This is a genomic window from Shewanella sp. 10N.286.51.B7 (genome assembly GCF_002873615.1).
Lineage (GTDB): Bacteria > Pseudomonadota > Gammaproteobacteria > Enterobacterales > Shewanellaceae > Shewanella > Shewanella electrodiphila.
Genome location: NZ_MCUF01000059.1, coordinates 1 through 57,671, shown reverse-complemented (window position 1 = coordinate 57,671; position 57,671 = coordinate 1). Strand labels below are relative to the sequence as shown.

Sequence of the window (57,671 nt, the reverse complement as noted above, 5' to 3'; positions counted from 1 at the left end):
AGCACTTGCTTTGCCTTTCGGGAATGATCAATTTTCTCATTTTGATCAGACACGTTTCGCTTAATAGATCTTAAGATCTTTAAATAGATCTTTTTATTACTATTACTATTAGGATCGCCCTTTTCTGTGGAAAACCTTATTTTTTGTTTATAATCATTAGGTAACGACAAAACGATCCTGTGATCTAGCTGCGATCTATTTCAATATAACTTGGGGATAGATCGCCTAGTTATCCACAGGGGGGATCATTAACAAGATCGGCTGTAGATCAATACAAAGTTATGATCGGATAAAATAATAGCTTATCCACATAGTTATCTTCTAAATTAACTTATTGTGGATAAGATTGGATGATATTGTGAGTATAAATGAAGATATTAACTAAGTTGATTGATTAAATACTTGCTTGCCACTCAGATAACCAAGCTAAAGCAGCATCTTCAGGCACAGGATCCCTTTGTACATCAATTTGGATCTTATTCACAATTGGCTTTGCATCTAAACGATCTAGCTCAGAAATTATTTTTTCAGGTCCTTGGCAAAAAGTATCGTAACTTGAATCACCAATGGCACATAAAGCATATTTTAACGACTTAAGATCGCCATTATTACCAAATAATTGCCGATAAAAGGGCTCAATATTGTCTGGAAGATCGCCAGCTCCATGTGTTGAACAGACAATTAACCACAGTGAATCTGGGTCTAAATCAGTTAGATTTGGGGTTAAATGTATTTGAGTTTGGTGGCCTATATCGGTCAATTGAGCCGCCATATCATCTGCTACGTACTCGGTTCCGCCTTGCGTTGTACCGACTAATATCTCTACTTTTGCCATGTGAACACCTTATTTGGGGCTACGATTAACCATAGTTTTAAGCATAGTTTACGCAGATTTGTCATTGCACAAAGCGCTTTTTGTCCGTATTTTCAAAGATAACTTTTAACAAATGTGTAACTTATCTATGTCTCTTGTTTCTATTACGGCTGAAATTGCTGATTTAGCATGGGGGCCACACATGCTGGTTCTATTAGTCGGTGGTGGTCTTTTTTTCCTTATTTATTCTAGGTTTATCCCATTTCGTTATATTGGTCATGCCATCAATATAGTCAGAGGGAAATACCCTGAAAAAGGGGCAAAAGGCCATATTACACATGCTGGTGCGTTATCCAGTGCGATGGCAGGCACTGTGGGAATGGGCAATATTGGTAGTGTCGCTGTAGCTATAATGGTGGGTGGACCTGGTGCTATTTTTTGGATGTGGATCAGTGCGATTGTGGGGATGGCGACGAAATTCTTTACTTGTACCTTGGCTATTATGTATCGCGGTAAAGATGAAAATGGTGATGTACAAGGTGGACCTATGTACATTATTACCCAAGGACTGTCTAAGAAATGGCACTTTTTAGCGGTATTTTTCTGTGTTGTAGGCTTAGTGGGCAACTTTCCATTATTTAATGCCAATCAATTAGTGCAGATCATTCGTGAATGGCTAATCGTGAAACCGGGACATTTTCCAGCTGGTGAATCAACTTTTTGGGTCGATCTTTCCCTTGGTATTGTAGTGATGTTGATTGTCGCAAGCGTCATTTTAGGTGGGATCAAACGTATAGCATCGGTGGCATCTAAAGTGGTGCCATTAATGATCTTCATTTATATGGGTTGTGCTTTTTATGTGATAGCCACTAATTTAACTGATATTCCCGGTTATTTTGAGCTGATTATTAGTGAAGCTTTCTCACTTAATTCTGTGGGAGGAGGCATATTAGGTACCATGTTGATTGGGATCCGCAGAGCAGCTTTTTCTAATGAGGCGGGTATTGGTACTGAGGTAATGGCTCACGGGAGTGCCAAAACTAATGAACCAGTTAAAGAAGGCTTAGTAGCCATGTTAGGCCCTGCTATTGATACATTAATTGTGTGCACCGCAACGGCTATGATCATTTTAATATCGGGGGTTTGGCAAGGCGGGGAAGCGCAAGGTGTGAACTTATCAGCTCAAGCATTTGAAGTGACTATGCCTGGCGTTGGTCCCTATTTACTGATCCTTTGTGTGGTGTTTTTCAGTATTAGTACCATTTTCACGCAAGCTTTTTACGGTGGGCAATGTTTTGCATTTTTATTTGGCCGTAAAAGACTACGTTTATATCAGTGCTTTTTCTTGCTGGCGATCTTATTTGCTGCAACAGCCACAATTCAAGAAATCGTTAATATTATTGATGCTGCTTATGCCTTAATGGCGATTCCAACCATGACCTCTGCAATTTTATTAGCCCCTAAAGTCAGAGCTGCTTCTAAGAAGTACTTTGCAAAATTGGCGCAAAATAATTCATAAATGTGTCGTGAATTCTAAAATATATTCATTATAACGGATCAAAAAGGGAGTGATTATTCACTCCCTTTTTGTGTTCGGTCATAACAAATAATGACTTACTTTAATAAGTACTTTGCATGAAACCGAAGATGATCTTCTATAAAGCTACTAATAAAGAAGTAGCTATGATCATAACCTTCCTGCATGCGTAATGTCAGCGGGTATTGCTGAGTTTTGGCGGCATCAACTAAGGTGTCAGGCTTTAGTTGTTCAGTTAAGAAGTTATCTTCAGTGCCTTGATCCACCAGCATAGGCAGTTTAACAGTCGAATTTTTCATTAATTCACTACTATCGTACTCAGCCCAGGTGGTTTGATCTGATCCTAAATAACCATTAAAGGCCTTTTGTCCCCAAGGGCAATTTATAGGGTTACAGATCGGACTAAATGCTGAAATTGACTGATATAGCTCTGGGTTTTTTAGGCCAATCGAAATAGCGCCATGGCCGCCCATTGAGTGACCACTAATACTACGCATGTTACTGACAGGAAAATGCTGCTCAATTAATGTTGGCAGCTCTTTCACCACATAGTCATACATTTGATAGTGAGTATTAAAGGGGGCTTGGGTAGCATTGAGGTAAAACCCTGCTCCTAATCCAAAATCATAGGCTGCAGATTCATCATCTGCGACATTCTCACCACGTGGACTGGTATCTGGGGCAACGATGGCGATACCTAATTCTGCGGCGACACGCTGAATACCTGATTTTTGCATGACGTTTTCGTCGGTGCAGGTGAGTCCTGACAGCCAATAAAGCACGGGAACTTTTTGTGAAGCGGCTTGTGGCGGCAGATAAATAGCAAAGCGCATGTGGCAATTTAGTGTATCTGAATGGTGGCGATATTGCTTTAGCCAGCCGCCGAACATTTTATTACTACTGACGTTTTCTAAAGTCATTTGATTGATCGCTTATGATAAAAATGCCCTTAGCAGAAGGTTATGGGCATGATATTAATCCAATACAACAATAATATTACTTATCGAAGTGAATGACTGAACGAATGCTTTCACCGCTATGCATTAAGTCAAAGGCATCATTTATTCCTTCAAGACCCATGGTATGAGTAATGAAGTGATCCAGCTTAAATTCACCATTTAAGTATTGCTCAACAATACCGGGTAACTGACTACGCCCTTTAACACCGCCAAATGCACTCCCTTTCCAAACTCGACCAGTGACCAATTGAAATGGACGGGTTGAAATTTCTTGGCCTGCACCGGCAACACCAATAACAACCGATTCGCCCCAGCCTTTATGACAACACTCAAGCGCACTGCGCATGACATTAACGTTACCAATACATTCAAACGAGAAATCTACCCCGCCATCCGTCATTTCCACAATGACATCCTGAATCGGTTTGTCATAATTTTTGGGATTAATACAATCCGTCGCGCCTAATTTAGTGGCTAATTCAAATTTTGATTCGTTTAAATCAACACCAATAATGCGACTCGCACCAGCCATAGTGGCACCAATAATGGCTGATAAACCAATGCCGCCTAGGCCGAAAATGGCCACAGTGTCGCCTTTTTGCACTTTAGCGGTATTAAATACGGCGCCCATACCTGTTGTTACACCACAGCCTAATAAACACACTTCTTCAAGTGGGGCTTTTGGATTCACTTTTGCTAAAGAAATTTCTGGAAGCACGGTATATTCTGAAAAGGTTGAGCAGCCCATGTAGTGGAAAATTGGCTGACCATCTTTATAAAAGCGTGTCGTACCATCAGGCATTAAACCTTTGCCTTGGGTTTCACGTACTGCGCTACATAGGTTGGTTTTACCTGAAGTACAGAATTTACATTTACCACACTCGGCTGTGTATAGCGGAATGACGTGGTCACCTACTTGTACACTGGTAACGCCTTCACCGACCATTTCCACAATACCGCCACCTTCGTGACCTAAAATGACCGGGAAAATACCTTCTGGATCATCGCCTGACAAGGTGAAAGCATCGGTATGACAAACACCAGAAGCAATAATCTTAACCATGACTTCACCAGCTTTTGGATACATGACATCCACTTCTTCAATTGATAATGGTTGTCCCACTCCCCATGCAACAGCGGCTTTAGATTTTATATATTGTGCTGACATTGTGTTTGTCCTTTTAGCGTGACGATAAAAATGTGGATCTACACAGTGTAGATCATACCGTGTAGAAGATAAGTCTATTGTATTTATTTTCTGTCAGTTGATAATAAGCTTAAATTGCAAATAACTTTTACGAGTGAGTAACAATGCTGCCATGGGAAGGGGTTTATGAATTTGTCGCGGTGGCTGAAACGGATAGCTTTACTGCTGCGGGTAAGCGTTTGTCGATTTCAACAGCACAAGTCAGTCGTCAAATTAGTCAAATTGAAAATAGACTAAGTACCAAACTGTTTTATCGCACGACACGAAAAGTATCGTTAACCGAAGAAGGACAGGTTTTTTATCGTCATTGCCGTCAAGTTATCGATGGTCTTGAAGAAGCTGAGCGGGCGATAACCAGTTTACAGAATAAGCCTCAAGGCCTGATTAAACTGACAGCGCCTGTAACTTACGGTGAAAAATTTATTATGCCGATTGTGACTGACTATATGCAGCAATATCCAGATGTAGAAGTTATATGTGAGTTAACCAATCGACAATTAGATTTGGTAGAAGGCGGCTATGATCTTGCTATTCGTTTAGGCCGATTAGCAGACTCAAGCATGATGGCTAAACGATTAACTAGCCGAGAACAATTTGTTTGCGCTTCGCCTGAGTATATTAGCCGTTTTGGTGCACCTTATTCGTTATCAGAACTGAGCCAGCATAATTGCTTAATCGGCTCACAATCCCATTGGCACTTTACTGAATCAGGTAAAAATAGAAGTATAAAAGTGCAAGGGAACTTGCAGTGTAGTAGTGGCATTAGTTTACTTGATGCGGCATTAAAAGGCTTAGGTATTGTACAACTGCCAGGATATTACGTTCAGCAGGCTATTAACGATAATAAGTTAACGGTATTACTGGCACCGTTTCAACAAGAAAAAGAAGGGATTTGGGCCTTGTACCCACAAAACCGTCATTTATCGCCTAAAGTAAGACTATTAGTAGATAAATTGACAGTTTCTCTTACTCAGCAGTAATTTACTTGTTATTTCCCTCGATTTTATTGTGAGTTACCGATTTGGAACCTATTCCAAATCGGTAACTCACATCCATATTTGATTAAATTATGCGCTACATTTCATTTTTGAATATCTACTCCTTTAGATATAGCTAACTGCTGCCTAATTCCCTTTTTGGAATTGATTCCATCTTTATGATGAAAGAGTCAATTTAAACAAAGGGTGATGACCTATGAGTAATGTAGATCTGTTAGGACGCCGTAAATTTATTGCTGGACTAGGTGTAGCAGCAGGGGCTGCAATGGTAGCGCCTGCGATGGCTGTTTCTGAAAAGGCAGACGGTGTTAAGTGGGACAAGGAAATTGAAATTGTCATTATTGGTTCGGGTTTCGCAGGATTAGCCGCCGCAATTGAAGCGACTAAACTAGGCGCTAAAGATGTCCATATTTTCGAGAAAATGTCTTATTTTGGTGGTAATTCGGCGATTAATGGTGGCTTGTTTGCCGCCCCTGGTACGCCAATGCAATCTAAAGAAGGCGTGAATGACTCAGTAGAGCGCATGGTTGCTGATCAAATGGCTGCTGGACGTGGTATCGCTGATGAAGCTTTATTACGCCATGTTGCAGAACATGCAATGGAAGCGTTGCAAATGACCTTTGATGCGGGGTCTGAATACCATCCATATTTACAGCAACTTGGTGGTCACTCGGTTGCGCGTACTTACCAAACAACTGTGAGTTGTGGCGCGGGTATCACTCAGCCTTTATTACATAAGTGTCGTGAATTGGGTGTTCATACCCATAATCGCTCGAAATTTGAAGGTTTCTTGATTGGTGATAAAGGTGAAGTTGTAGGCGTTAAAATGCGTGATAACTACCACTTTGGCGAAGACCAACCTGGAAAAATTATTAATATCCGCGCAAAACGCGGTGTGATAATGGCAACTGGCGGCTTTGCTCAAAACGTTAATTTACGTATGGCGCAAGATCCAACATTAACCTCTGAAGTGGGTTGTACCAATGCGCCTGGTGCTACAGGTGAGGGGATGTATGAAATGTTCCGCTTAGGCGCGGTACCTGTCCATTTAGCGCATATTCAATCTGGCCCTTGGGCATCACCTGATGAAGGTGGATTTGGCTATGTGTCTAACTACTCTATTTATAACTTTCCACATTCAATTGCGATTAACCGTTTAACTGGTCAGCGCTTCATGAATGAAATTGCCGACCGTAAAACCCGTGCTGATGCTGAGTTAGCTTGTCGTGATGAAAAAGGCAATGCATTACCACCAATCTTAATTACCAGCTATAAGGATTCTAAAAAGCATCCTAATACTAAAAAGGTCATTAAGTATAACGTCGGCTGGAAGTTTGATTCTGTCGAAGAATTAGCTGCGCATTTCAAAGTGCCATTAAAAGCACTTAAAACCCAAATTGAAGAATATAACCAGTACGTTAAATCTGGTGAAGATACTCAATTTGGCAAGAATATGACCAAAGCTAAAGATAAGTATATTGAAGCACCATTTACTGTGGTTCGTTTATGGCCAAAAGTGCATTACTGCCAAGGCGGCGTGCAAATTACCACTAAAGCTGAAGTGAAAGATAGCTTTACAGGTAACCCTATCAAGGGGTTATATGCCGCAGGTGAAGTGTGTGGTGGTATCCATGGTGTGAGCCGTTTAGGTAGTTGTTCTATTCCTGAATGTATGGTCATGGGTATGACAGCCGCCCGTAGCACAATGAAAGCTTAACCCAATTAACAAGAGGAATTATTGATGAAAACATTAAAGATGATGCTTGCGTTGGGATTACTTTGCTTAAGTAGTGCAACAGTACAAGCGGTAGAAATCAGAGCTTACCATCAAGACGTTATCGGCAAAGATTGTAAAGCTTGTCATGACAATGGTATTAAACAATTTCCATCAGACCAAGCTTGTCAGCAATGTCATGATGTGGATGAATTAGCTGAAACAACTGCCCGTAGTGAAGAGGATAAGTGGCAAAACCCACATAACAACTTACATTACGGTAAAGAGTTACCTTGTCAGGAATGTCATGGTGAACATAAAGCGAAAGAGCCGATTTGTAGTGACTGTCATACGTTTAAGTATGATAAGCACAAAAAATAATACTTAATTGTCACGCCTCAAAAGAAGATTGAGCTAGTACAAATAATGAGTTATTAATTTCCCCATTTAAATTCATTTATGAAGTCTTCTGAAAGCCTCTAACTATCTGGTTAGGGGCTTTTTGTTTTTTAATCGTTTTGAATTATTAGCTATCAGCCACTTCTGCTAAGTTTTCAACATTGGCTTTGATTAGAGTGATCAGTTGCTGCGTTGCATCTGTTTGAGTATCTGGATTGAGATATAAGGCTTCATTGAATACCGGCAATATAGGCAGTCCGTGCTCAACGGGATCTAATATCTGCATTTTATCGTTGATCCTAAATTCGGCAACGGGTGCAATAGTCAGATCATTTTCAACGGCCATACATAAGGCTTGGGGTGAGGGGGTTGAAAGTAATACGTTGATCGAGCGCATTGTCAGTTGATGGTTAGCAAATACTTGGGCACGAATAGGGCAGTTTTCTGGGTATAAAGCCATTGGGATCGTACTACGTTTATGAGCATTACCATTTTTAGCAGCAACCCAATGAAAACGTCGCTCAAACAGTAATTCACCGTTGGCCGGTGTTTGCCAATGTGTCGCGACTATCACATCAAACTCACCTTGCTTCAGGCGTTTGTAAAGGTTGCCACTTACGTCTGTATCAATCACTAATTCGATACGAGTAAATTCACGAATAAATTCAAGTAAACAGCTACTTAGATAACGTTTTATATAGTCTGTTGGCACGCCAAGACGGATGATTTCACGGTTTTGACTATCTTTTAAATCATCTAAAGCTTGTGAATTAAGTTGCATCATTTTATAGGCGTAATTGAGTAAAGTTATACCAGACTCTGTCAGTGTTACCCCTTTATTATCACGTATTAATAATGGCTGGCCGACACTCTCTTCCAACTTTTTTATTTGCAAACTCAATGCTGATTGAGTTCGACAAATTTGCTCAGCTGCTTTCGAAAGATTGCCATTTTCTGCGACCGCAATGAAGCTTTCTAGTAATTCAATTTTTAACATAGGCTTTAGAAAAACTGGCTATTGATAATGTTCATAGTGGTATCAGTATTACTTAATATCGAAGTCGTAAAAAGCTTGTTATCGTGTGAATGTGAACTGATAACATAATTTTGATATGAAGTAAGGAATGTAACATGGGAAGTTGGCAGCAAAGAGGTGAATACCTAGTTGAAGTGTCACAACGATGCTTAAAAGGACATAAAACTTTTGATTTATGCCGTTCACATTTAGTCAAAGCGAGCCAGATTTCAAAAGGAACTATTTATAATCACTTTCCGACAGAGGCTGATTTAATGGTCGCGGTTGCTATTAATGATTTAAATCGCTGGAGTGCTCAAGCTGAACTTGATAAACAGGATTATCAAGATCCTCTCATTCAATTTTTAGCTCATCAATGTTGGCGATTACACGACACTTTAGTGAATAAGACTTTTGTTATTGAAAGAGTTATGCCTAACTCTGAGGTACTATCACAGGCAAGTGAGGTTTATCAGTTAGCATATAAGCAAAGCTACGATGCTTACTTTGTATGGTTCAATGAGATGATTGCTAGAATTGGTAAAGTTGAAGGCTTTAATCGAGGTGAGTTAGTGATTAACTATTTACGCGGCGCAATAATTAACACTGATGATGCTGATAAAGATGGTAATGATGTCCAGCTATATTATCAATACTGCTACGCCATTGTGCAGTTATTGGGGCATTCAGATAAGCGTTTACCTGGGATAGCTAAATTTCAAGAGTGGTTAAATAACATGCCGCAGCAACAGTGTGCGGCATAGGTTAAGTAAGGTGGAGAGTAAAACTCTGCACTCGATACAGGCTTAGCCTTGATAAAGTCTCCGTATATTATTCCTAATTAGCTTGTTTGAACTACACTGTTTAAGTGTGACTTTATTGCAAGTATTAGATGAAAAAGGAGGCGTATGAAAATATTGATCATTTGTTTTGTTGGATTTTTTTCCTCGAATATCTTTGCTGAAACATTCACTGCACATTGCCGCAATTACCCTCCTGAATTATTTTTTGAAAATGGCGAATGCAAAGGTGTCGTTCCTGAAATGATGACTGATATCTTTATTGAGCTAGGGCATCAGATTAACTGGGAAAATGTACCATGGATCCGTTCTATTAAAGAAGCTGAAAGTGGCAAGGTAGACCTATTAGTTCGCCATTCTATGACTGAAGCAAGACAAGTATTTCTATATCCAATCGCATACGGTTATTACATAAGAAATCTGAATTTTTATAAATCTCCTAGGTTAGACGTAGATATAAAATCATATAAAGAACTCGATAATTATAGAGTTGGCGCTATTCGAGGTAATTTCTATTCACCAACATTTTCAACTTTCGAGAGTAGGGAGTTAACTCTGGTGGGTAAAACACAGCAATTGGTGGGAATGTTAGAAAGGAACCGTATAGATGTTGCCGTTACCTCAGCTTCTCATAATGTTGAGTTATTTGAGGGTAAGTTTGAAAAAATTACTCTTGTAGATACTTTTGAAAATCCTATGTATATCAGCATACCTAAAAAGTCTAAAGCAGTTAAATTGTATTCTGACGTGGCTAGATTGATAAAAGAGTATGGCGACACAGGTAAGATAAATCAGTACTTTGAACGATATGGATTAGAAGTGCCTGAACAAATTATTGAATAGATTACAGTGATAAAACCCAAAAATGCCAACATTCAAGCTGGCATTAATTCTAAACTGAATTCACGATATCGTGTTTTTATTAAAAACTCGTCATTATATTTTTTTGATAAAATCCATCACTTTAGCTTTGGGTAAACGAGTGATTGTTTGAATATTATCGAATGTTATGACTTGATGCGGACGGTGTAGCTCAATGGTATCAAGTTGGTGAAGCCATAAGTGACCGGTCATGGTTGCATCGGCTAACGCGCGGTGAAATACACCATCATTGGGTAATTGATGATAATCCACCAAGGTCCCTAATTTATGATTGGGCGCATCTTGGTTAATTCTGCGTGATAACAATAAAGAACAAGCAAACTGTCCAGAGTATTGGTAATTAATTCGCTCGAATTCAGCATCTAAAAACTTCTTATCAAAGCTAGCGTTATGGGCTACAAGGTTGAAGTCTTCAATAAAATTAGCAAACCGCGCCATGACCGTTTCGCAGTCATCGGCTGTTTGCAGCATTTGATTACTAATACCTGTGTAGTTTTCAATAAAACTATTTACTCGACGCCCTGGATTCATCAATTCTTGAAATGAATCAACTACCACACCATCAACTAGCTTTACTGCACCAATTTCAATTGCGCGGTCACCATTATCTGGTGATAAACCTGTGGTTTCAAAGTCGAGAACGATGACGGTATTTGCTAATGTGCTTGATGCTATAGACACTGAATTTCTCTTTTAAATGTGGAACTTATTTACCAATACAAAATGAGCTAAAGATTTTACCCAATAGATCATCAGAGGTGAATTTACCGGTAATTTCAGATAGCGCCATTTGTGCCATGCGCAGTTCTTCTGCCAGTAACTCCCCTGCTAAATACACTTCCAGCTGTTCTTTACCTAGCTGTAAGTGACTTGATGCTAAGTCTAATGCTTCTAAATGGCGACGACGGGCGATAAAGCCGCCTTCTAGGTTACTTTGGTAACCCATTAATGTCTTAAGGTGCTGTTTAAGTTCTTCAACGCCTAAACCTGTTTTAGCAGAAATGCGGTAAACGTTATAACCATGTTCATCTGTGGTCATAACAGGCTCGCCGGTTAAATCAGCTTTGTTACGTACAACTGTGACGCCAAGTCTTGATGGTAGACGCTCGATAAAGTCAGGCCAAATATCATGAGGGTTAACATCAGTAGTGGTTGTGCCATCAACCATAAATAACACTCTATCTGCAGTGTCTATTTCATCCCAAGCTCGCTCAATACCTATTTTTTCTACGGTATCAACGGTGTCACGTAAACCTGCAGTATCGATAATATGCAGTGGCATACCATCAAGGTGAATATGTTCACGTAGCACATCACGAGTCGTACCTGCTATTTCAGTCACAATGGCAGACTCTTTACCTGCTAATGCATTCAGTAAACTCGATTTACCCGCATTCGGACGGCCTGCAATAACGACTTTCATGCCTTCACGGATAATCGAGCCTTGTTTTGCGCTCGCTTGAACTGAATCAAGTTTATCGATGATTTTATACAATGAGTTGGCAATTTTACCGTCTGATAAGAAATCGACTTCTTCATCGGGAAAATCAATCGCTGCTTCAACGTATAAGCGCAAGTTAGTGACTTGCTCTACGAGTTGATGTACCTCATCGGAGAATTCACCTTGGAGCGAGTTTAAGGCGCTTTTAGCAGCTTGTTCGCTGGTGGCATCAATTAAATCGGCAATGGCTTCAGCTTGGGTTAAATCAAGCTTGTCGTTCATAAAGGCTTGTTCACTAAACTCACCTGGCTTAGCAATACGAAGTCCTTCGACTTCCATCACACGCTTAATCAGCATGTCTAGTACGATTTGACCGCCGTGGCCTTGTAGTTCCAATACATCTTCACCAGTAAAGGAATTAGGTCCTTTAAAAAATAAGGCAATTCCTTGGTCAATGACTTCTCCAGAAGCACTTTTAAAGTCACAGTAATCGGCATAACGAGTTTTAGGTAAGTGGCCTAGAACGCTGTGCGCGACTTCAGTTGCTTTATCACCTGATACACGAATGATACCTACGCCGCCACGACCTGGTGCGGTTGCTTGTGCCACGATAGTGTCTGTCATTGAGGAAAACCTTGTTGAAAATAGTAAAGGAAAAGGCGGCTTAATAGCCGCCTTTAAAGATTATATCAGTTTGAGCTATGACTTATTTTAAGCCTTTTTTCTCAAGACCTGCATAAATAATCTTTTGTTGTGTAATCGCCACTAAGTTACCCACTAACCAGTATAGTACTAGGCCTGATGGGAACCATAGGAAGAACACAGTAAAGATAACCGGCATCCACTGCATCATCTTAACTTGCATAGGATCCATGGTTGGTGCCATTGGTTGCATTTTCTGCATTAACCACATTGACACACCCATTAGTAACGGTAGTACGTAGTAAGGATCTTGAACCGATAAATCGTCAATCCAAAGCATGAATGGTGCGTGACGCAATTCATAACTTTCTAGTAATACCCAGTATAATGCGATGAAAATTGGCATTTGCAGCAAGATCGGAAGGCAGCCACCCATTGGGTTAACTTTCTCTTTCTTGTACAGCTCCATCATTGCTTGACCCATCTTCTGGCGGTCATCACCGAAACGCTCTTTCAGTTCAGCAAGTTTTGGCTGTAGGTTACGCATTTTTGCCATTGAGGTGTATTGCGCTTTAGTCAGTGGATATAACAGACCACGAACAGAAAGCGTAATTAAGATAATTGCCAAACCCCAGTTAGTTACAATCGACTGGAAGAACATCAGTAGTTTGTAAATTGGAATAGCTAACCACCAAAGGAAACCATAATCGACCACTAAGTTCAGGGTTTCTGAAATAGAAGAAAGGGCTTTCTGGTCTTTAGGACCTACAAAGAACTGCGCACTGATGGTTTGTTGTGTACCAGGAGCAATATCATGAACAGCACCACGGAAACCAATGTTCGCTTGTCCACCAGCACTCATGCTAGTGAAAATAGTGTTTGAATCAGTTGCTGGTGGCACCCAAGCTGACACGTAGTAATGTTGAAGCATTGCAGCCCAACCACCCAGTGTTTGTTGGTTCAGGTTACTTTTAGCAATATCTTCAAAATCATACTTTTCGTAACGCACGTTTTGAGTAGAGAATGCTGCACCACGGTAAGTTGGCATCATCATGCTGCTTTCAGATGCTTGAACGGTTTGTTTAATTTGACCGTACATTTGCATTTGAAGCGGAGCTGCAGTGGTGTTGTTTACGTTGTAATCAACAGTCACATCATATTGGCCACGAGTGAAGGTAAATACTTTGGTGTAACTTGCGCCATTTGCATCTACATAGCTTAATGGTACAGATAAAGAGTCTTGGCCAGCGGCTAATTCATATTCTTCTGATTCAGCAGAAAAATGAGCACGTCCATGAGTACTGCTATCAATACCATCACGACCGATTAAACCACTTTGAGAAATATAGTTGAATGTACCGTTTTGCTCTAATAGAACAAATGAGTCATCACTGTCGATTTCAACTTTATGGTCAACCAGCGCTGCGTAAACAATATCACCACCGACAGGGTCGATTTTAATATCTAGCTGATCAGTTTTAACTGAAATGAGGTTTTGCGTCGCCGGTAATTGAACAGGCATGCTTGAATCAGCATCGGGTACATCGCCAATGTTTGACGAAGGTACGTTATTCGTTTGAACAACCGATTGTGTTGCTGTCGGTTGTGGTGCTTTATCGTCTTGCCATGCTTGCCAAAGTAAAAAACTGACAAACAGTAGTGCGATAAGCATTAAATTGCGTTGAGATTCCATAGCCTATTTGTTACACCTGTCGTTTTTAGGGGGGACGGGATCACTTCCGCCGGGATGTAAAGGGTGACATTTTAGTATGCGTTTCGCTGCAAGCCAACAACCTTTCGCAGTTCCATGCGTTTTTATTGCATCAATTGCATAATAAGAGCACGTTGGGTTGAATCTACAGCGAGGTCCCAGCATGGGGCTGATAAGAAGTTGATAACCACGAATAGCCTTGGTGGCTAGCCATTGTAACGGCGACTGAGCTTGCGCCATAACTTCTCTGTTAATTTATGTAGTTCTGCATTTTCCATATCGACCACGCCATTTCGAACCAAGACTACAATATCAAGATTTGGGATGTCATGCTGACTTAAACGGAAATTTGTTCTGATTATTCGCTTAATACGATTACGGTCGCTGGCATTTTTAACAAAACGTTTAGCAACTGTTAATCCAATACGAGGATGTTGTTCTGAATTAGGTATAGCGAGCAGAGTTATTTCAGCAGAAGATGCTTTGATGGGATTTGAAAATACAGATTTAAATTGCGCGGGAGTTAACAAACGTAACTCCCGCGTAAAAGCATAGCTAGTCACTATGAATATCTACCGATTAAGCAGATAAACGAGCGCGACCTTTTGCACGACGACGTGCAATCACTTTACGGCCGCCTACAGTGGCCATACGTGCGCGGAAGCCGTGAGAACGCTTACGCTTCAGGTTGCTTGGTTGAAAAGTACGTTTACTCATTTTGGCAATCCGTATATTTAGTAGTTAATAAACCTTACATTCTTAAAATAAGAGGTAAGGGCAAAAAAGAGGCCGAATTGTAATCACTTTAATCACTACCGTCAACAAGGAAAGTAGCTATATGAACAATTTTTACCTAATTAGTTTTTCGTTAAACGCCAAAAATGCACCACAGGATGTGGATAACTCTGTGAATCAACACTACATGTAGTGGATCAAAGGCAGTTTTACGAGATCAAACTGCGGCTATTATAGATCAAGAGTGATCGGTTAATAAAGCAGGATCTGCGAACAAATACGATTAATTGGATCGTTTTTGATCTTTAAAGATCACAGATATCCACATACAATGATCAGGCTGGGGATAAATATTTTTTTATCGATAGCGATCATTGAGATCTAACGATAGAATACCCCTCCTTCAACAAACGATATTAAGGAATTTTAAGTGGCGGTTTCACTTTGGCAACAATGTATCGGCAGGCTGCAAGACGAACTTTCTGCGCAGCAATTCAGTATGTGGATCCGTCCGTTACAGGCTGAAATGGATGGCGATACTTTGGTACTTTATGCACCTAATCGTTTTGTACTCGATTGGGTTCGAGATAAGTACATCAATATCATCAATCAATTTTTTACCGAACAGTTAGGTGGAAATGCCCCTAAGCTGCGCTTTGATATTGGTAGCCGTCCGTCAGCGGTCAGAACACCTGCACCTGTAAAGGCAGAGGTAAGACAACCGCAAAGCACTCAAGCTAAGCCACGTGTTAGCACTGCATTTAATACGCAAGCAGAGCCAGTTGAACATGCGAACCATCGCAGTAACATCAACCCAACTTACCAGTTTGATAATTTTGTTGAAGGTAAATCAAACCAATTAGGTAAAGCGGCGGCACTGCAAGTAGCAGAAAACCCTGGTGGAGCATACAACCCATTATTCTTATATGGCGGCACCGGTTTAGGTAAAACCCATTTATTACATGCTGTGGGTAATGGCATTATTAAAAATAATCCCAATGCTAAAGTGGTTTATATGCATTCTGAGCGTTTTGTTCAGGATATGGTTAAAGCATTGCAAAATAATGCAATTGAAGACTTCAAACGTTATTACCGTAGTGTAGATGCACTCTTTATTGATGACATTCAATTCTTTGCCAATAAAGATCGTTCACAAGAAGAATTCTTTCATACCTTCAATGCACTATTAGAAGGTAATCATCAGATCATCCTGACATCTGATAAGTACCCTAAAGAAATTGATGGGGTAGAAGATCGTTTAAAATCACGTTTTGGTTGGGGTTTAACGGTGGCGATTGAGCCTCCAGAACTGGAAACCCGTGTGGCAATCTTAATGCGTAAAGCAGAAGAGAGTGGTATTAACCTTCCTGATGAAGTGGCTTTCTTTATTGCTAAGCGTTTACGTTCTAATGTTCGTGAATTGGAAGGCGCATTAAACCGCGTGATTGCCAACGCTAACTTTACCGGCAGACCCATCACAATTGATTTTGTCCGTGAAGCATTACGTGATTTATTAGCACTGCAAGAAAAATTAGTGACCATTGATAATATTCAAAAGACGGTTGCTGAATACTACAAAATTAAAATGGCTGATATGTTATCTAAGCGTCGTTCTCGCAGTGTTGCGAGACCTCGTCAAGTCGCGATGGCATTATCAAAAGAACTAACAAACCAAAGCTTACCTGAAATTGGGGATGCCTTTGGGGGTCGTGATCATACTACCGTATTACACGCATGCAGAAAAATTGCCCAATTGCGTGAAGAAAGTCATGACATTAAAGAAGATTATGCTAACTTGATACGTACATTATCTTCTTAATATCAGGAAATTGAGTCGAATGAAATTTTCAATTGATAGGGATGCCCTATTAAAACCACTTCAATTAGTGTGTGGCGCAGTAGAAAGACGTCACAATTTACCTATTTTATCCAACTTGCTAATCGAAGTTAGTGAAGACTCACTTAAGCTTACAGGTACGGATTTAGAGGTTGAGCTTGTTGGTCAAGCTCCTATTCAAGGTGAAGTTGAAGTGGGCAGTACGACTGTTCCTGCTAAAAAGCTATTAGACATTGTTAAGTCACTTCCAGAACAAGTCGAAATCAAGATTGAGCAACAAGAAAACAAATGGTTATTGCGCTCAGGCCGAAGCCGATTTTCTTTAGCAACCTTACCAGCATCCGATTACCCGAATGTTGAAGCATTCCAAGCTGAAATAGAATTTAGCCTTAAACAAGGCACGCTTAAGTCGATTATTGATTCAACTCAATTTTCAATGGCTAACCAAGATGTGCGTTATTACCTGAATGGTTTGTTATTTGAAACCTCTGGTACTTCATTAAAAGCGATTGCGACTGACGGACACCGTTTAGCATTAAGTCATCGTGACATTGGTATTGCACTACCTGAAAAGCAAGTCATTGTGCCGCGTAAAGGTGTGGTAGAAATGTCTCGTTTGCTAGAAAGTGAAGACAAAGAAATTAATATTGCCATTGGTGATAGTGCTATACGTGCGACCACTGACAATGCAGTATTTACCAGTAAGTTAGTTGATGGACGCTTCCCTGATTATCGCCGTGTATTGCCAAAAGGTGGTGATAAGATTGTCGTTGCTAGTCGAAACCACTTAAAACAAGCATTAACACGAGCTTCTATTTTATCTAATGAGAAGTTCCGTGGTGTACGTATTCAGCTTGAGCCAGGTTTATTGCGCATTACTGCCAATAACCCTGAGCAGGAAGAAGCTGAAGAAATTATCGATGTTGAATATAACGCTGAAAATTTAGAAATTGGCTTCAACGTAAGCTATTTGCTAGATGTATTGAATAACTTAGCCAGTGACGACGTCAGAATCACGCTTATTGATGGAAACTCGAGTGCGTTAATAGAAAACCACGCCGAAGAAGATTCAATGTATGTCGTGATGCCTATGCGTTTATAGTTTCTATTGAACTAAATAGATTACCGAAACGTTTTTATCCCAAGAAGGTGCTACATTAAGGCACCTTTTTTAGTTTTATGTCTTTGTTGATAGGTTTGAGAAATTACCACTCATGAGTTTAACCCGTCTTAATATCGCCCAGTTTCGTAATATCCTTTCGGCGTCATTAACACCAGCGTCAGGTTTAAACTTGATTTATGGTGAAAATGGCAGTGGAAAAACCAGTATATTAGAAGCGATATATTTTTTGGGAATGGGGCGTTCTTTTCGAAGTCACTTATCGCAAAGGGTGATTAATATTGAGCAAGACAGCCTAACGTTATTTGCCGAACTCGAAATGGAGTCGGGTGAAGCGAAATTAGGCCTAAGACGTTTTAGAAATGGCGACATTGATGTCAAAATGAATGGCGATAAAGTGAAGCGATTATCTGTTTTAGCTGAAACGTTACCTATTCAAGTTATCACCCCTGAAAGTTTTTCTTTGCTATTTGAAGGTCCAAAAGCCCGCCGTCAATTCATTGATTGGGGCGCTTTTCATGCTGACGTTAATTTTTATCAAGCATGGGTAAATACGAGAAGAATTTTAAAGCAAAGAAATCAGCTGCTTAGAGACGGTTCTTCTTATGCCACAATTCAATTTTGGGATAAGGAATTGGTGCGGTATGCTGAACAAGTTACTTCGATACGAAATCACTATGTAGACTCGTTAAATGAGCTACTTAAGGGTATAATCGAAGAGTTTTTACCACGAGTTGATATTAAAGTTTCCTTTACTCGTGGCTGGGATAACAAAACGGATTTTTCCGAGTTACTCGAAACTCAATATCATCGAGATTTATCATCGGGTAATACAGGTAGTGGACCACACAAAGCTGATTTGCGATTACGTGTTGGCAACCTACCCGTGCAAGATGCGTTATCTCGAGGACAGTTAAAATTATTAGTCTGTGCACTGCGTATTGCACAAGGCAAATTGCTTCAAGAACAACAGAACAAGCATAGTATTTACCTTGTGGATGATCTTCCATCTGAGTTGGATGCACAACATAGGCAGCTATTGCTAAAACAGTTAACCGAAACCGGTGCACAAATTTTTGTCACAGCGATTGATCCTGTTGCAATAGTCGATTCGCTGGCAAGCCCGCCAAGTAAAATGTTTCATGTGGAACACGGGCAAGTCACGGTAGTTGAATAAAAACGAGAGAGAAATATGTCAGAGAATAGTTATGATTCTTCGAGTATTAAGGTTTTAAAAGGCCTTGATGCAGTTCGTAAGAGACCAGGGATGTACATCGGCGATACAGATGATGGTACGGGTCTTCATCACATGGTATTCGAAGTGGTCGATAACTCTATCGATGAAGCCTTAGCGGGTCACTGTAATGACATTACTATCACCATTCATGCTGATGGTTCTGTATCTGTTACAGATGATGGCCGTGGTGTTCCAGTTGCAATCCATGAAGAAGAAGGGGTTTCAGCTGCAGAAGTGATTATGACCGTACTTCATGCTGGTGGTAAGTTCGATGATAACTCATACAAAGTTTCTGGTGGTTTGCACGGTGTAGGTGTTTCAGTAGTCAACGCATTATCTGAAAAACTGCAAATGATCATTCGTCGTGATGGTCATATTTATGAACAGTTCTACACTATGGGTGTTCCAGATGCGCCTATCGCACCAGTTGGTGATACTGAAAAGACTGGGACTCATATCCGTTTTTGGCCAAGTGCTGAAACCTTCTCAGATACCTTGTTCCATTTTGATATTCTTGCCAAACGTGTACGTGAATTATCATTCTTGAACTCAGGTGTGGGTATCCGCCTTGTTGACGAACGTGATGAGCGTAATGAATTCTTTAAATACGACGGCGGTATTAGCGCATTCGTAGATTACTTGAACCGTAACAAGACGCCAATCAACAAAGACGTATTCCACTTTACTCAAGAACGTGAAGATGGCATTACCGTTGAAGTCGCAATGCAGTGGAATGATGGTTATCAAGAAAGTATTTTCTGTTTTACCAATAACATTCCACAACGTGATGGCGGTACTCACTTAGCGGGTTTCCGTGGTGCATTAACACGTAACTTAAATAACTACATGGAGCGTGAAGGCTTCAATAAGAAAGGCAAAACCAACGCAACGGGTGATGATGCTCGTGAAGGTTTAACTGCGGTTGTTTCTGTAAAAGTACCAGATCCAAAGTTCAGTTCACAAACCAAAGATAAATTGGTTTCAAGTGAAGTGAAAGGCGCTGTAGAACAAACAATGGGTGAGCAGTTAAATGATTACCTATTAGAAAACCCTGTCGATGCAAAATTGATTGTGGGTAAGATTGTTGATGCCGCTCGTGCTCGTGAAGCAGCGCGTAAAGCTCGTGAAATGACACGTCGTAAAGGCGCACTCGATTTAGGTGGTTTGCCAGGTAAACTTGCAGATTGCCAAGAGAAAGACCCTGGTCTTTCTGAAATCTACATAGTGGAAGGGGACTCTGCTGGCGGATCAGCCAAGCAGGGACGTAACCGTAAAAACCAAGCGATTCTTCCGCTTAAAGGTAAAATTCTAAACGTTGAGAAAGCACGTTTTGATAAAATGTTATCTTCGCAAGAAGTGGCAACGTTAATTACTGCACTAGGTTGTGGTATCGGCCGTGAAGATTACGACCCAGAGAAAACGCGTTACCATAACATCATCATCATGACCGATGCCGACGTCGATGGCTCGCACATTCGTACCTTGCTATTGACCTTCTTCTTCCGTCAAATGCCTGAGCTAATTGAGCGTGGCTTTATCTATATTGCACAGCCTCCTTTGTTTAAAGTTAAAAAAGGTAAGCAAGAGCAGTATCTAAAAGATGAGCCAGCGTTAACTGAATACTTAACTACTCAAGCGTTGGATGGCACTCATATTTATCCGACTCAAGGCGCTCCAGGTATGACTGGTGAACCTTTAGAACGTTTAGTGAGCCAATATCGTGAAGTTGAAGCAATCATTGAGCGTTTAGCTAAACGTTACCCTGAGTCTATTACTAATCGTATGATCCATCATCCAGGTGTGAGCAATGAAATGCTATCTGATGAAGGTCAAATGAAGCAGTGGTGTGATGCATTCGTGGCAGACTTAATTGAACTTGAGTCTGATGGTGTGATTTACAGCATTGAGCCGGTATTAGATCCAGAGCGTAAAGCTTACCTGCCTAGCTTAACGATTCGTAAGCATGGTATCGATACTAATTACTTGTTCAGCTATGACTTCTTCCAGTCAAACGACTACTCGCTTATTGCTAAGCTAGGTAGAGCGTTAGACGGTATGATTGAAGAAGGCGGTTACATCAAACGTGGTGAGCGTATGAAGGAAGTAGAAACTTTCTTAGAAGCGCTTGAATGGACGATGAGCGAAGCTAAACGTGGTCTTTATATCCAACGTTATAAAGGATTGGGTGAGATGAACCCTGAGCAATTGTGGGAAACTACAATGGATCCTGAAACACGTCGTATGTTGCGTGTGACGATTGAAGATGCTGTAGGTGCTGATCAACTATTTACAACGTTAATGGGTGATCAAGTAGAGCCACGTCGTGACTTTATTGAAACTAACGCATTGAACGTAGCTAACTTAGACGTGTAACAATTATTCGTTAAGTCTTAAATTAAAAGGGAAAGCTTTGCTTTCCCTTTTTTGTGCCTACATCTCAGTGTCACACTCAAGCATGCCCATCCCAATACATTTACACATACACAACCACAACCACATGCACAATCAGCTACTTGCACAAAATCTATTTCTGCTTTTCTGTGATTTGCTGACTCAATGTCTGAATCGCAATTTCTAGTTTTTTAATCTCTCTTTGGGTTGCACTGCGGTTCATCTCATTAAAGGTCCACATTTTTATTGCTATTTGCATCATACTACTCAGTAGTAGGCCCACTCCCCATTGCAGTTTAGTTGCCATTGATGACTCTACAAAAAAGAATTCATAGCCACACCACAACATCAGAGCAGAAAGACCAAATGCAACAATAGTCGATATGATCATCCAGCCACCTAGCCTACCTTGATAGGCACTTGCCAGCATACTCCACAAATTGGGGTCTCGATTTATTTGGGCTTTTAATAACTCATTTTCATGCTCAAGCTGTTCACGTATTTTGTCATCTAAACTCATAATTAATCCTTATCTAATACTTGTTTTAACGCTGCTCTGGCTCGAAACAGTCTTGATTTAACTGTGCCTGAAGCAATGTTTAAAATGTGACTTATTTCACTGAGACTGAAGCCTTCTAAGTAAAATAAATGAATAACCTGATGCTCAATTAAGCTTAAATGCTTCATTGCTTGTGCTAACTCTGATGTATCGGCTTTGGTTTCTGCTGCTATCTCACCTATTGCATCAAGTGGGGTATACATATGCTTTTTATTGCTTTTGACCATATCTAAAACTTGCCAATGAGTTAGTTTAAATAACCAAGTCTTAAATGCTGCAGGATCATTTATTCTAGTCATTGTTGTTGAAAGCTTTAGCCATGCCTCTTGAACAGCATCCTGAGCTAGCCCTTTGTTGCTGGTTGTTCTATATGCAAACGACAATACTTGCGGATAAAAGTGCTGATAGAGCTGATCAAACGCTTTTAAATTTCCAGCTTGCGCTTCAAGTACCCAAAGTTCTATTTGTGCTTGTCGGATAAATAGATACTCCATGTAAGGTTTTAACAAGATGTAGAGTAAAGACGAGAGACAACATTGAATGGTTCGGTTTTTTATTATTTATTTTTACTGTGATGACTCATAGAGGTAATGATATAAGCAAAGGGTTATAAATCATTATCCGTTAAAGGGATAAAATAAATTTGTTTGTTTGGATATAATGTTACGTTCACTTTTAGACACTATTGGGAGATATCTTTTTATATTTCCAAATGTGTGAAGTGGTTACGTTCTTGATTCCTTGCGGTCGCTATACTTTATACTAGAACACAGTAAAGGATTACTCTCGGTTTAGTGGTTATTACTTTTACTTAGGTCATACAAGTGGTTAAAGCATTATTTAATAAGATATTTAATATTCGCTCTAAGAAAGAGGTGAATGCTGCTAGCGCATTAAATTCGCAAAACAGTCTTTTATCTAAAACGTCTTCTGTAAACGCATCACATGCGGTTAGCAAAACGGCGACACATCAGTCTACAAATCAGCCAGCGCCAACGATAGCAATCGCTGTCGACTCTTCAGCTTTGTTCTACAGCTTATTGTTTCCTGTAAGCGATCAAGACACTGGCGCAATGGCCAATAGTTTAGAGCGCAATGTTCTATCTAAAATTGAGCAGGCTTTTAGTTCGCCAAAAGTGATTGCAGAGAAGGTACTTAAATTGCCAAGCCGTTTATCTGAGTTAGATAGAAAGTTGGCTCAAGAAGATATTGATACTAAAGATTTGCTCGGCATGATTGAACAAGATCCTGTTTTGAGTATCGAGGTTTTAAAACTATGTAATTCCAGTGCCTTTAAACGTTCTGACAAAGAGATTACTAGCTTACAGCAAGCTGTGGTTCAAATTGGTTTGCAGCAGCTGCAGTTGTTTGTACGTACTAGTTTGATGAAAGAAATGATAAATATTAAGCCTATTTACTTCAGGCGTTTTGGTGCCGAAATTTGGCGCCACTCTATGCAGGTTGCCTTTCTTGCGAAGGCGTTTGCTGACGAGGATGGTGACACAGCTTTTTTTCTCGGTTTATTGCATGATGTGGGTAAAATTGCCATTTTTAAAATGATGATTGAAGCTTTTAGACAAGCAGAACCGGGTGAACAGCCTAGCTCAGTGTTGTTTAAGCAAGTCATGACCACTAAATCATTAAGCTTAAGTGCGTTGCTGGTTAAACATTGGCAGTTACCTGCTCAATTTGAACAGCCATTAGCGCAATTGGCTAACTCACTTCATCAACCTACTGATCCATTAGCAATCGCGGTATGGCGAGCCAATATTGTCAGTGAATGTTCTATGCTAAAGCAGGTGAATAAATTAACTGTTGAGGCGCAGGGACAACTTTTGTCTCAAGTGAAAATAGATGCCGAGCAGTTTGAAGTGCTGCATCAAAAGTTGCTGAGTTTATAGTCATAAGTCGATCTATCTTCGACGTGATTAATGCTTGATGAATAATAAAAAACGCGCCGAAAGGCGCGTTTTTTTATAAGTGCTTATACGACATATTCATTACTGAAGTAATGAAATATCCGCAGCATGTAAGAATTGTTCACGTAAGCTATTTAACAGTGCTAAACGGTTATTCTTAAGTGCTGCATCATCAGCCATTACCATCACATCTTCAAAGAAGGTATCAACGCTTTCACGTAGATTTGCTAGTAAAGCTAGTGCTTCTTGATAGTTAGCGGCAGCAAATAAAGGCGCTAGCTGAGGTTGTAGCGCTGCTAATTTGTCTGCTAATGCCTTTTCAGCACTTTCAACTAAAAGTCCAGAATCAATAGTAGATGGGATTTCACCTTCAACTTTAGCCAAGATATTAGACACACGCTTATTGGCAGCAGCAAGCGCTGATGCTTGCTCTAAAGTTCTGAAGTGAGCCACAGCTTTAATGCGACTTTCAAAATCTGCAGGGGCAGTCGGTTTGCGTGCTAAGACCGCAAGAATAACATCAACACCCACACCTTGATCTTGATACCAAGAACGGAAGCGGCCCATAAAGAACTCAAGTACTTGCTCAGATACTTTATCGTTAGTCAGGTTTTCACCGTGTAATTCTTTTGCTTTAGCAATCAAATCAACTAAATCTAACGGTAAATTGTTCTCTAAACAAAGGCGCAAAATACCGATAGCAGCACGGCGAAGTGCGAATGGATCAGCTGCGCCTTTTGGTGCTTGGCCAATACCAAAAATACCCACTAAAGTATCAAGCTTTTCAGCTAATGCGACACAGATTGAGATAGGTGCAGTAGGCACAGTATCGCCAGAGAATTTAGGTTTGTATTGCTCAGCGAGGGCAACAGCAATCGCATCAGTTTCACCGTCTAAGCGTGCATAATGCATGCCCATAGTGCCTTGAAGGTCGGTAAATTCCATCACCATATTGGTCATCAAGTCTGACTTAGACAATAAACCTGCACGCGCAGCTTCTTCGCTATTTGCACCTATGCTGGTGGCAATGAAACTCGCCATAGCTGAAATACGTTCAACGCGGGCTTTAATCGTGCCTAATTGCTTTTGGAAAACAACAGACTCTAAGCTGGATAAACGTGTTTCTAAAGACTGTTTTTTGTCAGTTTCAAAGAAGAATTCAGCATCAGCAAGGCGAGGGCGAACGACTTTCTCGTTACCCGAAATAATCTGCTGTGGATCTTTAGATTCAATATTGGTGACGAAGATAAAGTTCGGTAATAACTGACCCGATTTATCAAATACTGGGAAGTATTTCTGATCGCCTTTCATGGTGTAAACCAAGGCTTCAGCTGGCACATCTAAGAATTTTTCTTCGAAGCTTGCAGTCAACACAACCGGCCATTCAACCAATGCTGTGACTTCTTCAAGTAGTTCATCTTCAAGTTCTGCCACGCCGCCGATTTGTTTGGCTGCAATTTCAGCATTCACTTTAATGATGTCTTTACGACGTTGGTAGTCAGCTAATACTTTACCTTGCGTTTCTAACTCGGTTAAGTAGTTGTCTGCATGGTCTAGTTCAAAGGTATCAACACCCATGAAACGATGGCCACGGATCGTGCGTGCTGATTCAATACCTAATAATTCACCAGCAACTAACTCATCACCTAATAACATGGTTACGGTGTGAACAGGACGGATAAACTGTGTAGTATTGCTACCCCAGCGCATAGGCTTAGGAATAGGTAACTTATCAAGTGACTTTTGCGCCATCGTTGCAATAAGTGACTTAGTTTCAACACCAACCACTTTTGCTTGATGTAATAACCATTCGCCTTTATCTGTTTTAAGGCGGTCAGCTTGTTCAACGGTAATACCGTTACCACGAGCCCAGCCCATAGCGGCTTTTGTTGGGTTACCTTCAGCATCAAATGCTTGTGCAACTGCAGGGCCACGTTTTTCAACAACTTTGTCTGCTTGAGCGACAGCGAGTTGCTCAATACGAATCGCCAGACGGCGAGGCGCTGCATACCAAGTAGCATCTGAAAAAGCTAATTCTGCTTTAGTTAACTCTTCGGTAAAGTTTGCTAGAAATGACTCTGCAAGTTTACGTAATGCTTTTGGTGGTAATTCTTCTGTACCCACTTCAATGAGTAAGTTTTCAACGTTCATATTCTACCTCTACTTACACATTGGGAAACCAAGCGCTTCACGTGCTTGGTAATAAGATTCAGCAACACCTTTTGCCATAGTCCGTACACGCAAAATATAGCGTTGACGTTCTGTAACCGAAATTGCATGGCGCGCATCAAGTAAGTTAAATGCATGAGAGGCTTTCATTACTTGCTCGTAAGCAGGCAATGGTAAAGGCTTTTCTAGGGTTAATAATTTCTGGCAGGCTTTTTCACAATCATCAAATTGCTTAAATAGCACTTCAACATCAGCGTGTTCGAAGTTATAAGTTGATTGCTCCACTTCATTTTGATGGAAAATATCGCCGTACATCACTTTGCCCATAGGGCCGTCAGTCCAGACAAGATCATAAACACTGTCAACTTCTTGGATATACATCGCAAGACGTTCTAGACCATAGGTGATTTCACCAGTGACAGGCTTACACTCTATACCACCGACTTGTTGGAAATAGGTAAATTGCGATACTTCCATACCGTTTAACCAAACTTCCCAACCTAAGCCCCAAGCACCTAGGGTTGGCGACTCCCAGTTATCTTCAACAAAACGCACGTCATGAACGCCCATATCCACACCTAGTGCTTCTAAAGAACCAAGATATAACTCTTGAATGTTACTTGGAGAAGGCTTAAGCACTACTTGGAATTGGTAGTAATGTTGTAGGCGGTTAGGGTTTTCACCGTAGCGGCCATCGGTAGGTCGGCGACATGGTTGCACATATGCGCTGCTCATTGGCTCAGGGCCTAATGAACGCAAAAATGTCATCGGGTGGAATGTACCTGCACCCACTTCCATGTCCAATGGTTGAACGATTGCGCAACCTTGCTGCGCCCAGTATTCCTGCAGGGTCATAATGAAGCCCTGGAATGTCTTTACGTCGTGTTTCGTCGTCATGTCCGCTTATCTACTGGTTGAGGCTAAAAATAGAAAATGGTTTTGATTATACCTTGTAGATTAATACAGATGTAGGTTATTTTTTAACGTAGAGATTAAAAATTTAAATGGGCTATACAAATGGATCTGAAACGCTGTGCTTGGTTGAGTAACGACCCGCTTTATATCGATTATCATGATAACGTTTGGGGAAGGCCTGTTTATGATCCCATCGTGTTATTTGAGAAGCTGTGCCTTGATGGCCAACAAGCTGGATTATCTTGGATAACTATTTTAAAGAAGCAGCATAATTACCAAGACTTGTTTGCTAACTTCGATCCTAAAGTCATTGCCACTTTTGACGATGCTAAAGTAGAGGAGTTATTACTTAACCCTGGGATAGTTAGAAACCGTTTGAAAGTGAATTCTATCATCAAAAATGCTAAAGCCTATTTGGCTTTTGTGGAACAAGGAAATGACTTTTCAAAGTTTCTGTGGGAGTTTGTCGGAGGTGAGCCGAAAATTAATCACTTCGCGACTATGTCAGAAGTGCCAGCGCAAACACCTGAATCTGAAGCCATGTCTAAAGCCTTAAAAAAGCTCGGTTTTAATTTTGTTGGACCGACAATTTGTTATGCATTTATGCAAGCGGTAGGGATGATTAATGACCATACAACAGACTGTTTTCGTTATGGAAAGTGATTTTTAGGTCAATAATCTTTATATAAAAAAGGGATGTTCCACGTGGAACATCCCTTTTTGTTATCTAGTAGCTGGATAGTTACTATTTAGTGGTTTCAAAGAAAAATGGTTTACGCTTAACTTCATCGCCATTTAACTGGTTCATGGATTCAGCATTGTATAATTTGCCGTTTGCCATGGTATAAGTCACTTTATCAGTTACTCTGATGTCCGCTAGTGGATCACCATCAATGACAATGATATCAGCTAATTTTCCTTCTTTGATTGAACCAATCTGATGATCCATTCCAAAGGTTTTCGCTGGGTTAATTGTGGCTGTTTTCAATACATCCATATTGCTCATCCCGCCTTGGGCAAACATCCACATTTCCCAATGTGCTGCTAAACCCTCACGTTGACCATGAGCACCAATGTTTGGATGAATACCTATTTCATTTAATTCATTGGCGACACGGGCGACATTGAAATGATTGTAATGTTCATCAGGTGCTTTGGTTCTGCGCATTGAGCGAGCATTCAAGATATCACTTGGTACGTACATACTTAAGCGAGGATGAGCCCATACGTCAGTTTTGTCATACCAGTAATGCTCTCCTGAAATACCGCCATAAGCGACAACTAATGTCGGCGTGTAAGCAACTTCAGTTTGGCTCCAGAACTGTTTGATATCACTGTAGATTGAACCTGCAGGAAGTGAATGTTCGATTGTCGTATGACCATCGGCAATCATTGATAAATTGTGTTGAAGTAAGCTTCCGCCTTCAGGCACAACCATCATTTCAAGTTCACGTGCAGCTTGGATAACTTGCTGACGTTGGTTACGACGTGGTTGGTTATAACTTTTGACACTAAAAGCACCGACTTTCTTTAAGCGCTCCAAATGGAACTTGGCATCATCCAGTGAGTCAACATGAGACGTATAACCAGGAGCATTGGCACCATATAAAATTGTACCGGTCGAGAATATACGTGGGCCAACAATGTTACCGGCTTTTTGCTGCTCTGAAGCTGCAAATATTTCAGTGGTATCATTTGATGGATCATGAATTGCTGTAACACCTAATGACAGGCCAGAGTATAGTTGCCAATTCTGCTGAGGAATAATTTCATCATCAGCTTGTCCACCATGTGCGTGAGCATCGAATAAACCAGGCATTAATGTTTTGCCATTAATATCGATAACTTGTGCACCTTTAGGAATTGTCACGTTGGCATCACCGACACTAACAATTTTGTTGTTTGTAATGATGACAACACCATTATCGATGACTTGGTCGTTTTCCATAGTAATGATTTTGCCGCCAACAAAAGCGATTGTTCCACGTGGAACATCTGCTTTTTCTTTGAAGCCAATGGCAGTAATGCTTGGTTTAACTTCATCTTCTGTCTTAGCATATTGGGTATCAACAGCGGCTTGATATAGATCTGGGCCAAGGGTCCAATAAAGTTCGTTACTCTTATTGTTCCAGCTAATACTTTCACCTGCGCGTACACTTAACTGAGTTACAGGTAGGTTAGTTGCTTTAGGGCTAATTCGAACTGTTTCACCATGTTTAGCAAATGGCGTAACGTATACACGGAAACGTTCAGAAAATGCTAAATGTTCTCCGTTAGGTGATACACGGAACTCCGTTGCATGCTCGCTGGTATAATGAGTACGCTTTTCAAATCCATCTAAACTGATAGAAGATAATTCAGGTGTTTCGCCATAATCCATGAAGAATACACGTGTTGAGTCAGCACCAAATTGCGGTTGGTAACCGCTAGCGGTTATTTTGATGTTGTTCTTTTTCTTTAAATCTACCTTATATAAACCTGGTTCTTGTGACCAAGTTCGAGGCGTCATATAGCCGCCTTTGGCTTTGCGGTATACAACCGTTTTACCATCAGGAGAAAAGGTAGGTTCAACGTACTTGCCTGGCTCACTGGTTAACTCTTTGCTACGGCCACCTTTAGCACTGACAATACTGACAGTGCCTTGGTCCTGGTCATTCCAAGTCGTGAAGACAATGTTCTTACCATCACGTGACCATTGCGGGAATAGTTCATTAACATCGTCATCTAGACGAGTTAAGCGTTTACGTTTTCCGTCTTCAATATCACGAACCCAAAGCTTACCCAATGCTTCGAATACTACTTTCTCACCATTAGGTGATACCTGTGCCATACGTAGCATTTTTACATCAAACTCATCTTGATCTAGATTTTGAGTAAAACGAACAGAAGGTTGAACATCTAACTCTGTTTTGACTGAAAAAGGAATATTACTGACTTCTTTGTCTTCAACATTGAGTTTATTAATTTTACCTTTTGCCCAAAATACGATTTCTTCGTTATCTTGAGTCCAAGACATGGTTGGGTATACGCCATGGATAGCCCATGTTTCTTGCATGTCACGATCAAGATTATCGTAAAGTTTAGTGTGTTTACCTGATTTTAAATCCAATAAATACAATGTCGACTGGAAACCATCACGTTTAATATAGGCGAGCTTAGTGCCATCAGGACTCGGTGTAGGTCGGATTGCACCGCCAGTACCTTCAATCAAGACTTCGATATCACCAGTTTGAGTATCGTAGCGTTTAATTTTATAAATTCCTTTTACAGAATCTTTTGAGTAATGGAACGTTTTACCTGGCGTAGCATCTTGGCTGAAGTAAATATATCGGCCATCAGGAGAGTAAGCGGGTTCGCCTAAATCTTTTTGATCGTTAGGGCGCTCTGTTAGTTTTACACCTTCGCCACCCGCAACGTGATACATCCACACTTCACCAGCACCTAAGCTGCGACTGGCGGTAAAGTGTTTACGTGCAACAAGGTATTGTGAGTCAGGACTCCATGCAGGACTGTTTAATAAACGGAATGTTTCTGAGGTGACTGCTCTTTGGTTACTGCCATCAGCATTCATTACCCAAATATTATCGCCGCCATCTTCATCCGATGTAAAAGCGATTTGTTTGCCATCAGGGCTATAGACAGGTTGCATTTGCCAAGCAATGCCTGAGGCGAGCTTTTTGGCTTCTCCGCCACTAATAGGCATCTGATAAATATCGCCTAATAGGTCAAATACGATGGTTTTGCCGTCAGGTGAAACGCTGACATTCATCCATGTACCTTCAGTAACATCAATTTGTAGTTTTTCTAAAGGCGCATTAGCTGGCGCATTCACTTGCCATTTTTCGGTTTCATCTGCTGCGTTAACAGCTAATGAAGCACTCGCTAAGCTAAGCGCAATAGCAGTGTAGAGAGGTTTTATTTTTGAGGTAAACATGCACAGTCCATTTATGATTATCGTTATAAGGTCGAGTTATACTTTTATTAATCGAGTGTTGTTTGCGAGTTGTAAAACTGATGATATTTATCGCATAAATTAACCAAGAACTAAACAGTTTTTCTGTTTCAAATGATGACAGTACAAAAGCGATTTGAATTATTGAGGATTAATACAGAAGGGTGTTGATGGTTTAGCTTATTGTTTAGACGTTGAAGAGTCGTTTTTAGCTTGATGAATAATTAATGGGCATGCTGATTGGATTAAAAAAAGTGTGGGTTTTCTTTTTTTCTCCAGTGTGTTGTTAAACGGTGTTATTGTTAATCAGCTTTTATTAATAAAATGACCTTATCGAATACGAACTGTATCCTCTACTTGAATTAGCCCTTCTGTGACAACTTTACAGGTAACACCGCCTCGCCACTGGGGTAGTAATGCTTGTTCAAGACCTGGGTGTGCAATTTCCATTTTGGCACAAGGGTCGGTTTCGCCAGTGATAATTAAGCTAACATCGTCGCCAATTGAAATCACTTTACCGACATCATCAGCGCTAAACTGATAGTCGTCGATTAAAATATTAGCTCGTCTTGTTAGCCAATCTAAATCAGCATTAATTTCCTGACAAGCTATTTGCCATTGCTCAACTGACATGACAGTAACTTGTCGTTTGCCTGGTCGACCGAATACATCATTTTCAACACCACGAAGCAAACTTACATTGGCACAAAAGACAGGGTTCATTTTGCCTTTTTTAGCTGTTTTATAAGCAATAGCTTTTAGTGCTGACATGATTAAAGTCCTTTTTTTATCATATATTTGTATGGAGTTTTCTGAGTATCGCTGGCAATGAGGGTGTGATCCATGAACTCACAGAAGCTAGGGATATCACGGGTGGTTGCAGGATCATCAGCAGTAATAAGTAAGGTTTCACCTTCAGCCATCTTACGCACAGTTTTACGGATCATCATTACAGGCTCTGGACAACGTAGACCTAGGGCGTCTAAATGATGTTCTGCTGTTGAAAAAATTTCGCTCATACTAACTCTTATATACGACTAGCTAACAATAATTGCGCTAATTTTACTCTGGTTAAAGTCTGTTGCAAGTGCTGAAACATAGCTTTATTAGTATTTCGTGAACTAACACAGGATGTTCCACGTGAAACATATATCAGGATGGGACACTTTTATAATAAAAAAGCCGCACCTATAGAAGAGTGCGGCTTTTAATCTTAAGCGTTATATTGAATCGTGATTAGCTATCAACACGCTCAAAAATTGTTGCGATGCCTTGGCCTAAACCAATACACATAGTCGCTAGACCATATTTTGCATCTTTAGCTTCCATTAAGTTAATCAGCGTTGTTGAGATACGCGTTCCTGAACAACCTAGTGGATGACCAAGAGCAATTGCGCCGCCATTTAAGTTAACTTTTTCGTCAACCACATCAGTAAGGCCTAAATCCTTAACGCATGGAAGAGACTGTGCTGCGAATGCTTCGTTTAATTCAATCACATCCATATCATCAACAGTTAAGCCTGCACGAGCTAATGCTTTCTTTGTTGCTGGCACTGGGCCATAACCCATGATTGCAGCATCACAGCCGGCTACAGCCATTGAACGAATACGAGCACGGATAGGTAAACCTAATGCTTTGGCTTTTTCTTCTTCCATAACTAACATTGCCGAAGCGCCATCAGATAATGCTGATGAAGTACCAGCTGTCACTGTACCGTTAGCTGGGTCAAATGCTGGGCGTAATCCAGAAAGTGATTCAAGTGACGTCTCTGGACGAATCACTTCATCATGAGTCACTTTAATTAACGCACCATTTGCGTCATGACCTTCAATAGGTACGATTTCGTTATCAAAACGACCTTCAACAGTAGCAGCATGAGCACGTTGATGAGAACGAACTGCAAATGCATCTTGTTGTTCACGAGTGATACCGTGCATCTTGCCAAGCATTTCAGCGGTTAAGCCCATCATGCCAGATGCTTTAGCAACATTGCTTGCAAGGCCTGGATGGAAATCGACACCGTGATTCATTGGTACATGGCCCATATGCTCAACACCACCAACGATAAAGGTATCGCCTTGGCCTGTCATAATGGCTCGCGTTGCTTGATGAAGTGCATCCATTGATGAACCACATAAACGGTTTACCGTAACAGCACCAGCTGTTTTTGGAATGCCAGCTAATAGCGCAGCATTACGGGCGATATTAAAACCTTGCTCTAGTGTTTGTTGTACACAACCCCAGATAACATCTTCGATATCATTTGGATCAAGCTTACTGTTGCGGCTTAATAATGATTTCATTAGTTCAGCAGAAAGGGTTTCTGCACGTACATTTCTAAATACTCCAGCCTTAGAGCGGCCCATCGGAGTACGAATGCAGTCTACGATTACAGCGTTTTTCATGATGATATTCCTTTACTGCTAATTAGGCTGGGTAGTATGTGCCGTTAGTGGCTGCAAGCTCGCGCATTGCATCAGTCACTTGATATAGACCACCTAAGTGGGCAAATTTGTCTGCCATCGCGACAAAGTTAGCCACACCCATAGTATCTAGGTAACGGAATACACCGCCTCTAAATGGTGGGAAGCCAATACCGTAAACTAGGCCCATATCGCCTTCAGCAGGAGAAGCAATAATGCCTTCTTCTAAACAACGAACTGTTTCGATAACCATTGGGATCATACAGCGTGCGATGATCTCATCTGCTTCAAACTCTTTTAGCTCACCGAACTCTTTAGCCAATAATTGGTAACTGGTTGGGTCTAAATCTTTCTTTGGCTTACCACGACGGTCAACAGAGTAAGCATAGAAACCTTTAGTGTTTTTCTGACCAAAGCGCTCGCTTTCAAACATAATGTCGATAGCATCTTTGCCATTTTTACCCATGCGGTCAGGGAAACCTTCAGCCATTACCGCTTGTGCATGATGACCTGTATCTAGACCAACAACATCAAGCAAATAAGCTGGGCCCATTGGCCAACCGAACTGCTTCTCCATCACTTTATCTACTTTAGCAAAGTCAGCACCGTCGGCTAATAAACCGCTGAAGCCTGCAAAGTATGGGAATAAAACTCGGTTAACAAAGAAACCTGGACAGTCGTTAACAACGATTGGTGTTTTGCCCATTTTGCTTGCGTATGCCACTACTGAAGCAATCGTTTCTTCAGAAGAGTTTTCACCGCGGATGACTTCAACCAAAGGCATTTTATGCACAGGGTTAAAGAAGTGCATGCCACAGAAACGCTCAGGTTTCTTCATGCTCTTAGCAAGTAGGTTAATGGAAATAGTAGATGTGTTTGACGCGATGATAGCATCATCAGCAACATAGCCTTCAACTTCAGCTAATACAGATGCTTTCACTTTTGGATGCTCAACGACTGCTTCAACAATAACGTCAGCATCTTTTACTGGTGCGTAATCTAAAGCTGGTGTGATGTTGTTTAATACTGCAGCCATTTTAGCTGGAGTAGAGCGACCACGTTTAACTTGTGCCGTTAGCAACTTAGCTGCTTCGCCTAAGCCTAAATCTAATGCAGGTTGTGCGATGTCTTTCATGACAATCGGTGTGCCTTTACTTGCGCTTTGGTAAGCAATACCACCGCCCATGATACCAGCGCCTAATACGGCTGCACTGTTCACTTTCTTAGCAAGTTTACCTGCTTTTTTCGCTTTACCTTTTACAAATTGGTCATTTAAGAAAATACCAATCAGTGAGGTTGCAACGTCGGTTTTAGCCAATTTGATGAAAGCTTTGTTTTCAACTTTAAGGGCTTCTGCACGGTCAAGTGTTGCTGCTTGTTCTATCACACTCACAGCCATCATTGGTGCTGGGTAGTGTTTGCCTGCAACTTTAAATACCATGCCTTTAGCTGTGGCGAATGACATCATTGCTTCAAGCTTTGGTAATGTTAATGCCTTAAGCTTGCGGTTACGACGAGATTGCCAATCTAGCTTTTCAGCTATGGCATCTTTAAGCATCTGCAGTGCCGCTGCTTCAAGGTTTTCTGGAGCCACTACAGCGTCAATTGCGCCAACTTTTAATGCCGCTTCTGGACGTTGGTCTTTACCTGTGGTTATCCACTCAAGTGCGTTATCTGCACCTATGATGCGAGGTAAACGAACTGTGCCACCAAAACCAGGAATTAAGCCTAATTTGGTTTCTGGTAAACCAATACGAGCATTGGTATCTGCGATACGTAAATCAGTTGCAAGAATGGCTTCACAACCACCACCAAGAGCAAACCCGTTAACAGCAGAGGCTGTTGGGAAAGGTAAGTCTTCAAGTTTATCAAATACCGCACTAGCTTGTTCAACCCAAGTTAATAGCGTTGCATCGTCAAGTTCGAACAAACCTAAGAATTCAGTAATATCTGCACCAACAATAAAGGTACTTTTACCTGATGTTACTAATAAACCTTGAATACTTGTGTTTTGTTTGATGCTCTCAAGAGCGGCATCTAATGAAGAGAGAGTTTCTTTATCGAATTTGTTCACTGAACCAGGTGCATCGAAACACAACTTGGCAATGTTATCCTCTAATAACTCTACTTGAATTGTAGGACTTTGGTAGATCATTGCTTGCTTCCTTTTTGCTAAAAGCGACTTCTACATCACAATTACTGTGTTGTTATTTAGCTTTGATATCTAGCTTTTTATCACAGCAGCGACGGCCATCATTTGACCAGTTGCCAAACAGTGTGCGACGAAATGAGATAAATTACAACACTCAATTTAAACGTCCGTTTAAATTTTTCTCTGCTAGAGGCATTTTTGTCCTTTGTGATACACTTCACAGGTTCTTAAACAAGAAAAATAACATCATAGGGATAGCAAAAATGGATCAGCTAGCTAATTTTTATCATGCTCACATTGCAGAATTAAATCGTCGTGTTGCCGAAATCGTCTCTCGAGAACAATTGGCTGGCTTAGTGATACATTCAGGCCAAGCTCATCGCCAGTTTTTAGACGACTTAAGCTATCCATTCAAAGTAAACCCGCAATTTAAGGCGTGGCTACCAGTGCTTGATAATCCAAACTGTTGGGTTGTCGCGAACGGTGTAGATAAGCCGCAATTAATTTTTTATCGTCCAGTGGATTTCTGGCATAAAGTCAGTGATGAGCCAAATGATTTTTGGGCTGAACATTTCGATATTAAATTATTAACCAAAGCTGACCGAGTTGCTGAGTTATTACCTTCTAATATTGCAGAGTGGGCATATATAGGTGAGCACCTTGATGTCGCTGAAGTATTAGGGATGAGTAAGCGTAATCCTGACTCTGTTTTGAATTACCTGCATTTTCATCGTGCTGATAAAACACAGTACGAATTAGAATGTCTTCGCCGCGCTAACCAAATCGCAGTAAAAGGGCATCTAGCTGCTAAGAATGCTTTTTATAATGGTGGCAGTGAGTTTGAAATCCAGCAGCAATACTTGTCAGCGATTGGTCAAACTGAAAACGAAGTACCGTATGGCAATATTGTTGCCCTTAATCAAAATGCTGCCATTTTGCATTACACAGCACTTGAGCATCAGATCCCATCACCGCGTCTATCATTTTTGATTGATGCAGGTGCTAACTATAATGGTTATGCATCAGATATTACCCGCACTTATTCATTTGAGAAGAATCGTTTTTATGAGTTGATTGTCGAAATGAACAAGTTGCAGTTAGCTATTGTCGACTTAATGAAGCCAGGCGTTAAATATACTGACCTTCATCTTACTACTCATGCCAAGCTCGCACAGTTGATGCTGGATTTTGATATCGCCAAAGGTGATGCTGAGGGATTAGTGGAACAAGGTATTACTAGCGTGTTCTTCCCTCATGGTTTAGGCCATATGCTGGGGTTACAGGTACACGATATGGGAGGTTTTGCACATGATGAACGTGGAACGCATATTCCAACTCCGGATGGACATCCATTCCTTCGTTGTACTCGTGAAATACAAGCCAACCAAGTGTTCACTATCGAGCCTGGTATATATATTATCGATTCATTATTAGGCGAATTAAAAGCCGATAAACGCCAATCGCAAGTAAATTGGGATATGGTTAATGAATTGCGTCCATATGGCGGTATTCGTATTGAAGATAATGTTATTGTTCATCAAGACCATAATGAGAATATGACACGAGAGCTAGGCCTGGTTGACTGAACAATACTTAATTCCCAATCAAACATTAACGATTGAGGAAGATATTAAACATAGCCGTTTCATTACAGTGCTGTTTCACTGCTGTAGTGAAATAGAGCTAAAGTGTGCACTTACTAACTTAAAGGTCGAATACCCAGGCGCAAATCATTATTGCTATGCTTTTGTGGCGTCCGATCCTCAAAATAGTATTGCTATTGGCAGTAGTGATGATGGTGAACCGGCTGGGAGTGCAGGACGTCCTATGTTGGCGACGCTTCAAGGCTCTGGTATTGGTGAAATAGGCGCGATTGTGGTGCGCTATTTTGGTGGCACTAAGTTGGGTGTTGGCGGTTTAGTTCGCGCTTATTCATCCGGGATTAAATCGGGGTTACCCGAATTAGCAACTGTCACCAAGTATATCCGTTATTCATCATCGCTCATTTGCAGTTATCCGCAGCTCAATAATGTGGAATATCTGATTAACCAATTTGATGGCGTTATTATCAATAAAGTTTTTACTGATGCGATAGAAGTTGAGTTTGAAATAGCGAAAACATTTCATGATGATTTTAATCGAGAATTAGCCACGCAAACACAAGGCCAGCTTAAAGCAAAGTTTAACGTTTGATAGGGCTAGAAAGTATGCCAAAATATAACGTTAAATAGCCGTTAACATAATGCTGAATGAATCCAATGCTATGCAAACTAGTACAATAATAATCAATGCAATATAAAACAATCATCAGAATTACCGGCTTGTTGATGGGATTATTTTCTATCACCATGTTACCGCCTTCATTAGTGGCTATTCTTTATAAAGATGGCGGCGGGACTGCTTTTATTCAGGCATTCTGTGTCAGTTTGTTTCTTGGTTTTTTATTGTGGTATCCCAACCGCCGCGAAAAAGGTGATTTACGCACCCGCGAAGGCTTTTTAATCGTCGTGTTATTTTGGACGGTACTGGGTTCTATCGGTGCTTTGCCTTTTATCTTTTCTACTGAACCCAACTTAAGCTGGACTGACAGCTTTTTTGAATCCTTCTCAGCTTTAACCACCACAGGTGCGACTGTTATTGTCGGCCTTGATGACTTACCCAAAGCCATTTTGTTTTACCGGCATTTACTGCAGTGGATGGGCGGTATGGGTATCATTGTACTTGCAGTAGCGATTTTGCCGTTATTAGGTATTGGTGGCATGCAGCTGTATAAAGCTGAAATTCCAGGGCCTGTGAAAGACAGTAAGATGAAACCGAGAATTGCCGAAACCGCTAAAGCGCTTTGGTATATTTACTTATTGCTCACAGTTGCTTGTGCGACGGCATTTTACTTTGCTGGTATGAGTGCTTTTGATGCTATTTGTCATTCATTTTCAACCATTGCTATAGGCGGTTTCTCGACCCATGACGCCAGTATTGGCTACTTCGATAGCCCACTAATTAATGTCATTTGTGCTGTATTTTTATTGATTGCCGCAGTGAACTTTAGTTTGCACTTTGCTGCGTTTAGTTGGCGTGGGATTAACTTTAAAGTCTATTTTCGTGATGCTGAATTTAAAGCACTCATTGGTATTCAATTAGTGTTAACTGCCATTTGTTTTGCGACCTTATATCGCTCAGGTATTTACGATAGTCCAGAACAAACATTAGATTATGCCTTTTTCCAAGTGGTATCGATTTCAACTACCGCTGGTTTTGGTACAGAAAGCTTCCATACCTGGCCATTGTTTCTCCCCATCTTACTTATCTTTTCAAGCTTTATTGGTGGCTGTGCTGGTTCAACCGGTGGCGGCATGAAAGTCATTCGATTTGTGCTGTTATTGCTGCAAGGCTCCCGCGAGATGAAGCGTCTTATTCACCCTAAAGCTATGTACTCTATTCGTATTGGCAAGTCAGCATTACCTGATCGGGTGATTGATGCGGTGTGGGGGTTCTTCTCGGCTTATGCGTTAGTGTTTGTCGTTTGTATGGTGTTGCTAATGGCGATGGAAATGGATGCCATTACCGCATTTAGTGCCACAGCAGCCAGCATTAATAACCTCGGCCCAGGTTTAGGTGATGTGGCCAGTAACTATGCCAGCGTGACTGATGGCGCTAAATGGGTGTTAGTACTCGCGATGCTATTTGGTCGTCTTGAAGTGTTTACCTTGTTAGTCTTGTTTACACCGACTTTCTGGAAAAACTAATTTATACCTTATGTTCACTGACAGAAAATGGCTATTTACAAGGAATTAAAATGTCGAACAACCTTATTATTTACTCAACTGTTGATGGCCAAACACTGGCAATATGTGAAAAAATCAAACAGCACTTAAGCGCTGAAAATGAACAAGTGACCATAGTGTCATTAGAACAAGCGAGCGAATTGGCACTTAGCAGTTTTGATAAGATTTTAATCGGCGCTAGCATTAGATATGGCAAGCATCGACCCGCATTATTTGAGTTTATTGCTCAGCACAGAGCTGTATTGGATGGTGTAAAAACAGCATTTTTTACCGTTAATGTCGTCGCTAGAAAACCTGAAAAAAATACACCAGAAACCAATCCATATATGCAAAAGTTTCTCACACTGTCTAGTTGGACACCTGCGTTACTAGGGGTATTTGCTGGCAAGATTGATTATCCGAAATATCGCACTGTGGATAGAGTGATGATCCGTTTTATTATGTGGATGACCAAAGGGCCTACAGATACCACGGGAACTTATGAGTTTACCAATTGGGATAAGGTTGAAGCATTCGCTAACGAGTTTAAGCGGCTGTAATTTTTCAGTGTTCGCTGTAATGACTCACTTAGGCTTTGATAGCATTTTAGTCGCTAAAGCCTAAGCTACAAGACGCTTATTTAGCGCAATATAAACGGTGCAGAATCGAAATAACCTCAGTCACTTCTTCATTTTTTAATGTGTAGTAAACATTTTGCGAACTTTTACGCGTATTGACTAAGTCCTGAGCTCGGATCACTGCAAGGTGTTGTGATAACGCTGATTGACTCAATGGTACCTTGTCATTCAACTCTGTCACGCTGTGCTCTTTGTCGAGTAATAAACACAAGATCATCAAACGGTATGGGTTCGCAATCGCTTTTAGCCACTTGGCTGCCATTTCCGCATTACCTAGCATCGAATCTACATCAATATTTTCAGACATCTATATACCTTACCTGAGTAAATACATTAAATTTATTACTTAAGTGGCATCATACTGCTGGCTAACACAGATCTCAATTTTATCGTTCAAATATATGAGTCATTTCTAATTTGTGATCAAAGAGGACGATTGCAATGGCTTTTTTTGCCACAATGATTACCTACTAACGCAACCATCGGTGTGAAAATGGCAAAAACATTAGTGATTTATTACTCAAGAGGCGGTCATACGGCGCAAATCAGTCGTGCGATAGCTGAGCAGATTGTACAGAGTGGTCATCAGTGCGATGTGGTCAATATTCTTGATAATAATCATGCTGACATTGATTGGGCTAGCTATGATGCTGTTGCATTGGGTGCTTGCGTTCTTTATGGCTCATACCATAAGTCTGTTTTTGAGTTTGTTACTCGCTACCAAGCAGAATTAAGCAGTAAGCCAAATAGCTTCTTTTGCGTTAACGTTGTTGCGCGCAAACCTGAAAAGCGAATTCCTGAGAATAATAAGTACCTGCAAAAATTTATCGAACTTTCACCTTGGACACCACAAGATGTGAAAATCATTCCAGGAAAAGTCAATTATCCTTCTTGGACTTGGTACGATAGTTTAGCTATTCGCTTAATTATGAAAATGACTGATGGACCTACCGATCCAACGACTGTGATTGATTACACCGATTGGGATGACGTGAAGGTTTATGCTAATCATGTGGTTAGCTTGATTAACTCGGAAGCGGTTAGCTAAGACTATATATTCGATCTGCAATATTAATGAAAGGTGGGGCGTTAATCGCACTGCCTTTTTTATTGCCATTATTATCTGAATTTGGGTCAATATTTATCGTTGAGACTAAAACTAGTATTTCCAAAACTTAGGTGCAAATAGCACTGCCACTGTAATTATTTCAAGTCGGCCTAATAACATCCCAAAGGCTAAAGCCCATTTGGCAATATCCGGTAAGCTAGAAAAGTTTCCTGCAGGGCCGATTACTGGCCCCAAGCCAGGCCCTACATTAGTCACAGCAGTGACTGCGCCAGTAATACTCGTCACTGCGTCTAAACCAGTTAGCACCAAGATGATTGTCAGTAAAAGAATCACCAGCAGGAACAACATAATGAACGCCATAATCGAGCGAATAATATCGTTATCAATGGTGCGATTGTTATAGCGTTTTTTAATGACGGCTTGTGGGTGAAATTGCTGTGTCAGTTGTTGGTACATGACCTTGATTGAGATCTGAAAACGAAAAATTTTTATTCCGCCAGAAGTTGAGCCTGAGCAACTGCCTACAAACATCAGAAACAAAAATGTCAGGCTCGCGAATGCTCCCCATGCTTGATAATCCGTTAGACCATATCCCGTTGTCGTTACCACTGAAACCACATTGAAACTAGAAAGCCTCAATGCATCGAGGTAATTCATATCGGACTTAAGCCATAACCAAGTCCCAAGGCTAATAGAGACAAACATAATAAACTTGATGAAGCCTTTCACCTGCTCATCATTCCACACTTTAAATGACCGCTGCTGAATAGCTTGGACAAACATTAATAAAGGTAAGCCACCAGCGGCCATAAACAATACGCCGACCCAGTGAGCTGCGGGTGTAAATGCCGACATTGAGCTGTCGGATGTTGAATATCCACCGGTTGAAAGGGTGGTCATGGCGTGATTAATGGCTTCAAACCAGTGCATTCCTGATATGTGATAAGCCAAAGCACAAATGATGGTAAGTAACACATAGACTTTGAATAGTTGTTTAGCCATATGTTGGGTACGAGGGGTCGTTTTATCTCCCCAGTCGGAAGATTCGGTGCGAAACAAGCGCATACCACCAACATTAAGAAAGGGTAAAATCGCCACCGCCATTACGATAAAGCCAATGCCACCAAGCCATTGTAATAATGAACGCCAAATTAAGATGCTGTGGTCCATGTCGTCGAGACCCGATAATACAGTAGAGCCAGTTGTGGTGATCCCAGACATGGTTTCAAAAAAGGCATCGGTATAATTAATACCGTGGTAAAGCGTAAAGGGCAGTGCAGCAAATAAACTGACAATTAACCAAGTTATTGTGGTTAAAAAAAACATGTCACGGATATTGAGTTTTACTTTCTTTGTGTGGCCAGCCTGAATACATAAAATGGCGACTAATCCGGAAAATAAACCGGACATCATAAAGTCGCCAATGGTTTCTTCGTGGTAAAAAAGTGCAAACCCCATTGGCACCAGCATAAAAGCGGTGAGAATAGACAAGAATATGCCAACAACAAACAGCAGCGGCTTTAAATTCAGCATGGGTTGTTAGAAGAAAAACGCACTCGGTTGGAATAGCTTTTCTACATCCCCAATGAACTTCTTGTTCACTAAGAATAGAATCACATGATCTCCTTCTTCAATAATGGTTTTATCGTGTCCCATGATCACTTCATCATTTCGCACGATGGCACCAATAGTCGTTCCTGGTGGCAGTTTAATATCGCTAATTTGCTTACCCACTACCTTAGAGGTGGATGAGTTACCATGGGCAATGGCTTCAATTGCTTCGGCTGCACCACGTCGTAATGAATAAACATTACAGATATCGCCTTGGCGAATGTGGGTTAATAATGCCGAGATGGTGGTTTGTTGTGGAGAGATAGCAATATCAATATTCGCTTCTTGAACTATATCGACATAGGCTTCACGCTGAATAAGCACCATGACTTTTTTAGCACCCATGCGCTTTGCCAGCAGTGCAGACATGATATTGGCTTCATCATCATTGGTAACTGCAATAAATACGTCAGTTTGATCTATGTGCTCTTCAAGTAATAATTCTTGGTCTGAAGCGTCACCATTAAATACGGTGCAATTTTCTAGCTTTTCAGACAAGCTTTCTGCGCGCTCTAAGCTGTGTTCAATCAGTTTGACGGAATGATTTTTTTGCAGACGCTTAGCCAAACCAAAGCCAATATTACCCCCGCCGGCAATCATGATATTACGGTATGAGTTATCCAGTTTTTGCATTTCACTCATTACCGCGCGAACGTGACGCGTGTCAGCAACGAAGAAGACTTCATCGTCGGCTTCGATGATGGTCGTGCCTCTCGGCATAATGGCTTTGCCTTTTCGGAAAATAGCCGCCACTCGAGTATCAATATTTGGCATATGCTCGCGTAAAGCAGCGAGGGCATTCCCGACTAAAGGGCCCCCATAATAGGCTTTTACAGCGACTAGGCTGAGTTTACCTCTAGCGAATTGCAGTACTTGTAATGCGCCAGGGTATTGCACTAATCGTTCAATGTAAGATGTTACTAGTTGCTCTGGTGCAATCAATTCATCAATAACAAAACCACCACGAGTTTTGCCATCGCTGCTTTTCACTTCGGTATTGATGAAGAGTTTTTCTTGCAGATCTAAATAGGCTTCAGAGCGAATACGCGCAATTTTAGTTGGAGTACCAAATAAACTATAGGCAATATGACAAGCAGCCATATTACATTCGTCACTATTGGTAACAGCAATGAGCATGTCAGCATCTTCAGCGCCGGCTTTTTTTAAGGTACTAGGATGTGCGCCGTGGCCAATAACCGTTTGCAAGTCGAACTTATCTTGTAAATATTTAACTCGCGTTCGGTCATTATCAACCAGAGTGATATCGTTGTTCTCGCCTACAAGATTTTCAGCGAGAGTACCGCCCACTTGTCCTGCGCCTAAAATAATAATCTTCATTACTGTGCTGGTATCCCTGCTATAACACGCTTAGGCCGCTTTTATTAAACGGGCGTAATAAAAGCCATCCATATTGTTTTGACCAGGTAGGATTTGCCATCCAATATCATCAGCAGACGATTGCTGCGCAATCGGTGCTAGTGTCGCATCTGGAGTACGTTGTAAAAACTGTTCAATTTGCTGACTGTTTTCTTGTGGCAAAATAGAGCAGGTGGCATATAACATCGTGCCGCCAGGCTTGAGCCACTTCCAGCAATGATCAATGATTTGTTGCTGCAGTAGAGCTAGCTCTTCAATATCGCTGTTTTTGCGTAACCATTTAATATCGGGGTGGCGACGGATAACACCTGTTGCCGAGCAAGGTGCATCTAATAAGATACGGTCAAACTTATCACCTTGCCACCAACTATCAATATCTGCTGCATCACCATGAATAACTTGCGCTTTTAAATTTAATCTGTCCAGATTTTGTTGCACACGCTCTAAACGTTTTGCATCAAAATCCACAGCAACCATAGAGATACTCGGTTCACATTCAATGGTGTGACAAGTTTTACCGCCGGGAGCGGCGCAAGCATCCAGAACTAGCTCATCTGCTTGAGGCGTTAATAACGTCGCGGCCCATTGTGCGGCGCCATCTTGTACAGATGCAGAACCTTCTGCAAAACCAGGTAATTGCATCACATCTTTTGGTGACGACAACAGAATGGCATCATCACTGTCACCAGCACTGGCTTCAATTTCTTGTTCAGCAAGAAGGGTTAAATATTCGTCGCGAGTTTGAGATAGTTGATTGTTGCGAAGCCACATAGGAGGGCGTTGATGACTTTGCTCAATAATATCTGCCCAACTTTCTGGGTAGGCACTTTTCAAGCGTTTAATAAACCACGCAGGTGTATTGTATTTTAAGGTATCGTTGTCAGTGTTTAATGGCGCTTCTTTACGCTGAATATTACGTAAAACACCATTAACGACTTTCACTAAGCCATCAAACTTCATTTGACGACAGGCTTCTGCCGTTTCTGAAATCGCAGCATGGGCAGGAATACGGGTAAAATATAATTGATAGCAACCAACTAAAAGTAGCTGATGCAGTATTCTTTGCTTGGCTTTAAAAGGTTTACTGAGGCAATCACTGACACACTTATCTAATTGCGGTAATTGACGCATAACGCCATAACAAAGCTCTGCTAATAAAGCTTTGTCTTTTCCATTCGTTAAGTGTTGCTGTTGATCTGGCAGGGCAACGGATAACGAAACACCTTTTTCTAAGACATTAAAAATGGCTTTTGCTGCAAGGGCTCTAACATTCATTAAGCTTGTGCCTCTTTTGATTCATCCGCGCTAATAAAACATGTGCCTTCAACAAACCACTCAGCGCGAGAATTTAAAATATCAGCCACAGGCATTTGTTTCTTCCCAGGAACTTGCATAACTTGCAATTGTAGAGCGCCATTGCCTGTTGCTACAGTGATACCATGCTTATTGCTTTCAATGATCGTACCTGGTGCAGCACTCGTTTGCTCGGCTGAGTAACTGGCTTGCCATACCTTGATGGTATTACCTTGCAGTGGAAAGTGACTGGCTGGCCAAGGATTAAAAGCACGAACTTCTTGCCAGAGCTGTTTAGCATCTTTACGCCAATCTATTTGCGCTTCTTCTTTAGAGAGTTTTTCGGCGTAATTAGCAAGAGCTTCGTCTTGCTTCTCTGGTGTGATTGAACCATCACTAATACCGACTAACGCTTCGATAAGCGCTGCTGGACCTTGCTCAGCGAGTTTGCTGTAAAGACTGGCAGAAGTATCTGTATCTTCAATTTTTAATGATGTCTTTAATAGCATGTCACCAGTATCTAAACCGATATCCATTTGCATGATAGTCACACCAGTTTCATTATCGCCAGCCCATAACGCTCGTTGAATAGGCGCAGCGCCGCGCCATCGAGGTAAAATAGAGCCATGGACATTAATACAACCTAAGCGTGGGGTATCTAATACTATCTTTGGCAAGATCAACCCGTAAGCCACAACCACCATAATATCGGCATTTAAAGCGGCAAGCTCAGCTTGAGCTTCTTCTTTACGCAGAGATGCTGGTTGGTAAACGGGAATATCATTGGCAACAGCTAACTGTTTCACCGGACTTGCTTGTAACTTCTTCCCTCGACCTGCAGGTCTATCTGGTTGTGAGTAAACAGCAACCACATTATGTTCTGATTCGATCAGGGCTTGCAGATGTAAAGCTGCAAAGTCAGGTGTACCAGCAAAGATAATATTTAACGGTTTCAAATGGAGTCCTATGCTTCTTTAGCTTCTAAACGTGCTTCTTTCTCAAGCTTTTTCTTAATGCGGTCACGCTTCATTTTTGATAAATAATCAACGAAAAGCTTACCTTGTAAGTGATCCATTTCATGCTGAATACAAATGGCGAACAAGTCATCTGCTTCAACAGTGAACTCTTCACCATGACGATCCAAGGCTTTGAAAGTGACAAACTCAGAACGGTCAACCTTAGCGTATACACCTGGTACCGATAAGCAGCCTTCTTCATTTGTGAAGTCACCACTCTTGGCAATGATTTCTGGGTTGATAAAAATTGTTGGACGTTCAACATCATCTTGCAGGTCCATCACAATTAATTGTTGATGAAAATCTACTTGAGTTGCTGCTAAACCAATGCCTTTTTCTTCGTACATTGTTTCTAACATGTTATCAATTTGGGTTTGTAGTCCTTCACCAAAATCGGTTACTGGCTTGGCTACAGTACGTAATCTTTCATCTGGAAAGCGTAAAACTTTTAATAATGGCATATATAAACTCTTAACAAGTCTGTCAAATTTCAGCCAGTTAGCTATACTGGCTTAGATAATGGGTTAATTTTAATCCTTACTGACCATCAATAACAGCAAAAGCTCTAATAAAGAGCTAAACACATGGAATGAACCATGAAACGGATATTTTTACTCGCGTTTTTGACACTAAGTACACTGTTAGTTAATGCAGATACTTTAACATTAAAATCAGGTCACCCTGATTCTTATATCGTTAAGAAAGGCGATACCCTCTGGGATATCTCTGCTTTTTTCTTAGACGATCCTTGGCATTGGCCTAAATTATGGGGCGCAAATCCACAGATTGCTAACCCGCATCTCATTTATCCAGGTGATAGATTAACGCTTGTTTTTATCGATGGCGAACCACGCTTGGTATTAAAGCAGCATATCAAAAAAGGACCTGAAGGGCGTATTAGTGATAAAGGTGGTCCAATTCCAGCGATTGATCTTGCTTTGATTCAACCTTATTTAGTCCAAAACCGTATTGTTGACCCAGAGTGGGTTGAAGGTTTGCCGATGATTTTAGATGGTGAAAGGAATTCTCGTCACCATGTGGTCAATGATGTGGTTTATATTAATGCCAATTTGCCAGTCGGAGAAAAGCTCGCTATTTATCAAGAAGGTCGTGAGTTCTTAGATAAAGAAACCAATGATAGCTTAGGGCAAGAAATTATTTTAACGGCAAGTGGTCGTGTGACTCAGTCAGGTGAAATATCTAAAGTTCAATTATTGAGCAGTTTTCGTGAGTCAAAGGCAGGCTTTAGAGTCGCACCCGTTGAAGATGAAGCGTTGATGTCAGCTTACTTTATTCCTAAAGCTGCACCGGAAACGGTTCCCGCTAATGTGATAGCGATTGAAAAAGACATTCGCGAAGTCGGTAAACTGGATATTGTTTATTTAGATAAAGGTGAACAGGACAATATTGAAACGGGACATGTATTTGCGATATATCGTAACGGTGAGCAGATTGTCATTAACGGCGACGGCTTACCTGTATCAACACTTGAACGAAGTGCTTATGACCGTATGAAAGCGAAAGTGTCAGATGATGATGTATTCATGATGCCTGATACTTATCATGGAAAATTAATGGTCTTTAAAGTTTTTGAAAAGACCAGCATGGCTATCATTGTTGCTAATGAGCGTCCTGTGCGTGTTGATGATAAATTAATTACCCCTAAAAGCACTGACTTAAGAGGCGAGTAAATATCTGAAAAACTGGTCGATTGGCTAGTTGTTTGTGCAGTATCCGGGCTAGGACCCGCCCGGATTCAACAATTATTAACTCAAATGGATGTTGAGGAATTACGACAGCGTTTAGAGTTTGAAAAGCAGTCTTTGCCGTTATCGGCAAAGCTGTTATCTCAATGTCAGATAGATTTTGACAAAGTTGATACAGCGCTTGAGTGGCAACAGCAGTCCTCACAACACCACATACTTTGCTTTTCTGATCCCGAATATCCAGCTTTACTAAAACAAATATCCGATCCGCCTTCAATATTGTTCGTAAAAGGCCAACTAGAAAGTTTGTTACTGCCATCCATTGGTATGGTGGGCAGTCGAAATGCATCTGTCGGTGGTTTGAGCACGGCTAATACCTTAGCGGCTGAACTAGTACAATTAGGTTTCTCGATTACCAGTGGTATGGCGACAGGGATTGATGGCGCTGCGCATAAAGCGACATTAGGCAATAATGGAGTGACGATTGCAGTGTTAGGTACTGGAGTCGATTGTATCTATCCCAAAAGACACAGTAATTTATATCAGCAGATTCAACAGTCGGGCTGTGTTGTGAGTGAATACTGGCCTCAAATAGGTCCATTTGCAGGCAACTTTCCGAAGCGCAATCGAATAATAAGCGGTTTATCTCTCGGCAGTATTGTGGTCGAAGCAACACGTAAAAGTGGATCATTAATCACTGCAAGATTAGCCATGGAGCAAAACCGCGAAGTGTTTGCTGTGCCTGGTTCAGTTGCTGGTGGCTATCATCAAGGGTGTCATGATTTGTTAAAGAATGGGGCGAAATTAGTGGAATGTGCAGCCGATGTTGTTGAAGAATTGTCCACAATGACAAGCTTTCACCTTGAAGATGTCGCTAATCGTCACCATATAGAAGATAATACAACAAATTTGCCATTTTCTGCGCTGTTAGCTAGTGTAGGTTATGAGACTACCAGTATTGATATGGTGGTCGAGCATAGCGGGAAGTCGATAGATCTGGTGTTAGTAGAAATGCTTGAACTTGAATTACAGGGCTGGGTTGCGCAAGTGCCTGGTGGTTACGTCAGACTAGAGAGGAGATAACCATATGTTTGATATCCTCATGTATCTTTTTGAGAACTATGTTCATAGTGAAGTTGAGCTATTAGTTGACGAAGATGAGCTTACCAAAGAGTTAACCCGTGCGGGCTTTCACCAAGCTGACATTTTAAAAGCCTTATCGTGGCTAGAACGTTTAGCAGATTTACAAGAAAGTGATAAACCTTACTTGTGTAATCATGCGCAGCAATCATTTCGAATTTATACCAAAGACGAGATGGCGAAATTGGATGTTGAAAGCCGAGGTTTTATTTTATTCCTCGAGCAAATCCAAGTGCTGACAGTGGAAACTCGTGAAATGGTCATTGACCGCGTCATGGCGTTAGATGAAACCTCCCTAATCTTGGAAGATTTAAAATGGGTGGTGTTGATGGTGCTGTTTAATGTGCCAGGCAACGAATCAGCTTATGAACAAATGGAAGATCTTATTTTTGAGCAGCCTGATGGCCGTTTACATTCATAAGATTGGTTGTTTGTGATGAAGTGATTAAAAAGGAGGCTAGGCCTCCTTTTTTGATCTTCTTGTTTGCTACTATATTTTTATACCAATTATATCCTTTACTACCCATGAAGGCTGAAACCAGTTTTCACCTTAAATGTGAATCGAGAGCCAGATGTCTAAAATAGATGAGCAGTTATTTACCGTGCACGAACACGCTTTAGAAAAAGAGTTTGAGCTCTGCCCTAAGTGTGGCTGCGAGTTGTCGGTTAAAAACAGTAAGCATGGTGGCTTCATTGGTTGTAATAATTATCCCACTTGTGACTTTACCAGGCCCTTAGTGCAGCATGAGTCAATAGAGACTCAAGTAATAGAAGGCTCAGAATGTCCCGATTGTGGTAATGAGTTAGCGGTTAAGTCTGGACGTTTTGGTATTTTTATTGGTTGCACAAATTACCCTGAGTGTACCCATATTGAAAAGCACGATCATGATGCAGAAGCTGAAATAATACCCTGCCCACATTGTAAAAAAGGTCATTTAGAGTCTCGCACGAGTCGTTACGGCAAAACCTTCTTTGCTTGTAATTGTTACCCTAAGTGCAAATACTTAGTGAATTACCCACCTCATAACGAAACATGCCCTGAATGTGATTTTGGTATTCTTGTTGAGCGTAAAGGCGCGGCGGGGAGTCGCTTAGAGTGTCCTCAAAAATCCTGTAAATATAAACGTCCGCTTTAAGCTTATGACTAAATAGCTGGTATATCAGTATTTGTTCATATCCGTATAGTCTGTATAATTTGCCATTAATTTAAGAAGGTTAAAGGGAAAATCATGCAGCTGTTGCAACCATCTGAAGTCGGCAAGGTGTTTGTTGAAGGGGGCGTTATTGCTTACCCTACAGAGGCGGTTTATGGCCTCGGGTGTGATCCTGATAATCTTTCTGCTATCCAAAAGTTGCTGGATATAAAACAACGACCTTGGCAAAAGGGCTTGATCCTTGTGGCCAGTGATTACCAGCAACTCAAGCCTTACATCGATGAAGCTCAACTAACAGAGGCTCAACTGGCTTTTGCATTCAGCAAATGGCCGGGTCCTTATACGTTTGTTATGCCAATTAAAGCGGGTGTTAGTAAGTTGCTTTGTGGTGAGTTTGATTCAATTGCGGTACGCATCTCTGCCCATCCTGTGGTGAGAGCCCTTTGCGATAGCGTGAATAAACCTTTTGTTTCAAGTAGTGCTAACTTAGCAGGTCAAAATCCTGCCATGTCAGCAAGTGAAATTGAACAGACTTTTTCTGCTGACGTTAATGCCCTCGTACTCGGTGAGTTAGGAGCTCAACGTCAGCCTTCAACAATTATCGACGCCCGCAGCGGTAAAGTGCTGCGCAATGGACAATAAGGATTTTGATATGGCAATACCTGATGCCTCAGTAGTTAAGCAATATTTGTTAGCGCTTCAAGCAAGCATTTGTGAAGGTTTAGAAACGCTTGATGAAAAAGCTAAGTTTCAAGCTGAGTCGTGGGAACGTGCTGAAGGCGGTGGTGGCACTAGTAGGGTATTAACCAACGGGCAAGTATTTGAGCAAGCTGGGGTGAACTTTTCCCATGTAATGGGAGCAGCAATGCCAGCATCTGCTACAGCGCACCGTCCTGAACTTGCAGGTAGAAGTTTTGAAGCCATGGGCGTGTCATTAGTGATCCACCCTAAAAACCCATTCATTCCGACCACTCACGCCAATGTACGCTTTTTTATTGCTCGTAAAGAGGGCGCTGATCCTGTGTGGTGGTTTGGTGGTGGCTTTGATTTAACCCCTTATTATCCTTTTGAAGAAGACGTTGTCTCATGGCATCAAACTGCGGCTGACATTTGTGCGCCATTTGGCGAAGAAGTCTATCCAAAATATAAAAAGTGGTGTGATGAATACTTCTTTTTACCACACCGTAATGAAACTCGCGGCGTCGGTGGTTTATTCTTCGATGACCTTAATGAGCACGGATTTGAGAAAAGCTTTGAATTTATGCAAGCGGTAGGTAGCGGTTTCTTAACCGCATATTCGCCAATTGTAGAGCGTAACAAAGACCTTGAATACAACGATGATGAACGTCAGTTCCAGTTATACCGTCGTGGACGTTATGTTGAGTTCAACTTGGTTTATGACCGAGGCACTTTGTTCGGTCTACAAACAGGAGGGCGCACCGAATCTATTTTGATGTCGATGCCGCCTTTGGTACGCTGGGAATATGGTTTTACGCCCGAAGAAGATTCTCAAGAGGCAGAGTTATACGATCGCTACCTGAAACCACAAGATTGGTTACAGTTAGATAACGAGTCTTTGTAGGGGCTAAAACAATAGCTGTACTAAGTAAATGATGTCTATGCCATCATCTTTGTACGCTGGGAATATGGTTTTACGCCCAAAGAAGATTCTCAAGAGGCAGAGTTATACGATCGCTACCTGAAACCACAAGATTGGTTACAGTTAGATAACGAGTCTCTGTAGGGGCTAAGATGATAGCTGTACTAAGTAAATGATGTCTATGCCATCATCATTTGTACGCTGGGAATATGGTTTTACGCCCGAAGAAGACTCTCAAGAGGCAGAGTTATACGAGCGCTACCTGAAACCACAAGATTGGTTAAACCTCGAGAGTTAATCTTTATTTCGCATATTATTGGCAAGCGTTGAAATGGCCTGAAATATCACTTGTTGATGTTCAGGCTTTTTTATTGTCTGGATAATAGCTTGTTCCATGCAGATGAGCCATTGATCGACCATCGCTTGGTCAATCGCAAAATGCATGTGTCTAGCACGTAATGCTGGATGGCCATACTTTTGCTGATATAACTGTGGTCCGCCTAACCAGCCACTTAAAAATTCAAATAACTTTTGCTCAGAGTCCGCAATAGGCGCTCGATGAATAGCAAGTAGCGATTCTGTGTCGGTACGATGCTGCATTTGCTGATAAAACTGCTTTGCTAGTAATCGAATCGTTTCCTCACCACCTATTAAATCATATGCGTTGGATTGTGTAGTATCACGATCATCACTTGATATGCTGCTTTGTTGTCTAGAACTAAATAGTTTTTTTAACCAATTCATGATGATTACGCTAAGTAAGGCTAATTTGATGATGAATTATAACGACATTTTATCTAAGTATGTAATAAGGAAAGCTCATCACTGTCGTATTTCTTAATTGTTAATGTTTTGCTACAAATCATTTCAGAGTGTTACTTTATTTACGTTAACAACTTAGTTAAATTAGGCACAACAATAATAAAAGGGAGTACAAAGCAATGGCCAAATTTGCGCCGTCATTAGTAGTAATTGCTGTATCAACGGCACTGTTAGGGTGTAATCAAACTCAACAGCAAGATCCTCAAGTGACAATTAATAAAAATCCCTATCCTAGTACTTATCAAGTATTACCTCGTACAACGACCTTACTCACCAATGCAACAGTATTAACAGGCACTGGCGAAAAAATAGAGCAAGCGGATGTGTTGATGGTCGATGGCAAAATTAAAGCCGTTGGTGCTCAACTTTCTGCAGAGTTAGTCAAAGGTGCCACAGTTGTTGATGCAACAGATAAGTGGATCACTCCTGGTATTATCGATGTGCATTCTCACCTTGGTGTTTACCCGAGCCCTAGCGCCGATGCGCATAGTGACGGCAATGAAGTGACCAACCCTAATACCGCAGAGGTCTGGGCCGAGCACAGTGTCTGGCCGCAAGATCCAGCTTTTAACCGAGCAAGGGAAGGTGGCGTGACTACGTTACAAATTCTCCCTGGTTCTGCAAATTTAATTGGTGGACGTGGCGTTACCTTGAAAAATGCACCATCAACAACAATGCAGGGTATGAAATTTCCCGATGCGCCTTATGGCTTAAAAATGGCTTGTGGCGAAAACCCTAAAGGGGCTTATGGAAGAGGACAAAAAGTTGCACCAATGACGCGTATGGGCAATATGGCTGGTTATCGCCAAGCCTTTATAGAAGCGACAGAGTATAAGCGTGCATGGGATAAGTATGATGCGGATTATGCTGCTGGATTAAATCCAGAAGTCCCTCAACGTGATTTAACCAATGACACTTTAAAAGGGGTGTTAGAAGGCGAAATACTGATCCATAACCATTGTTACAAAGCTGAAGAAATGGCAATGATGGTGGATTTAGGTAAAGAATTTAATTACCACTCAGGCACGTTCCACCATGCCATTGAAGGTTACAAGATTGCTGAGCTATTGGCTGAAAATGGTAACTGCGCAGCGATGTGGCCAGATTGGTGGGGTTTTAAAATGGAAGCGAATGACATGGTGATTGAAAATGTCGCAATGGTCGATGCCGTGAAGAATTCCTGTGCCGTAGTTCATTCTGACTCTAGCACCACTATTCAACGTTTAAACCAAGAAACAGCTAAGATCATGCATAGTGCTAATCAGCACGGTTTTGAGCTAACCGAAGAACATGTCATCAGCTGGATCACTTCGAATGCAGCCAAGTCTTTAGGTATTGCAGATAAAACCGGTTCACTTGAAGCGGGTAAAAATGCCGATGTTGTCATTTGGAACAGTAATCCATTCAGTGTTTACGCTAAGGCTGAACAAGTATTCATTGATGGCGCCAAAGTGTTTGATCGCCAAGATGATAAGTACCAAGCGAAAAGTGATTTTATGTTAGGTCAAAAATAAGGAGCAAGACATTGAAAAAATTTAAAAAATCATTAGTTGCCATCTCAATGCTTGCGGGCTTAGTACCGTCACTATCACAAGCTGAAACGATTGCAGTTACTAACGCGAAGATCTATACCTCAACAGACAAAGGCGTGCTGACCAACGCATCTGTTATCGTCGAAGACGGTAAGATCGTTGCCGTAAATCCAGAGTTGGTCAATGCAGATATTATCATTGACGCCAAAGGTGGAGTCTTAACTCCTGGCTTTATTGGCGCAATGAATTCATTGGGGTTAGTTGAAGTGGGTCAAGAAAAAATGACGCGTGATACTAACGACAAAGCAGCGGATATGACTTTTGATCCTAGCCTTGCATTTAACCCTAAAAGTACAGCAATTCCTTTTGCTAGAAAAGGCGGCTTAACCCGCAGTATTGTTGCACCTGGTGGCGGCGAGACAATTTTTTCAGGTCAAACCATTGAGGTTGAATTAACTGGAGATTGGGATAGCATTGTTGCCACAGAGCAAGCCTTGTTCGTGGCTTTAGGTGCGAAACACGATGGTTCCCGAATTATCGGTATGCAGAATCTAATTAATAAATTAGATGAACGTCAAAAAGCATTAACTAAGGCGGCAACGAAGAAAGCTGATAAAGAGGCCGATAAGGCTCCAACTAAAGAAGAATTGATTTTGAATGCCGTTCTGAGTGGTGAGAAGCCTTTAATCGCTTATGCAGATCGTGCCAGCGATATTTTGCAACTCATTAAACTTAAGCAACGCTTTAAGCTTGATTTAGTGTTGTTGGAAGCTGCCGACGCTGTGGTGGTTGCAGATCAACTCGCTCAAGCAGGTATCCCTGTGGTGATGGATGCCATGCGTAATTTACCTGAAAGTTTTGACTCTTTGAATAATTCACTGGATAACGCAGGGAAATTAAGTAAAGCTGGCGTCCAAGTCGTGTTAGCTGTACCAGGTGATGCCCATGGCGTATATGGTTTGCGCTATAGTGCCGGCAATGCCGTTGCCAATGGGATGAAGTATGACGATGCAATGGCGTCGATTACGTCAAACGTAGCAGATACTTTTCACCTTGATGCTGGACGCATAGCCGTTGGCAAGCCCGCTGATATGGTGTTGTGGAGTGGCGATCCGTTTGAATACAGTAGTCACATTCAAAAGATGTGGATTAACGGTGAAGAGCAAAGCACTGAAAGTCGCCATGATGAGCTGCGTGACCGCTATATGACACAATCCAGTATGCCTAAGGCTTACACTAAGTAACTTTTAATATTAGTAATTTGCAATATTAGTAACTTAATATCAATGCAATAAACGAAGAGAGAATATTGATGACCGATAAGTATGCAGTATTTGGCAACCCAATCGCACAGAGTAAGTCGCCATATATCCATACTGAGTTTGCTAAACAAACTCAGCAAGTAATCACTTACCAAGCGATACTTGCACCGGTAGATCAATTCTCTCAATCGTTAATGGCATTTTTCACTGCTGGTGGTAAAGGGGCGAATGTCACCGCTCCTTTTAAAGAGCAAGCTTATGCGGCGTGTGATGAATTAAGTGAATTAGCAAAACTTGCAGGTGCCGTTAACACTCTTATCTATTTACCAGATGGACGAATACGCGGTGATAATACTGACGGCGTGGGTCTTGTCGCTGATATTAAGCAGCACTTTGGTTGTATATCGAATAAGCGTTTATTGTTAGTTGGGGCTGGTGGCGCAGCAAGAGGCTGTATTAAGCCATTACTAGAAGCTGGGGCCAAAGTAACAATATGCAATCGTACGTTTAGCAAAGCGCAAAACCTTGCTGAGATTTTTAATGAGTTTGGTGAAGTGCAAGCTAGACCCATTGATGGGTTAGATGCACCATTCGATATGATAATTAATTCAACATCGGCAGGATTAGCAGGAGAGCTTATTAGTCTCCCACAGAGTATTATCAGCCCTAAAACTCAATGTTATGACATGTCATACGGCGCAGAAATGACATTATTTAATCAATGGGCATTATCAAAAGGCGCTGTTGAAGTCGCCGATGGCTTAGGCATGTTAGTTGGGCAAGCAGCGCAAAGCTTTAATATTTGGCGGGGCGTTATGCCAACGACTCAAGCTGTACACGACACCTTGAGAGCACAATTGGTATAAGGGCGTTCGCATGAACCAAAGTATTATTTTTACCGATATTGTCGAATGGGATGAAGCATTAAAACAAGTTTACTTAATTGTACAAGTTCAAGGAGTGAATGTTAGCTGCTTCATTAAACCTGCGATTATAGAGAAGTTGACATCAACAACTATCAAAAATGGAACAGAAGCAATAGTTGCCTTTGAGCAAGTCAGATTTGATATAGAGGATTTAGCAGAGGCACTCATCGAATCAGAGTCGTTCGATGAGCACGGACACATATATATCGAATAGTCTCGGCTTATATGTGCCAAATTTATAAAGATGGGTTTAGCTAGACTGTTGAAGGTCCACTAAATACTCATTCTTTAAACGCACATAGTTATCTGCAGATTGAGGTAAAAAAGCGATTTCTTTATCAGTTAAAGGTCTCACTTGTTTACAAGGACTCCCCATATAGAGAAACCCGCTTTGTAATACCTTACCAGGAGGGACAAGTGAGCCTGCACCAAGTATCACATCGTCCTCTAAGATAGCCCCGTCTAAAATGATCGCGCCCATGCCGACTAAAACACGATTACCAACAGTACAACCATGAAGCATAGCTTTGTGACCAATAGTGACATCATCACCAATCAATAAAGGGTTACCTTCTGGGTTAGAAGGTGATTTACGAGTAACGTGAAGAATAGACCCATCTTGTACATTACTACGTTTACCGATACGGATTATATTAACATCAGCTCTCGCTGCAACCATTGGCCAAATACTGGCATCATGATCTAAAGCAATATCACCTACTATTACAGCAGCACTATCTACATAGACATTATCAGCTAATTGAGGATGGATCCCCTGATAAGAACGAATTGAGCTAAACATATAAAATCCCTGATTTGTTTAATTAGCCTCAGTATAAAGCCTAAAAGTGCTCTTTTGTTGTTAAAAAAGCATAAAAAATAGCTGATTAGTTTAAATTCTCAGCAAGCAAACGCGGAAAGTGAATTTTCTTTAAAAAAGCCCTTGCGGTGTTTCAGAATCTGCCTATAATGCGCATCCACTGACACGGCAACAGGCCAATAGGCTCAACGTATCAGAGTTAATTAAGACGGTTTCAAACCTCATAATTAACAGGCAGAAAAGAGTTTTTAAATTAGTTTAAAAAACGCTTGACGCCAACAGCGGGAAGTGTAGAATACGCCTCCTCAAGCCAATGACCTAGCGTCTAACGGCGATATCTGAAAAATTGATATCACGCTCTTTAACAATCAAACAAGTAAATCTGTGTGGACACTCACAGGTGTTGAGTTAA

At 41.1% G+C, this 57,671-nt stretch carries 54 protein-coding genes and 1 pseudogene; 28 read left to right on the top strand and 27 right to left on the bottom strand.

Translation table 11 applies throughout. The features are described from left to right. Positions 1-394: 394 nt before the first annotated feature. Positions 395-835 (bottom strand): FMN-binding protein MioC, encoded by a 441-nt coding sequence (mioC, locus tag BCU84_RS16280; protein WP_102529129.1) that lies wholly within the window; start codon positions 833-835, stop codon positions 395-397. Positions 836-962: 127 nt separating this feature from the next. On the opposite strand from mioC, the gene BCU84_RS16275 reads away from it, so the two are divergent. Further along, positions 963-2,333, top strand: coding sequence for an amino acid carrier protein (locus BCU84_RS16275; RefSeq protein WP_102529163.1), 1,371 nt, complete (start codon positions 963-965; stop codon positions 2,331-2,333). Between the two features lie 95 nt (positions 2,334-2,428). Here BCU84_RS16275 and fghA read toward each other — a convergent pair whose 3' ends face one another. Together fghA and BCU84_RS16265 are read right to left on the bottom strand one after the other, a co-directional pair. Further along, positions 2,429-3,271, bottom strand: coding sequence for an S-formylglutathione hydrolase (gene fghA, locus BCU84_RS16270; protein WP_102529128.1), 843 nt, complete (start codon positions 3,269-3,271; stop codon positions 2,429-2,431). 76 nt (positions 3,272-3,347) lie between these two features. Next, entirely contained in the window at positions 3,348-4,478 is a 1,131-nt protein-coding gene (locus BCU84_RS16265) for an S-(hydroxymethyl)glutathione dehydrogenase/class III alcohol dehydrogenase (RefSeq protein ID WP_102529127.1), read from the bottom strand. Positions 4,479-4,621: 143 nt separating this feature from the next. On the opposite strand from BCU84_RS16265, the gene BCU84_RS16260 reads away from it, so the two are divergent. From BCU84_RS16260 to BCU84_RS16250, 3 genes are all read left to right on the top strand, one after another. Then, a complete protein-coding gene (locus BCU84_RS16260) occupies positions 4,622-5,497 on the top strand; it encodes a LysR substrate-binding domain-containing protein (RefSeq protein WP_102529126.1) in 876 nt (291 codons plus the stop codon). Positions 5,498-5,711: 214 nt separating this feature from the next. After that, entirely contained in the window at positions 5,712-7,232 is a 1,521-nt protein-coding gene (locus tag BCU84_RS16255) for a flavocytochrome c (RefSeq protein WP_102529125.1), read from the top strand. Between the two features lie 24 nt (positions 7,233-7,256). Next, complete coding sequence (locus BCU84_RS16250; RefSeq protein WP_102529124.1) at positions 7,257-7,610, top strand: cytochrome c3 family protein; 354 nt, start codon at positions 7,257-7,259, stop codon at positions 7,608-7,610. A 145-nt stretch (positions 7,611-7,755) separates the two neighbouring features. On the opposite strand, the gene BCU84_RS16245 is transcribed toward BCU84_RS16250, so the two are convergent. Further along, entirely contained in the window at positions 7,756-8,625 is an 870-nt protein-coding gene (locus BCU84_RS16245; protein ID WP_102529123.1) for a LysR family transcriptional regulator, read from the bottom strand. 134 nt (positions 8,626-8,759) lie between these two features. Here BCU84_RS16245 and BCU84_RS16240 point away from each other — a divergent pair, with 134 nt between their 5' ends. Further along, the gene (locus tag BCU84_RS16240; protein ID WP_102529122.1) at positions 8,760-9,407 is read left to right on the top strand and encodes a TetR/AcrR family transcriptional regulator; all 648 of its coding nucleotides are present in this window, start codon (positions 8,760-8,762) and stop codon (positions 9,405-9,407) included. A 144-nt stretch (positions 9,408-9,551) separates the two neighbouring features. Beyond that, a complete protein-coding gene (locus tag BCU84_RS16235) occupies positions 9,552-10,286 on the top strand; it encodes a transporter substrate-binding domain-containing protein (protein WP_102529121.1) in 735 nt (244 codons plus the stop codon). Positions 10,287-10,379: 93 nt separating this feature from the next. Here BCU84_RS16235 and BCU84_RS16230 read toward each other — a convergent pair whose 3' ends face one another. The 6 genes from BCU84_RS16230 to rpmH all read right to left on the bottom strand — a co-directional run bounded on the left by BCU84_RS16230 (position 10,380) and on the right by rpmH (position 14,836). Continuing rightward, positions 10,380-11,006, bottom strand: a complete 627-nt coding sequence (locus tag BCU84_RS16230; protein WP_241906462.1) for a 3'-5' exonuclease — start codon at positions 11,004-11,006, stop codon at positions 10,380-10,382. Positions 11,007-11,031: 25 nt separating this feature from the next. Next, on the bottom strand, positions 11,032-12,390 hold the full coding sequence (gene mnmE / locus BCU84_RS16225) for a tRNA uridine-5-carboxymethylaminomethyl(34) synthesis GTPase MnmE (protein ID WP_102529120.1): 1,359 nt from the start codon (positions 12,388-12,390) through the stop codon (positions 11,032-11,034). 82 nt (positions 12,391-12,472) lie between these two features. Continuing rightward, on the bottom strand, positions 12,473-14,101 hold the full coding sequence (gene yidC, locus BCU84_RS16220; RefSeq protein WP_102529119.1) for a membrane protein insertase YidC: 1,629 nt from the start codon (positions 14,099-14,101) through the stop codon (positions 12,473-12,475). 3 nt (positions 14,102-14,104) lie between these two features. Continuing rightward, complete coding sequence (gene yidD / locus BCU84_RS16215; protein WP_102529118.1) at positions 14,105-14,359, bottom strand: membrane protein insertion efficiency factor YidD; 255 nt, start codon at positions 14,357-14,359, stop codon at positions 14,105-14,107. Continuing rightward, positions 14,326-14,682, bottom strand: a complete 357-nt coding sequence (gene rnpA, locus BCU84_RS16210) for a ribonuclease P protein component (RefSeq protein WP_102529117.1) — start codon at positions 14,680-14,682, stop codon at positions 14,326-14,328. Before rnpA ends, yidD begins: the two co-directional genes overlap by 34 nt. A 16-nt stretch (positions 14,683-14,698) precedes the next feature. Further along, positions 14,699-14,836, bottom strand: a complete 138-nt coding sequence (rpmH, locus tag BCU84_RS16205; RefSeq protein WP_011867659.1) for a 50S ribosomal protein L34 — start codon at positions 14,834-14,836, stop codon at positions 14,699-14,701. Positions 14,837-15,284: 448 nt separating this feature from the next. Here rpmH and dnaA point away from each other — a divergent pair, with 448 nt between their 5' ends. The 4 genes from dnaA to gyrB all read left to right on the top strand — a co-directional run bounded on the left by dnaA (position 15,285) and on the right by gyrB (position 21,421). Then, positions 15,285-16,673, top strand: coding sequence for a chromosomal replication initiator protein DnaA (dnaA, locus tag BCU84_RS16200; RefSeq protein WP_102529116.1), 1,389 nt, complete (start codon positions 15,285-15,287; stop codon positions 16,671-16,673). Between the two features lie 19 nt (positions 16,674-16,692). Beyond that, positions 16,693-17,793 (top strand): DNA polymerase III subunit beta, encoded by a 1,101-nt coding sequence (gene dnaN / locus BCU84_RS16195; protein ID WP_102529115.1) that lies wholly within the window; start codon positions 16,693-16,695, stop codon positions 17,791-17,793. A 112-nt stretch (positions 17,794-17,905) separates the two neighbouring features. Next, positions 17,906-18,988 carry a DNA replication/repair protein RecF gene (recF, locus tag BCU84_RS16190; RefSeq protein WP_102529114.1) on the top strand — a complete coding sequence of 361 codons (1,083 nt, stop codon included), beginning with the start codon at positions 17,906-17,908 and terminating at the stop codon, positions 18,986-18,988. A 15-nt stretch (positions 18,989-19,003) separates the two neighbouring features. Then, a complete protein-coding gene (gyrB, locus tag BCU84_RS16185) occupies positions 19,004-21,421 on the top strand; it encodes a DNA topoisomerase (ATP-hydrolyzing) subunit B (protein WP_102529113.1) in 2,418 nt (805 codons plus the stop codon). A gap of 151 nt (positions 21,422-21,572) precedes the next feature. Here gyrB and BCU84_RS16180 read toward each other — a convergent pair whose 3' ends face one another. Both BCU84_RS16180 and BCU84_RS16175 read right to left on the bottom strand, forming a co-directional pair. Then, on the bottom strand, positions 21,573-21,959 hold the full coding sequence (locus BCU84_RS16180) for a DUF6768 family protein (RefSeq protein ID WP_102529112.1): 387 nt from the start codon (positions 21,957-21,959) through the stop codon (positions 21,573-21,575). 2 nt (positions 21,960-21,961) lie between these two features. Further along, positions 21,962-22,492, bottom strand: a complete 531-nt coding sequence (locus tag BCU84_RS16175) for a sigma-70 family RNA polymerase sigma factor (RefSeq protein ID WP_102529111.1) — start codon at positions 22,490-22,492, stop codon at positions 21,962-21,964. Between the two features lie 504 nt (positions 22,493-22,996). Here BCU84_RS16175 and BCU84_RS16170 point away from each other — a divergent pair. Next, positions 22,997-23,899, top strand: a complete 903-nt coding sequence (locus tag BCU84_RS16170) for an HDOD domain-containing protein (RefSeq protein WP_241906464.1) — start codon at positions 22,997-22,999, stop codon at positions 23,897-23,899. Between the two features lie 99 nt (positions 23,900-23,998). Here the strand turns inward: BCU84_RS16170 and glyS are convergent, their stop codons facing one another. Both glyS and glyQ read right to left on the bottom strand, forming a co-directional pair. Continuing rightward, positions 23,999-26,068 carry a glycine--tRNA ligase subunit beta gene (gene glyS / locus BCU84_RS16165; RefSeq protein WP_102529110.1) on the bottom strand — a complete coding sequence of 690 codons (2,070 nt, stop codon included), beginning with the start codon at positions 26,066-26,068 and terminating at the stop codon, positions 23,999-24,001. Between the two features lie 9 nt (positions 26,069-26,077). Then, positions 26,078-26,983 (bottom strand): glycine--tRNA ligase subunit alpha, encoded by a 906-nt coding sequence (gene glyQ / locus BCU84_RS16160; RefSeq protein WP_102529109.1) that lies wholly within the window; start codon positions 26,981-26,983, stop codon positions 26,078-26,080. Positions 26,984-27,103: 120 nt separating this feature from the next. On the opposite strand from glyQ, the gene BCU84_RS16155 reads away from it, so the two are divergent. Then, on the top strand, positions 27,104-27,664 hold the full coding sequence (locus BCU84_RS16155; protein WP_102529108.1) for a DNA-3-methyladenine glycosylase I: 561 nt from the start codon (positions 27,104-27,106) through the stop codon (positions 27,662-27,664). Between the two features lie 82 nt (positions 27,665-27,746). Here BCU84_RS16155 and BCU84_RS16150 read toward each other — a convergent pair whose 3' ends face one another. The 5 genes from BCU84_RS16150 to fadB form a co-directional block, all read right to left on the bottom strand. After that, positions 27,747-30,935: an amidohydrolase family protein gene (locus BCU84_RS16150; RefSeq protein ID WP_102529107.1), complete on the bottom strand. Its 3,189-nt coding sequence runs from the start codon at positions 30,933-30,935 to the stop codon at positions 27,747-27,749. Positions 30,936-31,283: 348 nt separating this feature from the next. After that, positions 31,284-31,724: an MOSC domain-containing protein gene (locus tag BCU84_RS16145; protein WP_102529106.1), complete on the bottom strand. Its 441-nt coding sequence runs from the start codon at positions 31,722-31,724 to the stop codon at positions 31,284-31,286. 2 nt (positions 31,725-31,726) lie between these two features. Then, positions 31,727-31,972: a sulfurtransferase TusA gene (gene tusA, locus BCU84_RS16140; RefSeq protein ID WP_102529105.1), complete on the bottom strand. Its 246-nt coding sequence runs from the start codon at positions 31,970-31,972 to the stop codon at positions 31,727-31,729. A gap of 217 nt (positions 31,973-32,189) precedes the next feature. Continuing rightward, positions 32,190-33,359, bottom strand: a complete 1,170-nt coding sequence (gene fadA / locus BCU84_RS16135; protein ID WP_102529104.1) for an acetyl-CoA C-acyltransferase FadA — start codon at positions 33,357-33,359, stop codon at positions 32,190-32,192. A 22-nt stretch (positions 33,360-33,381) separates the two neighbouring features. After that, positions 33,382-35,532, bottom strand: a complete 2,151-nt coding sequence (gene fadB, locus BCU84_RS16130) for a fatty acid oxidation complex subunit alpha FadB (protein ID WP_102529103.1) — start codon at positions 35,530-35,532, stop codon at positions 33,382-33,384. A 260-nt stretch (positions 35,533-35,792) separates the two neighbouring features. Here fadB and pepQ point away from each other — a divergent pair, with 260 nt between their 5' ends. From pepQ to hemG (BCU84_RS16110), 4 genes are all read left to right on the top strand, one after another. After that, a complete protein-coding gene (gene pepQ, locus BCU84_RS16125; RefSeq protein ID WP_102529102.1) occupies positions 35,793-37,115 on the top strand; it encodes a Xaa-Pro dipeptidase in 1,323 nt (440 codons plus the stop codon). After that, complete coding sequence (locus BCU84_RS16120) at positions 37,108-37,722, top strand: YigZ family protein (RefSeq protein WP_102529101.1); 615 nt, start codon at positions 37,108-37,110, stop codon at positions 37,720-37,722. The genes pepQ and BCU84_RS16120 overlap by 8 nt, the downstream gene beginning before the upstream one ends. A gap of 95 nt (positions 37,723-37,817) precedes the next feature. Then, positions 37,818-39,275, top strand: coding sequence for a TrkH family potassium uptake protein (locus BCU84_RS16115; protein WP_102529100.1), 1,458 nt, complete (start codon positions 37,818-37,820; stop codon positions 39,273-39,275). 50 nt (positions 39,276-39,325) lie between these two features. Then, complete coding sequence (gene hemG, locus BCU84_RS16110; protein WP_102529099.1) at positions 39,326-39,853, top strand: menaquinone-dependent protoporphyrinogen IX dehydrogenase; 528 nt, start codon at positions 39,326-39,328, stop codon at positions 39,851-39,853. A gap of 76 nt (positions 39,854-39,929) precedes the next feature. Here the strand turns inward: hemG (BCU84_RS16110) and BCU84_RS16105 are convergent, their stop codons facing one another. Beyond that, a complete protein-coding gene (locus BCU84_RS16105; protein ID WP_102529098.1) occupies positions 39,930-40,238 on the bottom strand; it encodes a metalloregulator ArsR/SmtB family transcription factor in 309 nt (102 codons plus the stop codon). A 186-nt stretch (positions 40,239-40,424) separates the two neighbouring features. Here BCU84_RS16105 and hemG (BCU84_RS16100) point away from each other — a divergent pair, with 186 nt between their 5' ends. Then, positions 40,425-40,979 (top strand): menaquinone-dependent protoporphyrinogen IX dehydrogenase, encoded by a 555-nt coding sequence (hemG, locus tag BCU84_RS16100; protein ID WP_102529097.1) that lies wholly within the window; start codon positions 40,425-40,427, stop codon positions 40,977-40,979. 111 nt (positions 40,980-41,090) lie between these two features. Here the strand turns inward: hemG (BCU84_RS16100) and BCU84_RS16095 are convergent, their stop codons facing one another. The 5 genes from BCU84_RS16095 to def are packed head-to-tail and all read right to left on the bottom strand — an operon-like array spanning position 41,091 to position 46,758. Next, the gene (locus BCU84_RS16095) at positions 41,091-42,533 is read right to left on the bottom strand and encodes a TrkH family potassium uptake protein (protein ID WP_102529096.1); all 1,443 of its coding nucleotides are present in this window, start codon (positions 42,531-42,533) and stop codon (positions 41,091-41,093) included. Between the two features lie 6 nt (positions 42,534-42,539). After that, the gene (gene trkA, locus BCU84_RS16090; RefSeq protein ID WP_102529095.1) at positions 42,540-43,949 is read right to left on the bottom strand and encodes a Trk system potassium transporter TrkA; all 1,410 of its coding nucleotides are present in this window, start codon (positions 43,947-43,949) and stop codon (positions 42,540-42,542) included. 30 nt (positions 43,950-43,979) lie between these two features. Continuing rightward, positions 43,980-45,263: a 16S rRNA (cytosine(967)-C(5))-methyltransferase RsmB gene (rsmB, locus tag BCU84_RS16085; protein WP_102529094.1), complete on the bottom strand. Its 1,284-nt coding sequence runs from the start codon at positions 45,261-45,263 to the stop codon at positions 43,980-43,982. Then, on the bottom strand, positions 45,263-46,237 hold the full coding sequence (gene fmt / locus BCU84_RS16080) for a methionyl-tRNA formyltransferase (protein ID WP_102529093.1): 975 nt from the start codon (positions 46,235-46,237) through the stop codon (positions 45,263-45,265). The genes rsmB and fmt overlap by 1 nt, the downstream gene beginning before the upstream one ends. Before the next feature lie 8 nt (positions 46,238-46,245). Further along, positions 46,246-46,758 (bottom strand): peptide deformylase, encoded by a 513-nt coding sequence (gene def / locus BCU84_RS16075; protein WP_102529092.1) that lies wholly within the window; start codon positions 46,756-46,758, stop codon positions 46,246-46,248. A gap of 135 nt (positions 46,759-46,893) precedes the next feature. Here def and BCU84_RS16070 point away from each other — a divergent pair, with 135 nt between their 5' ends. The 7 genes and pseudogenes from BCU84_RS16070 to BCU84_RS16040 all read left to right on the top strand — a co-directional run. Continuing rightward, entirely contained in the window at positions 46,894-47,988 is a 1,095-nt protein-coding gene (locus BCU84_RS16070) for a LysM domain-containing protein (protein ID WP_102529091.1), read from the top strand. 84 nt (positions 47,989-48,072) lie between these two features. Then, positions 48,073-49,086: a DNA-processing protein DprA gene (gene dprA / locus BCU84_RS16065; RefSeq protein ID WP_102529090.1), complete on the top strand. Its 1,014-nt coding sequence runs from the start codon at positions 48,073-48,075 to the stop codon at positions 49,084-49,086. Between the two features lie 4 nt (positions 49,087-49,090). After that, positions 49,091-49,564 (top strand): DUF494 family protein, encoded by a 474-nt coding sequence (locus BCU84_RS16060; RefSeq protein WP_102529089.1) that lies wholly within the window; start codon positions 49,091-49,093, stop codon positions 49,562-49,564. A gap of 151 nt (positions 49,565-49,715) precedes the next feature. After that, positions 49,716-50,279: a topoisomerase DNA-binding C4 zinc finger domain-containing protein gene (locus BCU84_RS16055; protein WP_102529088.1), complete on the top strand. Its 564-nt coding sequence runs from the start codon at positions 49,716-49,718 to the stop codon at positions 50,277-50,279. Positions 50,280-50,372: 93 nt separating this feature from the next. Further along, on the top strand, positions 50,373-50,939 hold the full coding sequence (locus BCU84_RS16050; protein ID WP_102529087.1) for an L-threonylcarbamoyladenylate synthase: 567 nt from the start codon (positions 50,373-50,375) through the stop codon (positions 50,937-50,939). A gap of 10 nt (positions 50,940-50,949) precedes the next feature. After that, positions 50,950-51,879 (top strand): oxygen-dependent coproporphyrinogen oxidase, encoded by a 930-nt coding sequence (gene hemF, locus BCU84_RS16045; protein ID WP_102529160.1) that lies wholly within the window; start codon positions 50,950-50,952, stop codon positions 51,877-51,879. 190 nt (positions 51,880-52,069) lie between these two features. Continuing rightward, a pseudogene (locus BCU84_RS16040) lies at positions 52,070-52,195 on the top strand (coproporphyrinogen III oxidase); the annotation flags it as partial. Here the strand turns inward: BCU84_RS16040 and BCU84_RS16035 are convergent. Continuing rightward, on the bottom strand, positions 52,192-52,641 hold the full coding sequence (locus BCU84_RS16035; protein ID WP_102529086.1) for a group II truncated hemoglobin: 450 nt from the start codon (positions 52,639-52,641) through the stop codon (positions 52,192-52,194). The pseudogene BCU84_RS16040 and the gene BCU84_RS16035 sit on opposite strands and share 4 nt — an antisense overlap. Before the next feature lie 197 nt (positions 52,642-52,838). Between BCU84_RS16035 and BCU84_RS16030 the strand changes: the two genes are divergently transcribed. The 4 genes from BCU84_RS16030 to BCU84_RS16015 all read left to right on the top strand — a co-directional run bounded on the left by BCU84_RS16030 (position 52,839) and on the right by BCU84_RS16015 (position 56,653). After that, complete coding sequence (locus BCU84_RS16030; RefSeq protein ID WP_102529085.1) at positions 52,839-54,233, top strand: amidohydrolase; 1,395 nt, start codon at positions 52,839-52,841, stop codon at positions 54,231-54,233. A gap of 11 nt (positions 54,234-54,244) precedes the next feature. Beyond that, entirely contained in the window at positions 54,245-55,495 is a 1,251-nt protein-coding gene (locus BCU84_RS16025; protein ID WP_102529084.1) for an amidohydrolase family protein, read from the top strand. Between the two features lie 68 nt (positions 55,496-55,563). Then, complete coding sequence (aroE, locus tag BCU84_RS16020) at positions 55,564-56,379, top strand: shikimate dehydrogenase (protein ID WP_102529083.1); 816 nt, start codon at positions 55,564-55,566, stop codon at positions 56,377-56,379. Positions 56,380-56,389: 10 nt separating this feature from the next. Further along, on the top strand, positions 56,390-56,653 hold the full coding sequence (locus BCU84_RS16015) for a DUF1488 domain-containing protein (RefSeq protein WP_102529082.1): 264 nt from the start codon (positions 56,390-56,392) through the stop codon (positions 56,651-56,653). 36 nt (positions 56,654-56,689) lie between these two features. On the opposite strand, the gene BCU84_RS16010 is transcribed toward BCU84_RS16015, so the two are convergent. Continuing rightward, positions 56,690-57,241, bottom strand: a complete 552-nt coding sequence (locus BCU84_RS16010; RefSeq protein WP_102529081.1) for a gamma carbonic anhydrase family protein — start codon at positions 57,239-57,241, stop codon at positions 56,690-56,692. Between the last annotated feature and the right edge of the window lie 430 nt (positions 57,242-57,671).

Coding starts and splice junctions, on each gene's coding strand:
- fadB (WP_102529103.1), bottom strand. CDS start 35,532: ATGATCTACCAAAGTCCTACAATTCAAGTAGAGTTATTAGAGGATAAC.
- yidC (WP_102529119.1), bottom strand. CDS start 14,101: ATGGAATCTCAACGCAATTTAATGCTTATCGCACTACTGTTTGTCAGT.
- hemF (WP_102529160.1), top strand. CDS start 50,950: ATGGCAATACCTGATGCCTCAGTAGTTAAGCAATATTTGTTAGCGCTT.
- BCU84_RS16105 (WP_102529098.1), bottom strand. CDS start 40,238: ATGTCTGAAAATATTGATGTAGATTCGATGCTAGGTAATGCGGAAATG.
- BCU84_RS16070 (WP_102529091.1), top strand. CDS start 46,894: ATGAAACGGATATTTTTACTCGCGTTTTTGACACTAAGTACACTGTTA.
- BCU84_RS16050 (WP_102529087.1), top strand. CDS start 50,373: ATGCAGCTGTTGCAACCATCTGAAGTCGGCAAGGTGTTTGTTGAAGGG.
- dnaN (WP_102529115.1), top strand. CDS start 16,693: ATGAAATTTTCAATTGATAGGGATGCCCTATTAAAACCACTTCAATTA.
- tusA (WP_102529105.1), bottom strand. CDS start 31,972: ATGAGCGAAATTTTTTCAACAGCAGAACATCATTTAGACGCCCTAGGT.
- hemG (WP_102529097.1), top strand. CDS start 40,425: ATGGCAAAAACATTAGTGATTTATTACTCAAGAGGCGGTCATACGGCG.
- pepQ (WP_102529102.1), top strand. CDS start 35,793: ATGGATCAGCTAGCTAATTTTTATCATGCTCACATTGCAGAATTAAAT.
- dprA (WP_102529090.1), top strand. CDS start 48,073: ATGGATGTTGAGGAATTACGACAGCGTTTAGAGTTTGAAAAGCAGTCT.
- rsmB (WP_102529094.1), bottom strand. CDS start 45,263: ATGAATGTTAGAGCCCTTGCAGCAAAAGCCATTTTTAATGTCTTAGAA.
- BCU84_RS16015 (WP_102529082.1), top strand. CDS start 56,390: ATGAACCAAAGTATTATTTTTACCGATATTGTCGAATGGGATGAAGCA.
- gyrB (WP_102529113.1), top strand. CDS start 19,004: ATGTCAGAGAATAGTTATGATTCTTCGAGTATTAAGGTTTTAAAAGGC.
- BCU84_RS16035 (WP_102529086.1), bottom strand. CDS start 52,641: ATGAATTGGTTAAAAAAACTATTTAGTTCTAGACAACAAAGCAGCATA.
- BCU84_RS16240 (WP_102529122.1), top strand. CDS start 8,760: ATGGGAAGTTGGCAGCAAAGAGGTGAATACCTAGTTGAAGTGTCACAA.
- BCU84_RS16265 (WP_102529127.1), bottom strand. CDS start 4,478: ATGTCAGCACAATATATAAAATCTAAAGCCGCTGTTGCATGGGGAGTG.
- aroE (WP_102529083.1), top strand. CDS start 55,564: ATGACCGATAAGTATGCAGTATTTGGCAACCCAATCGCACAGAGTAAG.
- fadA (WP_102529104.1), bottom strand. CDS start 33,359: ATGAAAAACGCTGTAATCGTAGACTGCATTCGTACTCCGATGGGCCGC.
- glyS (WP_102529110.1), bottom strand. CDS start 26,068: ATGAACGTTGAAAACTTACTCATTGAAGTGGGTACAGAAGAATTACCA.
- BCU84_RS16180 (WP_102529112.1), bottom strand. CDS start 21,959: ATGAGTTTAGATGACAAAATACGTGAACAGCTTGAGCATGAAAATGAG.
- BCU84_RS16245 (WP_102529123.1), bottom strand. CDS start 8,625: ATGTTAAAAATTGAATTACTAGAAAGCTTCATTGCGGTCGCAGAAAAT.
- BCU84_RS16145 (WP_102529106.1), bottom strand. CDS start 31,724: ATGTCAGCACTAAAAGCTATTGCTTATAAAACAGCTAAAAAAGGCAAA.
- BCU84_RS16235 (WP_102529121.1), top strand. CDS start 9,552: ATGAAAATATTGATCATTTGTTTTGTTGGATTTTTTTCCTCGAATATC.
- BCU84_RS16095 (WP_102529096.1), bottom strand. CDS start 42,533: ATGCTGAATTTAAAGCCGCTGCTGTTTGTTGTTGGCATATTCTTGTCT.
- hemG (WP_102529099.1), top strand. CDS start 39,326: ATGTCGAACAACCTTATTATTTACTCAACTGTTGATGGCCAAACACTG.
- BCU84_RS16010 (WP_102529081.1), bottom strand. CDS start 57,241: ATGTTTAGCTCAATTCGTTCTTATCAGGGGATCCATCCTCAATTAGCT.
- BCU84_RS16155 (WP_102529108.1), top strand. CDS start 27,104: ATGGATCTGAAACGCTGTGCTTGGTTGAGTAACGACCCGCTTTATATC.
- BCU84_RS16055 (WP_102529088.1), top strand. CDS start 49,716: ATGTCTAAAATAGATGAGCAGTTATTTACCGTGCACGAACACGCTTTA.
- yidD (WP_102529118.1), bottom strand. CDS start 14,359: ATGGCGCAAGCTCAGTCGCCGTTACAATGGCTAGCCACCAAGGCTATT.
- mnmE (WP_102529120.1), bottom strand. CDS start 12,390: ATGACAGACACTATCGTGGCACAAGCAACCGCACCAGGTCGTGGCGGC.
- BCU84_RS16175 (WP_102529111.1), bottom strand. CDS start 22,492: ATGGAGTATCTATTTATCCGACAAGCACAAATAGAACTTTGGGTACTT.
- BCU84_RS16060 (WP_102529089.1), top strand. CDS start 49,091: ATGTTTGATATCCTCATGTATCTTTTTGAGAACTATGTTCATAGTGAA.
- rpmH (WP_011867659.1), bottom strand. CDS start 14,836: ATGAGTAAACGTACTTTTCAACCAAGCAACCTGAAGCGTAAGCGTTCT.
- recF (WP_102529114.1), top strand. CDS start 17,906: ATGAGTTTAACCCGTCTTAATATCGCCCAGTTTCGTAATATCCTTTCG.
- trkA (WP_102529095.1), bottom strand. CDS start 43,949: ATGAAGATTATTATTTTAGGCGCAGGACAAGTGGGCGGTACTCTCGCT.
- BCU84_RS16250 (WP_102529124.1), top strand. CDS start 7,257: ATGAAAACATTAAAGATGATGCTTGCGTTGGGATTACTTTGCTTAAGT.
- BCU84_RS16150 (WP_102529107.1), bottom strand. CDS start 30,935: ATGTTTACCTCAAAAATAAAACCTCTCTACACTGCTATTGCGCTTAGC.
- BCU84_RS16275 (WP_102529163.1), top strand. CDS start 963: ATGTCTCTTGTTTCTATTACGGCTGAAATTGCTGATTTAGCATGGGGG.
- glyQ (WP_102529109.1), bottom strand. CDS start 26,983: ATGACGACGAAACACGACGTAAAGACATTCCAGGGCTTCATTATGACC.
- BCU84_RS16030 (WP_102529085.1), top strand. CDS start 52,839: ATGGCCAAATTTGCGCCGTCATTAGTAGTAATTGCTGTATCAACGGCA.
- BCU84_RS16260 (WP_102529126.1), top strand. CDS start 4,622: ATGCTGCCATGGGAAGGGGTTTATGAATTTGTCGCGGTGGCTGAAACG.
- def (WP_102529092.1), bottom strand. CDS start 46,758: ATGCCATTATTAAAAGTTTTACGCTTTCCAGATGAAAGATTACGTACT.
- BCU84_RS16115 (WP_102529100.1), top strand. CDS start 37,818: ATGCAATATAAAACAATCATCAGAATTACCGGCTTGTTGATGGGATTA.
- mioC (WP_102529129.1), bottom strand. CDS start 835: ATGGCAAAAGTAGAGATATTAGTCGGTACAACGCAAGGCGGAACCGAG.
- BCU84_RS16255 (WP_102529125.1), top strand. CDS start 5,712: ATGAGTAATGTAGATCTGTTAGGACGCCGTAAATTTATTGCTGGACTA.
- fghA (WP_102529128.1), bottom strand. CDS start 3,271: ATGACTTTAGAAAACGTCAGTAGTAATAAAATGTTCGGCGGCTGGCTA.